The following is a 57,671-nucleotide window of genomic DNA, read 5'->3' as shown; positions in this document are numbered from 1 at the left end:
CCGTGTCGCTTTTCTAATGAACCATATGGAGCACATCTTCACTGTAGCTGACTTACAGTACCTTGTTAGAGGTGGACGTTTAAGTAAAGTAGCTGGTTTTATCGGTGGTTTACTAAACATTAAGCCTATCTTAAACGTGGAAGAAGGAAAACTTGTACCACTTGAAAAGGTAAGAGGGAAAAAGAAAGTATTAAGCCGAATTGTTGATATTATGGAAGAACGTGGTAAAGACCTTAAAGGTCAAACAATCGGTATGACTCATGGTGATGACTTAGAAACAGCGGAAGCATTAAAATCATTAATTACGGAAAGATTCGGTTGTGAAGTATTTATCGTAAATACAATTGGTGCAGCAATCGGAGCACATACAGGACCTGGCGTTATAACGTTATTTTTCTTAAATGAAGTAGAGTAAAGGATTGATCATTTGATCAATCCTTTTTTCTTTAATCTGTGATTACCGGTCGATATGGTATTGGTGAAGATAAAATCTTTGAAGTTTTCCTATATGAATTGCTCTCTTGTAGAGGGAGTATTTTTTATATGTGGAATGATACTTAATGGTAGAAGAAAAGAGTATAAATAAGAATGTATTTGTAGGAATTTAAATATTTGAAGATATCAAAATTTTGCCATTTCATATATAATTGTGTGGGGAGAAATATCTGTAACTATTTGTAAAAATAGGGGGTGGCTATAAAAATGCAAGAAATTGCTAGATGGGATTTAAATCGATTGTATTCGAATGAGGATATTCTATTTCCGATTTTGGAGTTGAAAGAGCAATATTTTGTAACAAAAGATGTAGAGGTTCTTTCAAAGCTAATACAAGCTATTGAAAAAGCAGAATACTATTTGTACTGTAGATCAGTTGAAGAAAGTGTACCATCTGACCTTACTAAATTGACCGTGAAAGTGAAGGAACTAAAAAATGAATTACAGCAAGTAATAAAACATAATGAAGTGGAAACTTCAGATAATACTAAGTTAATAAAAGATGAGCTTAATGCGTGGGAAAATATGTACATACAATTACGGGATAGGATAGAAATAGAGCGCAATAATAGACAATTATCCTTTGGACAAGCAAATACTATTGCAATGAATAGTGATAATGAAAAGGAAAGATTAGAAGTATTCGAGTTACTTACAAGTACTTTACATAAGGAAAAAGAAATCTTTGCTACTGTATTAAATCAAATAGGGAGATTGCGTAATGCAAAGAGTAATGAAATAGAAGATAGAGAGATTTTAACACAATCTTTTCATGCGAATGGCATTTCAGAAACTGTATTATTCCAAATGTGGAATGCGACAGAAGAAAACCTTGATAAATTAGTAAGTGCTTTAAACGTGTATAAGAAAGGAAAAGCTTCAATTACATGGCATGAACTTATGACGGTAAAGGAAAGTAATGAGGTCATGATTCCTTTTTCAGTAGCAATACAAAACGTTTATGATGCATGTAAGAATATTGATGAAGAATTAGCAGAATTTGCACGTAATGCGATAGAAAGTGGTTGGGTAGATGCTGAACCGAGAGAGAATAAACCACCAGGTGGGTTTTGTGCTCCATTTTTCAGTGAGAAAGAATCGCGAATTTCCATTCGTTATGATGGGAGTATAGATAGTGTAAGAGTGCTCGCTCATGAATTAGGACATGCTTGGCATTTTTATAATATGAGTTTTGAACAATCTACATCTTTTTTAGATGATTACTTGCCAATGAGTACGGCTGAATCAGCATCTATTTTCTTTGAAACGGTACTCTTAAATTATCTAATTGAAACAACGGATAGTAAAGATATGAAAAAGTCATTACTTAGCTGGAAAATAAGAAATAGTTTTAATTATGTAATGGCAATACGAGCATCGTATCAGTTTGAAAAAACATTTTATGAAAAATGTAAAGAGGGTCCTTTAAGTGCTGATGAAATTGAGAAATTATCTATAATTGCACAAAAAGAAGCTTATGGAAAAGCTTTAAGTGAATACCAGCCGTTTGTATGGATGAAATATATTCAATTTTATATAGCAGATGTTCCTTTTTACAATTATCCATACACATTTGGATATTTAGTAAGTTTTAGCTTATTAGAAATAGTTCAAGAAGGTAAAAGTACTTTTCATTCGAAATATAAAGAGTTCTTACGAGAAACAGGAAAGGCTCCAGTAGAGGAGCTTATGAAAAAACATTTTGAAATAGATATAAGAAATTATGAATTTTGGAATAAAGCTTTTATTCAAATTTCTAAAGACATTGATAAATATTTGCAGCTTATGTAAGGGGAGAGTACAGTGGATCAGCAGTTTATAAAAGGTATACCTTTTTCAACTTTAGAATATGCAAAAGCTATAAGTTTATTAAAAGGTTGGCTACATGAACAACAAGAGAAACCCAGGTTTGTAGTAACTGCAAATCCTGAAATTGTTATGTCTGCAAAGGAAAATACGGAAAAATCAAAGGAGTTTAAAAAGATGTTACTATCTGCGGATTTAATAACAGCGGATGGGATTGGTGTCATAATTGGCTCGAAAATATTAAAAGGAACTTTGAAAGAACGTGTTACTGGGGCGGATTTAACTCACGATTTAATAAAATATTGTAACGACAATGAATATCGTGTCTTTCTTTTTGGAGCTGCGCCAGAAAGTAATAAAAAGGCATTAGAAAAATTAAATGAGCAGTTCCCAGGAGCACAATTTAAAGGACAGCATGGATTTGTAAATGGTGAAGAAATAGAAGAAATAAAAATGAAAATTAAGCAGTTCAAGCCGCATTTACTACTCGTAGGACTAGGCTCACCAAAACAAGAAGAGTTCATCTATGAAAACATACAAACATTAAACGTTCCGCTATCTATTGGTATCGGAGGTATGATTGATATAATATCTGGTACTGTAAAAAGAGCACCAAAAATAATGAGGGATACTGGAACTGAATGGCTGTATAGGTTACTCTCACAGCCGAAAAGATTAAAGCGACAACTTGTACTTCCGAAATTTTTATTATCAGTTATGTCTGAGAGGATTAAAGGGATTAATTAATAAAGGGGACTACATACATGAACAGAATCGGCATTATCGGAGCAATGCAAATTGAAATAGATTTACTTTTAAAAAAGCTAGTAATACAAGAAGAACAGACAATTGCGGGAATGCCATTTTATATTGGAGAATTCATGGGAACAGAAGTAATTATTACACGTTCTGGTGTAGGGAAAGTAAATGCTGCTGCATGTGTGCAAACATTAATTCATAAATTTAATGTAGACTCTATCATCAATACGGGCGTTGCTGGTGGATTACATCCAGGTGTAAAAGTTGGCGATTTAGTTATTTCAACTAACGTTACCCATCATGATGTAAGTAAAAATCAAATGAAAAAATTATTCCCGTTTCAAGAGGAGTTTATTGCAAGTAAGGAATTGATAGAGTTAGCACGTAAAGCATGTAACAGTAATAGTTCAAATATTCAAGCTCACGAAGGAAGAATTGTAAGTGGTGAATGTTTTGTTGAAGATTCAAAGTTAAAGGCAAAATTAATAGATGAATATGCACCTCATTGTACAGAAATGGAAGGGGCAGCAATTGGACATGTCGCCTACATAAATGATATACCGTTTCTTGTTATACGATGTATTTCTGACAGCGCAGATGATGAAGCTCAAGTTTCTTATGATGACTTCACGAAAACTGCTGCGAATTATTGCTCAGAAATTATTATTGAGATGCTTAAAAATATATCTGGTAAAACTATAGTCCAAAAGGAGAGATAGGAATGTTACAAGCATTAATTTTTGATATGGATGGAACATTATTTCAAACAGATAAAATTTTAGAATTATCGTTAGATGATACTTTTGATCACTTAAGATCACTTCAATTATGGGATACGGTAACACCGATTGAAAAATACCGTGAAATTATGGGTGTGCCGCTACCGAAAGTTTGGGAAGCTTTATTACCGGACCATTCTATTGAAATAAGAGAACAAACAGATGCATATTTTTTAGATAGACTAATTGAAAACATAAAAAGCGGAAAAGGCGCTTTATATCCAAATGTAAAAGAAATATTTACATATATAAAAGAAAATAATTGTTCAATTTACATTGCTAGTAATGGTTTGAAAGAATATTTACGAGCAATCGTAACGTATTATGCTTTAGACAAGTGGGTGACAGAAACGTTTAGTATTGAACAAATACAATCGCTAAATAAAGGTGACTTAGTTAAAAGTATTATGAACAAATATGATATAAAAGAGGCAGCGGTAGTTGGTGACCGGCTATCTGATATAAATGCAGCGAAAGACAACGGTTTACTTGCAATTGGGTGCAATTTTGATTTTGCGCAAGAAGATGAACTTGCTCACGCTGATATAGTAATAGATGATTTAATAGAGTTAAAGCGGATACTGCCTGCTGTACAGAGATAAATAAAGTGTGTGCATTTTTTCCAAGTCCTATATGTCTTATTTTATGGAGGGAGTATGCTTAAAAATAATTTTAAAATTAGTAATATTCCTGCGGTTTTGTGGGGAGAGAAGAGTGAAAAAGTTTTTATTGCAGTACATGGAAATATGTCAAATAAGGAAGATGCAGTTATTCAAATATTAGCTGAAGAAGCCAATCGAAAAGGTTATCAAGTATTAAGCTTTGATTTACCTGAGCATGGAGAAAGAAAAAATGATAACACTCCTTGTAAAGTACAGTTTTGTGTTAATGAATTATCTATAATTATGAACTACGGAAAAGTACATTGGAAAGAAATAAACGTATTTGCATGTAGTATGGGGGCGTATTTTAGTCTTTTAGCTTATCAAAATGATGTGCTAAAAAAGGCATTATTTTTATCACCAGTAGTTAATATGGAACGAATTATTGAAAATATGATGAAATGGTTTAATGTAACACCGGAGCTTTTGCAAAAAGAAATGACTATAGAGACACCTATTGGTCAAAAGTTATATTGGGATTATTTATGCTATGTAAAAGAGCATCCTATTAGTACATGGAATACAGATACATATATTATGTACGGAGCTAAGGATGAACTGTGTGAACTTGAAACTATTAACTATTTTACAAAAAAACATCGTTGTGAATTAGAAGTTATGGAGACGGGTGAACATTACTTTCATACCGAAGAACAGTTAAAGATATTTGAACAGTGGTTACACAAACATATCGATTAACAAATTATAATTTATCTTGAACCTGTTAGAGAAGAATGAGGAATATATAAACTGATAGTATATTTGAGAGAAATTATAAATGGTGAATGTATACACTTAAACAAACAGATGCTTTAGTTCAATAAGAATTAAACAACTTTAAAGAGCCTTACGACACACTAGATTGTAACAAGACTCTTATATTTTCATAATAAAATTAATCGACTGTATTATCGATTTACATATGAAGTGAAGTATATGCATACTATGAATTAAATAAAGTAATAAGCATAAAAATGCTCAGAATAAATGGTTCTCGAGCATTTTTATGTATTTTCGTACTTAGGGGGAGTGGACTTGAAAGATATACATATTCAACAAATAGAAAATTTAATGGAATATGAATTCAGTCATCTCGTTCAAGACAGTGAAGAAGAGGGCTTTAATTTCCTTATAAGGCTAATAAATGAATATAAAAACAAAATAAATGTATTCAATAAAACTGGAGAATGTTTATATGGTATTTTCCAAGGGGATATGTTAGTCGGAGTTGGAGGTTTAAATAAAGATTCGTACATAAAAGACAATAGGATTGGGCGGTTAAGGAGATTTTATATTTTAAGGGATTATCGGCGTATAGGGTTAGGGAACTTATTATTAAACCAGCTATTAGGTCATGCGGAAAAGTATTTTGAAGTGATTGTTTTACATACTGACACGAAGCAAGGGGATGTGTTTTATACTGCAAATGGATTTGTGAAAGGGGGATTATATAAGGGATCAAGTCACTACAAAGTATTATAGAGATTGCTATCCAAACAATAGCTACGGAAAGGTATTTTCGTTGATAAATCGATATATCTTAAAAAATCGCTGATATATATGAAGATGCGACCCTTATATTAGAAACAACTTTTATAATTTCATTTACCAAATTGTTATTATAAAAAAGAGCACCTTAGCTTTTAAAATTTAGCTTATAAGGTGACTCCTTTTCAGTCAATTACGTTTTAACCTTCATTTGTTTCAATAATAATCCTGGTTTACCTTTTACATAATAAAAATGCGGATTATTTTCATCATCATAAAGCATAATATAAGGCTTTTCTTTTAGTGGGAGTAGTATAAGTACTTCGTCTATTGTAGTGTGTAACCATTGATTAGTAATAGAAACCGGCTTAGATAAAGGGATTTTTATCATATAGCCATCTTTTGGAACGACATTTAAGTTTTTAAATGGACCAGTAATTGATTTAGCGTATTGAACTGCTTCTTTTTGGATTACTGGATCTAAAGATTGTTTTTGAATGACCATTTCTTTTTGACAATCAAATACTTCAATTTGTTGATTTGTATTTGCGAACGCATTTGTTGATAATAGAAATAGAAGAAGAGAAATGACCCCGATTTTTTTTATCATAGTACAACACCTCACCATTACTATCCCCTCAAAAGCTTTAAATATTTTTCTGTCACATTCATGTAACAAAGATGTTGTATGATACAATTGGTTTTTGTTTAAAGGCAATGGAGGAAAAAATATGAAAGTTTTAATTGCAGATGACGAACAAGATATGTTAAGGATTTTAAAAGCTTATTTTGAAAAAGAAGGCTTTGAAGTATTATTAGCGAAAGACGGAGAGGAAGCACTTCAAATATTTTATGATGAAAAAATTGATTTAGCTATTTTGGATTGGATGATGCCGAAACATAGTGGTATTACTGTCTGTCAGGAAATAAAAAAGAATTCAAGCGTAAAAGTATTAATGCTTACGGCGAAAAGTGAAAGTGAAGATGAATTAGCAGCGCTTCAAAGTGGGGCAGATGAGTACGTAAAAAAACCATTTCATCCAGGAGTACTAATTACACGAGCGAAAAAACTTATTCAGCATGATGATATTATTCAAGTACAAGATGTAAAGATAAATTTCGCCAAAAATAAAGTATATAAAAATGATATAGAGTTAGAAATTACAAAAACAGAGCTCGAATTAATAAAATGCTTTTTAAATCATAAAGGAACTATTTTAACTCGTAAAAAATTGTTAGACATTGTATGGGGATTTGACTATTTTGGAGAAGAGAGAACGGTTGATACACATGTAAGAAGGCTGCGTAAAAAAATTGGAGAAAATATTATTAAGACGCATCGTGGGCTGGGTTATAGTTTGGAGGAACAAAGTGAATAAACTTGGGAAAAAGCTATTTCTCAGCATTTCTTTAACCGTTATTCTTATATTTACAATTTCTTTATTATTAATTAACTTTCTCCTGCCGAAATATAATATTTATAAAACACGTGAAAACTTAAATGAATTTACAACTCAAATACAAAATGCGCTAGTCAATGATTTAGAAGATGTTATTCATACAATTGAAAGTGAAAATAATGTTACAATTGCGTATACGCCAATTAATCAGTCAGAAGATGCTATGAACGACGCGTTACGCATGCAACTTACGAAAAAGAAAGTAACGTTAAATAAGCTTTGGATTACGAAAGACGAAGTTATGAAAGTGAAGACGGAAGGGCAATCGAATAAACTGTACGATCAAGGAAAGGTAAAAGCGAGTTTTTTTGCTAAATATATTGCGAAAGATGATACGATAATTTTAATTGGGACTTCCATTGCGAATTCAAATGAAATTATAAATACGTTAAATACATTTTACTTATATATCCTATGTTTCTCGCTCCTTCTTATTATTTTACTTGTGTGGATACTTTCAAAAATAATAACGACACCACTGAAAGAGTTAAGTGATGTGGCTCAGGATATTTCACATTTGCAGTTTAAAAGAACGAAAGTGAAAACGAATGATGAAATAGGAGAGTTGGCCAATAGTATTAATATCATGAGTGAAAAACTACATGAAGCACATCAAGACTTAACTGATCGTAATGAACATTTAAAACGATTTATGGGTGATGTAACGCATGAATTAAAGACACCGATCGCATTAGTAAAAGCATACTCTATGGGGATTAAAGATGGATTAGATGATGGGACTTATGTAGATACAATTATTAAACAAACAGATCAAATATCAAACTTAATTGAAGAACTATTACGATTTTCTAAACTAGAAAGAGATATTTTACAAAAAGAAGAATTCCCCATTGAACCACTGGTCCAGAGTATATTAGATAAGCATCAGATTGAACTGGATTCGAAAGAAATTAACTTGCAAGTAAATTGTAATGCGGGCGATACAATCGTTTATGCAGATTTAAATAAAATGAGAATGGTGTTTCAAAATTTAATTTCTAATGCGATAAAATATACAGCAAATCAAAACATAATAATTACATTAGAAGATAGAAATAAAAGTATATATTTCCAAATAAAAAATGGCATTCCTACGGATAAAATTAAGGATATCGAGAAAATTTGGGAGCCTTTTTATGTACTAGAATCTTCTCGTAGTAAAGAAAAATCAGGTACAGGATTAGGTCTAGCGATAGTGAAAAGTATTTTAGAAAGGCATGGTTTTGAATATGGAGTTTCCTCTATAGATAGAGAAATTCAATTTTATATAAATGTGAAAAAGGACTAATGAAAATATTAGTCCTTTTTGCAGCTTTAGAGATTAGCGATACAGGATGAATCACCATAATTTTCAAAATTGATGTATTAAATGGAGAATTAGCAAATGTTCTACTTTCATTAAATTCACGTGAAGTTCACAGGAAAACGTTATATTTACATAGTTATATTTGAATTTAATGAAGTGAGGTATTCAGATTTGAAAAGAAAGAAATTAGTAATTGGTAGCATTTTAATGGGTATGACGTTATCTTTATCTGCATGTGGTTCATCAGATAATATTGTAACGACAAAATCAGGAAGCATTTCAGAAAGTGATTTTAACAAAAAATTAAAAGAAAACTACGGTAAACAGAATTTATCTGAAATGGTAGTAGAAAAAGTATTAAATGATAAATATAAAGTTACGGATGAAGAGGTAACGAAACAACTAAAAGAATTAAAAGACAAGATGGGCGATAATTTTAATACATATATGGAATCTAATGGTGTGAAAAATGAAGATCAGTTGAAAGAGAAATTAAAGCTTACTTTTGCTTTTGAAAAAGCTATTAAAGCAACCGTAACGGAAAAAGATATTAAAGATCATTATAAGCCAAAGCTTCAAGTTAGCCATATTTTAGTAAAAGATGAAAAGACAGCAAAAGAAATTAAAGAAAAATTAAATAGTGGCGAAGATTTCGCGGCATTGGCTAAACAATATTCAGAGGATCCAGGTTCTAAAGAAAAAGGTGGGGAACTATCTGAATTTGGACCTGGTATGATGGTGAAAGAATTTGAGGATGCTGCGTATAAGTTAGAAGTTGGTCAATTGAGTGAACCTGTTAAATCTTCTTTCGGATATCATATTATTAAGCTAACGGATAAAAAAGAGCTTAAACCGTATGAGGAAGAGAAAGAGAATATTCGTAAAGAATTAGAACAGCAACGTATACAAGATCCTCAATTCCATCAACAAGTTACTAGAGAACTGCTTAAAAATGCAGATATAAAGGTATCTGATAAAGACTTGAAAGATACCTTTAAAGAGTTAGAAAAATAATAAATGGAATGTAAGGCAAGCGATAGAAATATCGGTTGTCTTTTTCTCTATTTATCCCGCTATTTGCCGGGCAGTAAGACCCCACCTCAAAATTCAGCGAAAGCAAAGAAGTGGCCCTGCTGCTCGTAAACGCCCAATTGGTGAGGGCTGATTAAAGTTTTACTTTATAAAGAAGGAGGAAGCGGGAAAATACTTTCATACCTGCATTAAATTTTACTTAATAAGAAATCTTTGAGTTTCTCAACTTTTATATAAAAATAAAACTGAATTTTCAGTTATTTTGTTATATAGTAAAAGAGAACGAATAAGGGGAGGGAACATTTTGAGTAAAAAGAAAATGGCAATTACACTGTCAGCAATGCTATCTGCAACAATTATACCTAGCTTTACTATGAATGTGCATGCAGAGAAGAAGGAAGAGATTAAAAATACGAAAATTGAATTAGAAAATGGGATGACAAAGCCGATTTATTCTCTCGATGAAGCTATTATCGAAAATTTATATGTAGAGACAGAAGTTGATAGTGATCGAGACGGTAAGAAAGATAGAGTATCGATAAAAGTTATGCGTCCAAAGACAGATCCGAATGTGAAAGTTCCTGTTATTTATGAAATGAGTCCATATCGATCTGGATTAAAAGATGTTCCTGTATATAATGTAGATGAAGAATTGTATGCGTATGAAGGAAAACCGTATGGAGCGGTTAATCTTGGTTCGTATCGGTACTGGAAAATCAGATGGATGCCCTACAACTGGAGATGAACAAGAGATACTCGGGACAAAATCTGTTATTGATTGGGTAAACGGTCGCGCGAAAGCATTTACAGAACAGGGTGAGGAAGTTCAGGCAAATTGGTCTACAGGAAATGTAGGTATGACTGGAGTTTCCTATAATGGTACTTTACCAAATGCTGTTGCGACTACTGGAGTCGAAGGTTTAAAAACAATTATTCCAATCGCAGCAATTAGTAGTTGGTATGATTATTATCGTGCAAATGGTGCAGTCATTGCTCCAGGCGGATATCAAGGAGAAGATACAGATAATATGGCAGAAGCAGTACTGACAAGGGAAAATCCTGAAGTTTGCGGACAAGTTATAAAAGAATTAACGGCTGGACAAGACCGAAAAACAGGTAATTATAATGATTTTTGGGATAAACGTAACTATGTAAAAGATGCTAAAAATGTAAAAGCGAGTGTATTTGTTGTTCATGGTTTAAACGATTGGAATGTTAAGACGAAACAGTTCGCGCAATGGTGGGAAGCACTTGCGGAAAATAATGTTCCTCGTAAAATGTGGCTACACCAAGGTGGTCATGGTGGGACATCAAGTAATAACTGGCAGCAAACACAAAATAAATGGTTAGATTATTGGTTGTACGGAATTGAAAATGGAATTATGGATGAACCAATGGTTGATGTGCAACGAGAAAATAAAACGTGGCAAAAGATAAAAAATTGGCCAGATCCAGCGGCTGTACCTTCAAAAATCCGTATGTATTTAAGTAATAAATCAGTCAATTTACCATTAAGTATGGGAGCGGCTAATAAAGTTTTCTCAGTCTTAGATGATGCACAAATGAAATCAAACCAATTAGTAGCAAACCCAGAATTAGAAGTAGCAAATCGATTAGTATATACAATGCCTGTACTGCAAAAAGATACGCGTATAAGTGGTACACCAAAGATTTCAATTACAGGAAATATTGATCGATCTGTATCAAATTTAACAGCATTACTTGTTGACTATGGAGGAGCGAAGCCGGAAATCGTAACGAGAGGCTGGATGGATCCACAAAACTTAAAGAGTATAGAAAATTCAACAGCGATTCAACCGGGCAAAGATTATACATTTACATGGGACATGCAGCCAGATGATTATGTATTTAAAGTGGGGCATCAAATCGGAGTTGTTTTAATTGCAAGTGATTATGATTATACAATTAGACCGAAAGCTGGCACGAAACTTACAGTGAAATTAAGTGAAGTGACATTGCCGATTGTGAAATAAATATTTTTTCTAAAGAACTTACTAAAGTAAGCTCTTTAATTTGTAGTCTGAATTTTTAATTTTTATATTTCAAATTGGAAGGTTATGTAATACAATATCATTATATTCTATGGAAAGTGAGTGATATATTATGACAGTCAGCTCTTTCGAAATATCATTAAAATTAGAGGTACAGGAAGATTAGTTGAATTGAAATCTTCCGTACGTAAAAACGGAGGAGAAAATAAATGTTTAGCTTTTATAGTACACTTTGTACGGAACTGTATGATTACACAAAACCAGTCGGTTATTCTTTAAATGGTGATATTGAGTATTACAAAGAACGTTTAAAAGATTGTAGAGGAAGAATCCTCGAAGCTGCAGTAGGTTCAGGGCGTGTCATCATTCCGCTTCTAGAGGCTGGTTTTAAAGTGGATGGGATAGATTATTCACCTGAAATGCTAGATTCTTGCCGTAAGCGCTGTAAAGAGAGAGGCTTACATCCTAATTTATATGAAGGAAGCTTGCAACAATTTTCACTTCCGCATAAATATGACGCAATTATCATTCCTACTGGATCTTTTTGTTTAATTGAAAATCGTGTGGATTCTATAAATGCATTGAAATGTTTTTATGAACATCTTAATCCAGATGGACGATTAATCGTAGATATTATGCTTCCGCATGACTGGAAGACTGGGGAAATTCATACATCGACTTTCTCTTTGCCGAGTGGAGACGGAATCACATTAGAAAATAAATCAATTGAAATAGATTGGCTGAACCAAGTTACTGTATCATATTTGAAATATGAAAAGTGGAGTAAAGGACAGTTAGTACAAACAGAACTACAACGCTTTGCGGTACGTTGGTGTGGAATAGAAGAGTTTAAACTTCTGTTAGAAAGTATAGGTTTCTCTAACATTACTTGCTCTGCTGAATATGATTATGAAAAAGAACCGTCAAATGCAAATCAAATGATTACTTTTGAAGCTATGCGAAAAGAATAGAACTAAAACTATGAATAAAAAATAAGGCAATCGATTTAAAATCGGCTGCCTTATTTTTAATTTTATGTAATGGTTTATAGAGAAAGATTGGAGGGAAATAAATGAAACTTATATTAATATTTGGCCCACAAGCAGTTGGAAAAATGACAGTGGGGCAAGAATTAGCAACATTAACCGGTTTCAAACTTTTTCATAACCACATGACAATTGATTTAGTAAGTCCAATTTTTGATTACAGTACGAAAGAAGCAAAAAGACTAGTAAGTTTATTTCGTAATGAAATATTTGAAGAAGTATCTAAAAGTGATTTATCTGGAATGATTTTTACGTATATATGGGCATTTGACCTCCAAGCGGATTGGAATTATATACATCATGTAGAAAGTATTTTTGAATCAAAAGGTGGGACAGTGTATTTTGTAGAGCTGGAAGCGGAATTAGATGAAAGATTAGAACGAAATAAAAGCCCGAATAGATTAGAACATAAACCGAAAAAAAGAGATATTGAGTGGTCTGAAAATAATTTGAAAGAAACGATGAAAAAGCATAGATTAAACTCTCTTCATGGTGAAATTGAAAAAGAAGAGTATATAAAAATTAATAACACGTATTTGAGTGCAAAAGAAGTAGCGGAAATGATTAAAGAGAAGTTTCAATTGTGAAATTTTTGAAGTCTATTTCGTTTTCGTTGTCCAAGCATTCTCCTACTAATTACACATACTATTTATGTTAAAGTCGGCTACTATTTTATATAGGGCTGTTATTTTCCTATAAATGCTATTTTAGTGAAGTGGGAGGAATCAATTTGGAAAACGTAGAACAAGATAGAATTGAAAATCAAGTGTATTCAAATCGTGTAGTAAGATCAGAATTTGATTCGAATTGGGAAACTTGTATATCAAAGAGTGGTTATGTAATTTATGTAGCAACAAGTAATAGTGCTTCTTGCAGATGGTTCAAGTAAATTATTAATTTTCGAAAAAGGCGGTAAAGTAGTAGTAGGTGGCGGTGAAACAAGTCATTACAGTAAGCCGCATATTGCAAGAAATATTTAAGATAGAACATGTTAATTAAGAAGAAGCTGGAAAACGATTGTCATTCATGTTTAGGGCATGATAGACGAACCGTTTTTTATTTGTTTATAAATTTAGAAGAACTTCATTGATTACAAATACATCGGGATGACCAGCAAAATTAGAAGAAAACTTGGCGGGTAATGGTACAAAATATTATGTAGGTTTGCAAAAATGTTATAAGCGATATAAAAAAGCATTTCCTATTTGGGTAAACACTACTTCTATGTTATAGTATAATAGTGTTTTTAGATGGTGCTATTTTAATATATTTATAATTTTGTTATGTATTATTTTTATATTAAATAAGCGTCTAAAGTATTTTTTTATATAAGGAGTAATAATTAGAGAAATGAAAAATATAGACTTTATACTAGAAAGTGATGAGGCATTAAAACCGTCTGAACGATTAGTACTATTATTATTAGAGAAGCATAGAATGTTATATACGAACGATCTATTGGCATTATCAAATTTATCATATAAAACATTAACAGATTCATTAACGGCGCTAGTTTTAAAATCGTATGTGTTAAAGGAAACAGGTAAGGGAAGAAGACAGAATTGCTATAGATTAGTATGATAAGGCAGCTGTTTTAGAAACTTTTACATATGTTTTTTCAATCGTAAGGTGAAATTGTATTTTTGTTTTCAAACGAAAAACTTACTATAAGAGGGGCTAAGATAGTAGCGTTTCATTTTTGTAAATGTAATTATTTCATCATTGAAAATACAAAAATAAAATAAACCGCATAAAACAGAAATAAAAAAACAATCCATTTTAAAAATGGATTGTTTTTTTATTGGAATAATATTATTTGATATGTTGAAAGCATAAATAGCAGAATAAACATTACCTGTTTTAGTTCATGCAACTGAACAAATATGATGAAAACTATGTGTATAGTTTTTTGCTTGCTTTTTCAGTAACTCTAATGAAATCATGGTCTTCATTGTTTAAAGGTAGTATTTTTAACATTATTGCTATTCAGCATTAAGCACAAAAAAGTAATATATATAATATTATTATGTAAACTTAAGATTTTAAAAGGAAAATATAATAATTAATAGAACATGTAGAAGGAGATGCTTAAATATTTTGAAGGATGGGAGATTATTATGGAGCATTTACAATCAATAGCACAAGCTGTTATAAGTGGTAATAAGGAAAAAGTAGTGAAGTTTATAAAGGCGAGTCCAAGTATTGTTAACGAATGTAGTGAAGATGGCTGGACACCACTTCATTTAGCAGCTTATTTTGGACAGAAAGAAATAGCGAGTTTTCTTTTAGAAAGCGGTGCAGATATACATAGTAGAGCGAAAAACGAAAATGAAAATACACCTTTGCAAGCGGCAATTGCGAACAAGCAAAGTGAACTTGTCGCTTTCTTAATTGAAAAAGGATCAGATGTAAATATTATGCAAAGTGGTGGCTGGACAGGACTCCACGAAGCAGCATTATTAGGAAATGAAGAAATAATTATGTTGCTCCTTAAAAATGGAGCTAATAAGATGATTAAGAAAAATGATGGGAAAACAGCGTATGATATTGCATTAGAAAAAGGATATAATCACCTTTTACATCATTTGAAACAGGAAGTGAACTTATGATGAATAAATGGAGTGTTGGTATATTTTTATTTAATGAAGTAGAAGTGTTAGACTTTGCAGGGCCATTTGAAGTTTTTTCTGTAACTGAGGTGAATGAAGAAAAAACATTTACTGTTTATACAGTTAGCGAGAATGGGGAAATGATTACAGCAAGGAATGGATTGAAGGTACAGCCAGATTATAGTATTGAAAATTTACCACCAGTGGATATTTTAATAATTCCAGGTGGGCTAGGTGCTAGAAAATATGAAATAAAAAATGAAATAGTAATAAAATGGATTCGCCAACAAATGAAAGAAGTAAAGCTGATGACTTCAGTTTGTACAGGAGCGCTATTACTGGCGAAAGCAGGTTTACTGGAAGGTTTAAAAGCAACAACACATTGGGCTAGTATTGAAAAGTTTAAAAATGAGTTTCAAAATGTTGAAGTTATAGAAAATGTAAAGTTTGTAGATGAAGGACATATTATAACATCTGCCGGAATTTCAGCTGGAATTAATATGGCATTTCATATTGTGAAAAACTTGTTAGGTGTGCATGTTGCGGAGGACACAGCGAAGCGAATGGAGTATGATATTAGTTTGCCAATATAAAAAGCCCGGATTGGGCTTTTTATATTGAATGAATATAGTTAAGCTCTTCATCACTCAAAATAGGGCGAACAGATGCATTTGCATTTTCTTGTGCTTGTGTTCCTGTTTTTGCACCAGGAATTACAACACTTACTGCCGGATGAGAGAGTACATAGCGAAGTGCAAGTTGCCCTAGGGTCTGATTTTTATTTGAGAGCAACCGAAGTTTCTCTACGGTTTGTAAGTCTTCTTGAAACCAAGTTTCATTTGGCCAATCTTTGCGTAAATCTCCATCTGGAAAAATTGTTTTATTTGTGAATTTTCCAGTTAAAATGCCCATTTTTAATGGACCACGAATAACAGCTCCTAGATTTTTCTCTTGTAAGAATGGTAATATATCTTTTTCCGGTTTTCGATTTAATATATTGTAATCAAGTTGTACGATATCAATTTCGTTGTTGTTATTGAAATGATGAATGTATTGTAAATCATGAGTCGAAACACCGACTGCTCTTACTTTGCCATCACGTTTTAATATGTCAAATGCACGTAGAAATGCTTCTGTTTCTCTACGATTATGCCACCAAATATGACAAAAATAAAGATCAATATAATCTGTTTGAAGACGTTGTAAACTTGTTTCGAATACGGCGATGATTTTTTCGGGAGTATCATATACAGGAACTCCATTAGGGTCGTAGTGATGTCCGATTAAACCACCTTTTGTAGATAGGATAATATCATTACGATGTCCTTTAATCGCGGTAGCCACCAACTTTTCACTATGACCTAAACCATACACATCCGCAGTATCAATAAAATTCACACCACATTCAATTGCTTTTTTTATAGCGGTTATAGATTGTTTATCGTTAACAGGTCCCCATTCATCACCACCGATTGCCCATGCGCCAAAACCTATTTCAGAAACAGTTATTCCAGTTTTACCTAATGTGCGGTAATGCATATTCCCCCTCCTTGTAAGCATGTTATAACATGGATATGTGGGGAAGGAATTTTGTGTGTGAAAAAACTCTTCTACAATAGTAGAAAAAGAATTACAGAAACTACTATTTTATAGCAGCATGTATAAAAAAAATCGGTGTAAATATGGAAATGTCGTCGAATGCTATCTTTAATTGGTTAATTTATGGGATATTTTTGTGAAGGAGTTTATTTTATAAGAATAGAATTTAGTTTAGTAAGAAAACGTGCCGATGGTAGTGAAAAATATGGGTTAGGGGGATTTGAATGAGGAAACTCGAGCGAGTAAATGTTCCTAATATACCAGAGCAATTATCACAACCTAGTGACAAGCGTAGGGTAAATAAAAAGAAGTTAAGGCGACTTATTTTAATGGTCCTTTTTATTGCGGCAACTACTCTATATGTTCAATATATTTTAACGAAACAACAAGAAGTAATTGATAAAAAGAAAGATACGATTACGGATCAAAAGAAACAATTAGTATCTTTAAAGAAAGATAAAGATTCTTTAAAGACTAACATAGAAAATTTAACAGACGATGAGGAAGAAATTTTGAAGTTAGCGAGAAAAGAGTATCAATTTTCTAAGTCAAATGAAACTATATTTGTGATGCCAAAGTAATAAAAAACAGTTAGCTATTGAACTGCACCCCCAATTGTTAGACGGCGTCTAACAATTGGGGGTGCAGTTTTTTATGTATGAATGTCATGGTACAAGGAACAATCACATATTGTAGAAATGAAGAGTTTAAGCTATTTTCATAAATATGGAATATGCACTGAAATAAATGTTGTTAAAATTCTGTCAATTATATTATAATAAAAGGTAAGCGGATACATTTTTTAATCAACGTTGAGTTCCTCGCTCATACGACTATTAAGAAACCCGTTATCCTCGTATAAGAAAGGAAGATAGCTGTGTACGCTTCAAATACAATTTATATCGTAGGGGATGCGAAAGCACCTCAAAATAATCCCATTACTGAAAAGTTCAAAAGTTATTTTGTAGCATTTGTACTTGTTAAGGAAACAGGGGAAATTGTAGATGCAGATTGCTCAGCGACAATTGCATTAACATCACAATTTGTTAAATATTTGTTTCTACATAAAAATATTAATGATCCACTATTGGTAACAGAAATAAAAAATAGATACTTTGGTTCGTCTCAAAAAGCACTTCTTGTAGCATTAAAAGATGCACAGAAAAAATATAATCAAATCGCTGCTTTGTCTACCCATTCCTAGACAAAATCCAGCCGTAAGAATCTTCTTATGGCTGGATTTTTTTATTTCACATTAATTTCTTGCATGAAAGGTAAGTGAAAGAGGAGATTTATTGCTCTAAAAAAGTTGGGAATTAAGGTTCCACTTTGTCAGACAACGAAAGGATGAACGATATGAAAATTACTGATGTAAAAGTAAATCGTAGACGTGTAAATCTTCATACACCATTTAAAACGGCGCTTCGTACTGTAACCGAAATTCAAAGTATAGATGTTTATATTTATACAGACGAAGGAGTGATTGGTAAGGGGGCAGCCGCCGCAACACCAGTTATTACGGGTGATTTCGCTAACGGGATTGAAGAAGCAATTTTAGGGCCGATGCGTTCCTGTTTAATTGGTCAAGATATCATTCAGTTTCAACAGTTACTACAGCACATTCAAATGAGTTGTATTGGAAATTCAAGTGCGAAAGCAGCGGTAGATATCGCTTTATATGATGTATATTGCCAATATCAAAATGTGCCGTTATATGCATTGTTAGGCGGGAAGAAAAAAATTCATACCGATATTACAGTGAGTGTGGATGAACCTGTATTAATGGCAAAAGAAGCGAAGAAACATATAGAAAAAGGATTTCAAACATTAAAGATTAAAGTGGGTAAAGAGGCGCATTTAGATTTGGAACGTATTGAGGCAATTCGAAATGTGGTACCAAGAAATACGACATTACGTTTAGATGCGAATCAAGGTTGGAGTCCAAAAGAAGCGGTCTCTATCATTCAAGAGATGGAAAATCGTAATTTAAATATAGAATTTATTGAACAACCAGTACACGCGAAAGATTGGGATGGGTTAAAGTACGTCAAAGATCGTGTGCAAACGCCAATTATGGCCGATGAAAGTATATTTTCAGCAAGTGACGCATTAAAGCTCGTTCAAGGAAGATATGCAGACTTCATTAATATTAAATTAATGAAGTGTGGTGGCATACGTGAAGCATGGCGTATTGCAGATATCGCAGAAACAGCTGGTGTGAAGTGTATGGTGGGCAGCATGATGGAGTCTTCACTTTCCGTTAGTGCTGTTGCGCATTTAGCGGCAGCGCATCCTAATATTCATTATTTTGATCTTGATGCACCGCTTTGGTTAATGGAAGAGCCAGAAGGAATGACTTATTCTGGATCAAAGATAAACCTTCAATCGGCAGTGAATAGTAAGTTTTAGGAGAAGAGACTAGTAAACTATCTTTTAAGGGGGATAAATATGAAAAAAGTAGGAACTGCATTTTTAACAACTTTATTTATATTTTCATCGTTTACATCGGCAAATGCTGAAGAAAAGAAGGATAATAAAGCATTTATAGATGTATCTGCTGCAACGTTATGGACAGTACCTGATTCATTAAGGCCAATCGATACACCGAGTGCAACAAATCCAGTGGATCTATGGAAATGGACGAAATCAATGACACTTGACGAGAAACTATGGTTAACAAATGCAAATAAATTAGAAACACAAGCGTTACTCGGTCAAGAAGTAACTGTTATTGATAAGAAAGGCGAATGGGTGAAGGTATTAGTGCATGGACAGCCAACACCACGAAATGAAGAAGGTTATCCGGGCTGGATACCTGAAAAACAATTAACATATAATCAAGAATTTGCAGATAAAACAAATGAACCTTTTGTCTTAATAACCAAACCAACAGCGATTTTATATATAAACCCTTCTGAAAAACATAAATCACTTGAAGTCAGTTATAATACAAGACTGCCGCTATTAAGTGAAGACACAATTTCATACCGTGTATTGTTGCCAAATGGTCAAAAAGCATGGATACGTAAAAATGATGGAACAGTTTACCAATCTCAAACTGATATTCCAACTCCGGCGGCTGATGATTTAATTAACACAGGGAAAATGTTTTTAGGATTACCGTATATATGGGCTGGTACAAGTGGTTTTGGATTTGATTGCTCTGGCTTCACGCATACAATCTACAAATCGCACGGCATTACAATTCCGCGAGATTCTGGACCGCAATCAAGAGCAGGAGTTGCAGTTGATAAAGAAAATCTACAAAAAGGTGATTTAATTTTCTTTGCACATGATCAAGGGAAAGGTAGTGTCCATCACGTTGCAATGTATATTGGTGATGGCAATATGATTCACTCACCAAGAGCTGAAAGATCGGTAGAGATTATACCGCTAAATACACCAGGATATATAGAAGAATACGCTGGTGCTCGTCGTTACTTACCTTAAAAAGTAGAGGGGGTTTTCAAATGAAAAAAGTTGTTCGTTACTCATTAGTTAGTACTCTATTAGTTTCTTCATTTTTAGTAGGATGCACAAAAGAAAAAACAACGACAAAGCCAAAAGATGAGAAAAAAGTATTACAGTTACTAGAAACGGGTGAAATTCCGTCTTTACATTCAGGGAAAGTAACAGATGCGGTATCGTTTAACGTTTTAAATAACGTAATGGAAGGATTATTCCGTTTATCGAAAAATGATGAAGTGATTGAAGCTGGAACACAAAAATATGAAGTGAGCCAAGATGGGAAAACATATACATTCCACTTACGTGATGCGACATGGTCTAACGGAGACCAAGTAACAGCACAAGATTACGTATACGCTTGGAAGCAACTTATTAATCCGGATACTGCTTCTCAATATGCATACATTGCGTACGATGTGAAAAATGCAGAGAAAATAAATAAGAAACAACTAGGGTTAGAGGAATTAGGGGTAAAAGCGAAGGATGATAAAACGTTTGTTGTAGAGTTAGAACATCCAGTGCCGTATTTTACGAAACTACTTATTTTACCGTCCTTTTATCCAATTAATGAAAAATATGCGAAAGAACAAGGTGATAAATACGGATTAGAAGCAAATAAAGCGGTATATAACGGGCCGTTTACATTATCGGAGTGGAAGCATGAAGCAAGCTTTACAATGAAGAAAAACGATAAGTATTGGGATAAAAAAGAAGTGAAGCTAGATGAAGTAAACTATCAAATTGTTAAAGAAGTTTCAACTGCGGTAAATTTATATGAAACAGATAAAGTGGATAGAGCTGTCATTTCTACAGAATTCGTCGATAAATATAAAAATAATAAAGAGCTAAAACAATATACAGATCCGGTTATGTACTTCTTCCGATTCAATGAAAATGTACCGATTCTTAAAAATAAAAATGCACGTCTTGCGCTAAGTACAGTGTTTGATAAGAAAGGACTTGCGAATTCATTTTTAAATGATGGTTCGGTTGCGGCGAACTATTACGTGCCAAAAGGATTTTTAAAAGGTCCAGATAAGAAAGATTTTAGAAGTACAGCAGGTGAGTTTAATAAGACGGATGTAAAACAGGCGAAAAAGTATTGGGAAAAGGCGAAGCAAGAAACAGGTACAAATGAAGTGACACTTGAGTTATTAAACTATGACTTAGAAAACTTCAAAAAAGTAGGAGAATACATTAAAGAAGAGTTAGAGAAAAACTTACCAGGCTTAAAAGTAAATGTAAAATTACAACCGCATACGCAAAAACTAGCGTTAGAGAAGAAGAAAGAATATGAAATGTCATTATCACGCTGGTTACCGGATTATCCAGATCCAATGACTTACTTAGAAGTATTCCTTTCTGGAAGCAGTGTGAACAATACAGAATATGCAAACCCAGAATATGACGCGTTAATTAAGAAGATTAAAACAGAATTAGGTAATGATGAAAAAGCTCGTTGGAAAGCAATGCAAGATGCGGAGAAAATGCTGCTAGATGACGCAGTAATTGCACCGGTATTCCAGCGAGGATTATCGTACTTACAAAAGCCATATGTGAAAGATTTATACGTACATCAATTCGGTCCGGCAACTAGTTTAAAATGGGCCGATGTACAAAAATAAAAGTATGGAGAAACAGACTTCACATGTGTGATAGTCTGTTTTTTTTATACCTCCTTTTAAGTAACAAGAATGATGCTTATGGTATGAAATGAGGACAAAAAACATTGATTTTATGAAATGAAATATTATTGGACTTTCTTAATTTAACTGTTGAACCTCTAGTTACTTGAGGTTTTATAATGAACTTATACTTTTGATGGGGGGATTTAGATGAGTAAGGATAAAATATTTTCTATTGGGAAATTTTCAGAAAAAACGGGCATACCAATTCCTACGTTGCATTACTATGATGAAATCGGATTGTTACAACCAGAAAAGAATCCTTCTTCAGGGCACCGCATTTATAAGTATGAAGATATTATAACGTTACAAAAAATTCTAAGTCTAAAATTTCTAGGCTATAGCTTAGATAAAGTCGCTAATTTGTTACATGAATCAAGTTTTAGCGTTGATCTAAATGAAAGCTTGTCTCTTCATTTACAAGTTTTAGAGAGAGAAAAAGAACAAATTGAGCAATCTATGCAAGCAATTAAAAGAGTAATCAAGTTGGTCGAGGAGGAAGGAGAAGTAGATAGTAATGTATTATTTAGTCTTGTTTACGGTATGAATACAGAACATACTCACAAAGATTGGATGGAGCAGCATAGATTACCGAACATTATGGAAGAACTATCAAAGAAATCAGAAGAAGATAAAATTAATTTAGATAAAACGTTAATTCAATTGTCTAAAAAAGTAAAACAATTATATGGTAACCCCGTAGAAGATTCGAAAGTACAAGAGATGATTAAGGATTATTTGGAAGCGTCTATTTCATTCCTTGGTGAGGATTTGATACAAAAGCTAGCTAATACTAATGCGAAAGAACTGGATATTCAAGAACTTGAAAATATGATACCTTCACCTTTCACAGAAGATGAACAAAAATGGCTTAATCAAGCGATGGAATATTATACGGAGCAAGTAAAAATGGAATAGTAATAGATTTAATGATTTATACATTTTGTATATTGTAAGTGATTAATCTTCGTTAAAAGAGACAATTATTGAATTATAAAACTTTCTTATGTTTAACCCCGTTCTAGTTTTAAAACGGGGTTATGTGTATGTAAGACCATATAATTATACAATTTTATTTCTCAAGATTAATTTAAAGACTTTTTTTATGTTTTTTCATCTTTGAAAAATAAAATTATCACTAAATTTCCAGTGTGAAATTTATGTAGAATCTTGTATAATTAACGTGTTTCTATGGAAACATTTTCTTGTGATATTTCTATAGGACTGAATAGAACAAGAAAAGAAATACATACATGTATATAATAGATAAATAGAATGGAACATGTATAGAGAAAAAGGAGAGAAATGATGGCGTGTCAAAAACAAGGGTTACAATTTAATAGCAATAGAAAGAGGAAGAGACGATGAAGATGAAGCATGCTTTTGGCCCGATAATTTTAGCATGTGTGCTTTTTTTTATTATTATATTAATCCCATCGAAAAGTTTAGTATCACTTATTAGTGATAAAAAGGTAGAAGATGCGGCAACTTCCTTACAAAAAGAAAAACTACAAAGCGTTTTCTTACAGCAAAAAATGTTAGAGAATTCGCAGTATTTACCGATGTATGGTTCATCTGAATTTTTACGAATGGATGCATATCACCCGTCTAATTACTTTAAAGTAAATCCGGCTGGTTTTACACCATATTTAATGGGGATTGGCGGTACGCAAAGTTTAGCTCATATATTAAATATGACGTCTACGATAGATGAATTAGAAGGTAAAAAAGTAGTCTTTGTTTTATCGCCACAATGGTTTACAAAGACTGGGGTATCACAGGGGGATTTTACGAACAATTTCTCTAAGCAACAAGCATATCATTTTATTTTTAATGATGAAATAAATGTTGAAATGAAGAAGCAAATTGCGAAACGACTATTAGATTATAAAGTTGTTCAAGAAGATGATATATTAAAAAATTCATTAGAAGGTATTGTGTATAATGATACGAAACATAACATAAAAGCAGGTTTAGTTAAACCACTTGCTTATATGCATCGTAATATTTTAGATCATAGAGATTTGTTTAACTCTTTATTTAAGATTGAACCGATGAAAGAAAAAACAAATATGGGACTCCGTTCAATTTCTTGGGTAGATGCACGTAAACATGCGGAGGAAGAAGGGAAATTGGAATCTACTACAAACACATTTGGAATTGAAAATCCGTATTACTATAAACATAATTTAAAGAAAAAATTAAAAGGTTTAAAAAACTTTAGAGCAAATGAATCGTATGAAGAATCACCTGAATATGATGACTTACAAATTGTTTTAAATATTTTTAAAGAGAAAAATGTCAAGCCACTCTTCATTTCTGTACCTGTAAACGGACCATGGTATGATTACGCTGGTTTCCCTAAAGAACGCCGCGAAGTGTATTATAAAAAAGTTCGGGAACAAGTTGAGAAAGCAGGATACCCAGTAGTTGATTTTTCTGGCCATGAATATGATAAGTATTTCTTAAAAGATACAATTCATTTAGGCTGGAAAGGCTGGATTTATTTTGATGAAGCAGTGCAAAACTTTTATACTGAGAAATAAGTGTGGAGAAAAAGGAACGGCTATAAGCTGTTCCTTTTTTTAGTATAGAGGATTTTGATGTGGGCAATTCGGAAAGGCATGTATATCTTGAATTTGTCTGAAATCATAATGCTTCATTGCGAACTGAGCTTGGTAAAGGTATTCATACACATATAATTGACCATCATGTGCTGAACATAATACACCAGAAGTTCCTTGCCCATTTAGGAAGGAAATACCGATAGGGCGTCCGATTAAGTATTGTATTTTTTGTTGCCAATGCATAAGGGGAATCACTCCTTTTTGAGATAATATACGAAATGGACGAGTGAATTGTTGCTTATCCACATAATTATGGAGGCTTTTTATATAATTCCTAGAAGATATTCATATGAATGAATTATAAGTGCGAGAAAGGAATGAGTAATGAAGAAAGAAAATATTGTGGAAGAAAAGTCAAATTTAATAAAATGGTGTCAAACATTGAAGGGAGTACCTGATGATATATGGTTTCAATCATTTAAAAATGGCTCGTGGGGAATTGCAGATGTGATTTCACATTTTATTATTTGGGATGATTTTGTAATGAAGTATCGAATTCCTTATTTTCTTAGTACTCAATCAGTGCCTCATTTTCCAACAGATGTAGAGGAAATGAATAAGAGTGCAATTATATATGCAAGATCAGGTATTTCAAGAGAAGAGCTTATCAATCAGTTTAGCTATACTCGTAAACAATTAGTAGATGAAATTGAGCGAATTCCTGTCTATAATTTTAATGATGACTTTCAAATTGGTACTAAAAAAGTAAGGCTAAATCATTATTTTTCATCACTCATTCAGCATGACTTAAAGCATAAGGAAGAAATAATCCGATTTTTAATACATAATCAAGTCTAATATAAAAACCGCTAACATTCGCAATGAATGTATAGCGGTTTTTATATTATCTTAAGCAAGATTTTTACGTTTTTTTGTCCATTTTTTAAGGATGAAGTATAGTAGGATAAGTATGACGCCGCCAATTGCGAAAGACTTCACATACGGTCCCGCAATATCGTTTATATTCTCCCAATTTTGACCTAGTTTTTCACCTAAATAAATGAAAATGATAGACCAAGGAATGATTGCAAGTGCTGTTAATGTAGTGAAACGTAATAATGGCATTTTTGTAATACCAGCAGGAATTGAAATCGCATGACGTACTACTGGAATAAAGCGTGCAGTGAAAATTACACCAGTTCCGTAACGGTTAAACCAATCTTCAGCTGCATCTATATGTTTTTTATGAATGAAAATATATTTTCCATATCGTTCTAATATAGGTCGTCCACCGTATCGTCCAAGCCAATAAATAAAGATTTGAGCAATAACGCCGCCAATTGTACCGAATACAACTGCACCTACAAATGAGATACTACCATTGAATACTAGGAATCCCGCATAAGCAAGGACAATCTCACTTGGGATAATCTCAATCATAAGTCCAAGCATAATGCCCCAATAACCTAATCCTTCAAAAAACGTTAATACTGAGTGAATAAAACTACTTACCATTGTTGCACCTTCTAGTTTATGTATTTTTGAATAGGTGAACCTAATACTTAATAACATAAAAGATTCACTATGTGTAGATTATACCTTATTTGTATAGGGGATTGCTATTTCAATTCTTTTATGTATCACATAAGTATTATAGTAAAATATATAAGTTCAGTTTTCATGAAGAGATAATGACAAGATGATTAAGAATTTTTCATAAAAAAATAGAAGCATTTCTGCTCCTATTTTTTACGGCTTCACATCTAAGTTCTGTAAAAATAAAGTTGCTGTTACGTAACGCTTTGCTAACATTTGTACATAAGCGGTATGTACAGAAAGGGTCGCAATAATAATAGCGTTACGAATTGCTTCGCGTTGTTCGTTATTAATTTGATCGAACTTACTTGCGATTTTATCAGCTTTTTCTTTTACGATGTTTTCAATTGTATGAACGGTATCTGTTGCATTTAATTGTAAGCAATTTCCTTGATTGAGTTCTTCAAATAGAGAAGAGTATGCTACATATAAATGAACAGGATTGATTAAATCATCACTTCGATCAGCTGGATCATTTACAATAAGGCGTAATAGCTTACGAATGGATTCAAAATCAAGTGCTGTTTTTAAATCTTCGACAATAAATAGTAAGGCTGCTTGTTCAATTGAATATTTTTTCCCTTTTTGAGGAGAGCCAATCATTTCTTTTATATCTCGTTTCACCCAGTTTTGCATAGCAGTTACAGAGAAACTTGTGTTTTCAATCTGATTGCCAAGCGCAACTATTTCATTTAAAGAAAAACCGACATCAGTATCGTCAATTTTAATCAGCTTTTCAAAAATAGGTGAAAGTGCGGTAGTAATAAAAGCTGTAACGCTTTGTCCGCTTTCAATATCTTTTTTATGTGACTTTGCCCAAGCTTCTTGTAAAATACCGAGAGGCTTTTTCGTATTCCATCCTCTTAGTGATAGAAGAAGGGTAGCCATTTCGTTTCGTGTGAGATGAAATGTTTCCATCTTTTCACCTCCAAAATAATAAAAAGTTCTTATGAACTTATAATATGTTTTGTTTCATTTAAAGTCAATTCTGTTTTGCTTAATTTTTCCTTTGTGACCAAACTGTTGAAAGTAAATAATACTTGCATATTTCGACAAAAGTTCATATAATAAGTTCATAAGAACCTTTAAAATGTTCTTAAAAATAAATCTATCATTCTGAATTTACTAGAAAGATAGATTTCACATATATCTATATAAAAGGAGAATGGATATAATATGTTGAAAAAACTTGTAGCAGTAATGACAGCATTCATGGTTATCTTTGGGGCTAGTAGCTTTATGTTCGTAGATCATGCAGCAGCGAAAAGTTACAAATCTGGTAAAAAATCATTTACACCAAGTTCAGGTCAAAAGTCAAAAGTTGATTTAAACAAAAAAGACTCAAATGTAAATTCTCAAAAAACGACTCCAGATTCAAAAACGAAAGCAACAAACACGGCACCAAAAAGTAATAAAGGAAGCTTTATGAAAGGTTTATTACTAGGTGGTCTTGGTGGTTTACTAATGGGTAGCTTATTTGCAAATATGGGAGCTCTTGGTTCTGTATTAGCGTTTATGGTAAATATGTTAGTAATGGCTGGTATCGTAATGTTAGCAGTTCGTGCATTTAAATACTTCAAAGACCAACGTAAGAAGAAGGCAGATGAAGTAGCATGGAAACAATAAAAATTTCTGAACAAGAGCTTATAAATGCGCTTTGTATATATATCGCTGAAAAAAGACAAGTGGGTCCAGAAGAAGTATTAGTTGAACTCATGTATGATGACGACTACGGTTTCTCTGCGGAAGTAGAGGTAAATGGTCGCCAGCAAATTTTAATTCAAGCAAACTTAATCGAAGCTTTACGCTTATTGCTTGACAGAGAATATAATGTCAATCCATTCGCAGCGAGATTACAACTTGAATTAGATGATGAAGAAGGCATTTACGCATTAGCGAAAATTAATAACTCAGATGAGTAGAGAAGAGAGCTGTTGAGAATAATCTCAGCAGCTCTTTTTAGTATGTGCATATGTAGATGAGTAATCACGCCAAATTTCATTCATCTTTCGTCTACCGATATCTACCATCGGATTAAACTGAATTGCAGCTTTCTGACGAACAAAGTGAACGTTTTGAATGGCGTGAGATAATTGTTGGTCGACTATATCACGTTTTTTGCTTGCATATTTAGCAATAGATAGACCTGCAACTGTTCCTTGCGCCATCGCAATTTTTCCGCTTTCAATGCCTGTAATATTGCCGGCTACAAATAAACCAGGAAGAGGGGTTTCCATTGTTTCGGAATGGAGAGGAACGTGTCCGCCTAATTCTGAAATGTAATGGAAGGGACAACCAGCTACAGCTGCAAGTTCGGCAAGTGGGTATAATCCTCCGGCAATACAAACAAAATCTGCTTCATATATTTTCTCTGATCCATTAATAACATTTCCTTTAGAGTCAATATTAGCAATACGTACACCTTCAACTTGATCTGTTCCGATAATTTCAAGAGCTGCTTTCCGAAGGTGAAGTGGCGTTCCGTTTATTTTCATTCCGTTGTTTGGATAGAATGTTAATCCAGCTTTTCGAATCCAATCAAATTTCATAAAGTGGCTACCTATTCGCAAGAAAGCAGAAGGTGCGAGGTGAGCTGCATTTAAAAGAGAGTTTAAAACTTCTTCAGGTTCACCAGCTTTTTGACTTAACTCGCTTTTCTCAGGGAGTACAATATGATCCACTGTAATTCCCGCTAATTGCAATTCACTTAAAATGGCGAAAGACAAAATGTTAGCACCAATAATAATTCCTTTTTTTCCAACTTGCACGCGATGAACATTTGTCATAACTTGAGCTGCTCCAATTGACATCACTCCTGGAAGTGTCCAGCCAGGAAGGGGAATAGAATATTCCGCAGCTCCAGTAGCAAGTAGTACGAAAGGTGCTTCTAACGTACCGATATTAGTATGTACAAACCAATTGTTTTCATCTCTATCTAAATTATAGACCGAAACACCGCACCTGATATGTACTGAAAGTGATTCTGCTTCTTCATGAAGTCGCTTCGATTCTTTTATTCCGTTCCACCATTCTCCAGTAGGCTCTTGATGCAACTGTCCTAACAATCTCCCGCCTGGCTTCATAAATTCATCAATAACGAGCACTTTTAGTCCGAAACGAGCACAAGAAATAGAAGCAGATAATCCCGCTGGCCCTGCACCAATAATAATTACATCACTCATCGTTTTTTCACCATCTCTCTCACGATATTCGGATGCTGTTTCCCGCTTTCAACAACCATGTTTTCTTCTACAACAGTTAAGCATGCGCGTACATTTGTTTGATTATTTACTGTCATGCGGCATTCGGAACAGTGCCCGATATTACAATAAATACCTCGCGGTGTTCCGCTATCTTCATGAACTCTTAATGTCCGTATTCCATTTGCTAACAGGGCAGCAGCTATCGTTTCATGTTCATATGCTTCGTATTGATGACCGTTAAATTGAAAGGTAATACGCTTACTACTTTGTAAAGTGCCTAAAATAGGGTGATGTGTAATTCTACTCATTTACTTTCACCTACCGATCCAAAAGTAACTGCACGTATTGGTGGTTGATATTTTAACGGTAGTTCATTAAGAGTTACGTCAGGATTCGCATTTTCAATCATTCGATCTATCATTATTCTGCATGTGCGACCACCGCAAAATCCCATGCCAGCACGTGTTCTTAGTTTTAATTCTCTTGCCGAGCATTTATATTCAGCAATTGTCGATTGAAGTTGCCCATATGTAACCTCTTCACAACGACAAATGATTAAGTTGTTTTTATTTGTCATGTGTATTCCTCCTCTAGTTCGGTTTTCACAAATTATATATGCAAAAATCATGCCAATATAGAGGCGGAGAGGGCTATCTGTAAATGCCTGATCGGTGCATACTGCTTCTTTATTGAAGTCCAAGTTTCTTTAAACGGTTATATAAAGTAGCCCTTGTTACACCAAGTTGTTTTGCGCATTCTAATTTATTCCCATTTAAAATTCGTAAAGCCCTTTCGATAACTTTTTTCTCATGCTCATCCATCTCTTCTTGTAAAGAAAGGATTGTATTATTGTTGCTGAGTAATAGGGAATGGGCTGTATGGTTGTCTAAAGTTTCAGTCGTATGAAATGGTAAATATTCTTGTTTTATAATTCCGTCTGTTGCGAATACCACAAGCCGTTCAACAACGTTTCGAAGTTCGCGAATATTACCTGGCCAATTGTAATGAAGCAGTTCATGCATAATGCTTGAAGGTAAGTCACGAATTGGTCTGTTATAGTTGATTGAAAAATCGTTTAAGAAAGAATAGGTTAATTCAATAATATCCTCGCGTCTTTCGCGCAGCGGTGGAATCTGCAAGCTAACTACATTTAAGCGGTAATATAAATCTTCTCGGAAAGTTCCTTTTCTCATTTCTTCTTGTAAATCACGATTTGTAGCAGCGATAATACGGAAATCAATATTAATTTCTTTTTCACCACCAACTCGGTAATACTTTCGCTCTTGCAGTACACGTAACAGTTTTACTTGCATATCAAGTGGCATTTCACCTATTTCATCAAGAAATAAAGTACCGCCTTGCGCGAGTTCAATTTTACCTTTTTTTCCTTTACTATTTGCTCCAGAAAACGCCCCACGCTCGTAACCGAATAATTCACTTTCAAATAATGCTTCTGGAATTGCCCCGCAGTTAATCGAAATGAAAGGCGCCTTCGCTGCTTCACTTGCTTCATGAATTGCTTTCGCAAATACTTCTTTTCCAACTCCGCTTTCCCCAAGTATTAAAACAGTTGATTTCACCGAACAAACTTTTCTAGCTAATTGTATCGTTCTTTGTATAACAGGACTTTTTCCATTCATCGCAAGGAATGGATCGGATTCATCTTTATACTTTGCCACTTCTTGTTCTAAACGGTGTATTTCATGTGACATATTAAATAGTTTTTCATTTAAAGCGACTTGATTTGTAACATCTGTTTCTGAAACGACTGCTCCTATAATTTCATCATTACAATAAACTGGATTTGAATTAATTAATACGAATAAATCGGGACGAGGCTGATGGAACTGAGCGACTATGCTTTTTCCATCATGTAAAGATTGTAAAATTTCCAAGTCTTTATAATCAAAAAAACGAGTAATCGGTTGCCCAATAATCTCATTATGGTTGACTGAAAATATTTTTTCAGCACCATCTGTCCAAGTTCGAACGCATTCTTTACTATCAATTACTGTAACAGAAGAGTCAGTTGTTTGTATTACAGTGTCATAAAATGACTGTAGTTCATTGTAGGACTTATAAAGAAATGGAATCATTTGCTGAGAAGTTATACAGCATATCGGCTCATCGTTTTCGTTAAGGATGATAACAGCTAATTCATAAGAAAAAGCGTCAATTAATGCAGTGAATGAGTCATCTACATAAATAATTGCGCAATTATATTCTTCTGTAGTAGAAGGGAGGTAATAAAACCTTTCGTTTATTTTCTTAATGGGATCAAGGCTACATGTATGATTGATTAAAACGCTTTCCAAAAATTCTTGTATAGTCGGAAATGAGAATTCCATAATGTCCTCCTGTTATGTATAAAAATTTTGACAGTGATAAAAAAATAATACACCTATTTACTATGAATTTAAAATATTTTTACAAATAAAAATATTATTTATAAAAATTGTATATGTACAGAATTGGCACGTCAATTGCATAAAAAGAAAGTGAGAGGGCTAGGAAAGGAGGAGTATATTGTGAGGCACTGCGACGTTTTAATTATAGGTGGTGGAATAATAGGGTGTTCTATCGCTTATTACACTTCAAAATACGGAAGAGACGTAACAATCATTGAAAAAGAGGAATTTGTCAGCGGGACGTCTTCACGGTGTGATGGGAATATTTTGGCCATTGATAAAGACCCGGGATTTGATAGTCAAATGTCTTTAGTAAGTCAAAAATTAGTAACTGATTTAAGTGAAGAATTAGAGCATTCATTTGAATATAGGGCACCAGGAAGTATTCTCGTATGTGAGTCAGACGAAGAGATGGAAGCTGCGCAGCAATGGGTAAATCGGCAAAAAGAAGCTGGATTACCGTTTCGAATGCTTGATAGGCAAGATATAAGGGAAGAGTCGCCTTTTTTTGCTGATGATTTATTAGGCGGTTTAGAATGTGCGACGGATTCAACTGTGAATCCATATCTCCTTGCTTTCTCGCTTCTGTCAGAGGCACAAAAGTTTGGCGCAAAAGCTTTTAAGCAGACGGAAGTAAAGAGTATGGAAATAGAGACGGATGGTTCATTTGTTGTAGAAACTACGAATGGAACTTTTACAGCACAACAAGTTGTAAATGCAGCCGGTGTGTGGGCTCCTAAGATTGGTCAGATGTTAAATATAAATATACCAATTGAACCGAGAAAAGGGCATATTATTGTAGCTTCAAGGCAACAACACGTAGGATGCCGTAAAGTAATGGAATTCGGTTATTTAATTTCTAAATTTGGCGGAAAACGAAAAGTGGATGCTTTAACTGAAAAATACGGGGTTGCGCTCGTATTTGAGCCTACTGAAAGTCAAAATTTCTTAATTGGTAGTAGTCGTGAATTTGTAGGATTTCATACGAGGATAAATAATGAAGTCATTAAATGTATCGCAAATAGAGCAATTCGCTTTTATCCGAAAATGGCAGATATGATGGTAATTCGTTCTTACGCTGGTTTACGTCCGTGGACAGAAGATCATTTACCGATTATTTCACGAGTGGAACATATTCCGAATTATTTCATTGCCGCTGGACATGAAGGTGATGGGATTAGTCTTGCAGCAGTTACTGGAAAAGTAATTGAAGAGTTATTAAATGAAAAAGAGACAATTATTCCTATTGAACCACTTCGTTTGAGTCGTTTTACAGAAAGGGTGTTAAACGGATGAGGTCACAAAGAGTCTTTACGACGATTGATACACACACAGGTGGGAATCCAACGAGGACATTAATTAGTGGACTTCCAAAGTTGATTGGAGAGACGATAGCAGAGAAGATGTTACATATGAAAAAGGAGTATGATTGGATTCGAAAATTGTTAATGAATGAACCGCGTGGTCATGATGTAATGTCAGGAGCATTATTAACAGACCCGTGTCATCCTGAGGCTGATATAGGTGTTATATACATAGAGACAGGTGGATATTTACCGATGTGTGGTCACGATACAATCGGTGTATGTACAGCGTTAGTTGAATCAGGTTTAATTCCGGTAGTTGAACCGATTACTTCTTTAAAACTAGATACACCGGCTGGCTTAGTTGAAGTAGATATTGCTGTTCAAGATGGAAAAGCAAAAGAAGTATCTTTCTGTAACATACCAGCTTTTTTATTGAAAAATATTACTGTACAAGTGAAAGACATTGGAACTATAGAGGCTGATATTGCCTATGGAGGGAATTTTTATGCCATTATTGATGCGAAATCAGTAGGTCTAGAATTAGTACCAGAAAATGCATCTACAATCATCGATAAGGCGATTCATATAAGGAACACAATTAATGAGAAGTTTGAAATCACTCATCCAGAGTATTCGTTTATAAGAGGATTAACACATGTTGAATTTTATACAGATCCTACTCATGAATGTGCGCATGTGAAAAATACAGTTGTTGTACCACCAGGCGGAATAGATCGATCTCCATGCGGTACAGGAACATCTGCGAAGCTAGCTGTATTATACGCTCAGAAAGAAATCGAGATTGGTGAAGAGTTCATTCATGAGAGTATCGTTGGTTCTTTATTTAAAGGATATGTCATGAATACGACACATGTTGAAAATATTGAAGCTGTCATAACGAAAATTACGGGATCAGCTTGGCTTATGGGTATGCATAGATTTTTTTACAATGAAATGGATCCACTTAAAGAAGGATTTTTGCTAATTCCGCCGATGGAACATGAAACGGAGGATATAAAATGAACATTCAAAAAATGTATACAGCAGTAGACGTACATGTAAATGGCGAGGCATTTCGTGTAATGAAAGACGTACCATGCAAATACTACTACAGTTTGGAGCAATTAAATGAACAATTTTCAGGTGAATTAGCAGAAGAGATGAAGCTTTTATTAAATGAACCACGTGGTTTTATCGGTTTGAATGGGTGTATTGTCGTTCCATCTATCTATAATGAAGTGGATGCAGCTGTATTATTTTTTAATCATGAAGGTTCGGTTCCGCTTCATTATGGAGGCATTGTTGCAGTAATAACGATGTTACTCGAAAGTAGGTATTTAAAAAAGAGAGAGTCCAATCAATACAAAATTGAAACGTTATGTGGAATATTTTTAGTTCATGCGTATGTAGAGAATGATGAAGTTATATCGGTTTCGTTTGAAAGCAAACTATGCTATATGATTGAGAAAAATTTACAGGTTGGTAATGTAAGTTATTCTCTTATACAAGCAGATAAAGTATATGCAGTTGTAGAAAAAGATGCGTATTCGCCAGAAATTCGCATGGAAAACATTTCTGAATTGAAAAGATGGGGAGAAGCTACACTGCAGGCTATACAAAAACAGTCGCTAATAAAAAGGCTTATTTTAGTAGATCCTTCGCAAAAAGAAAAGAACCATATAAAATCGATTACATTTCATGAAGATAACTTTATCGTACGTTCGCCAGGTTTTGTTTCTACTATTGTATCCTATGTTCATGCGTTATTTAAAAATGATTATATGGCGGATAAACCTTTTAAAAATGAAAGTATATTTAATAGTTTTATAACTGTGGAAAAAGTGAAGACGGAGGAACTAGGATACATTTTCCGTTTTGAAAGTAGAGGATTTATTACAGGGATGCAGACGTTTCTATTAGACCCTACGGATCCATTTCCGGCAGGTTTCTTATTAAAATAAAATGTGATAAGGAGAGATAAATATGCAAAAAATTAAAGGGGCATTCCCAGTATTAATAACACCGATGGATGAATTTCAGGAAATTAATTGGGATGGGGTAAAGCAAAATGTAAATTACTTTATCGAACAAAACGTTGCAGGTATCATCATTAATGGAAGTACAGGAGAGTTTGTAAGTTTATTAAAAGAAGAGCGATTTAAAATGGTAGAAACCGTTTTGAAAGAAATTGATGGCCGTATTCCAGTTATTGTTGGAACTGCTGCGGAAACGACGAAAGAAACAATTGAATATACGAAGCATGCAGAAGCACACGGAGCGGATTGTGCATTAATTATAAACTCTTACTATTGTAAACCGAAGGAAGAGGAGATTTATTTTCATTTTAAAGAAATCTCAAACTCTGTAAATATACCAATTATGTTATACAATAATCCATTTACTTCTGGTGTTGATATAAGTACAGAGCTAATGCTCCGTATTGGAAAAGAGTGTGAAAATGTTACACATATTAAAGAATCTAGCGGAGATATTCGAAAAGCGAGAGATTTAGTAAGACAAAGTGAAGGGGCTTTCCAAGTCTTCTGTGGTTCTGAAGATTTAGTTATGGAATCATATTTAGTTGGTGCCTCGGGATGGGTTTCAGTAGCAGGAAATATCGTTCCCGGTCTCGTTACAAAAATGTATGAGCATTTTCAAAATGGTGAATTAGAAAAGGCGTGGGAAATAAACGATGCTATTTTACCACTTTGCGAGTTTCTTGAAGGATCAGGGAAATATGTTCAAATCGTTAAACGTTCTATGGAATTACATGGGCAAGCGGGAGGACCTTCTCGCTATCCAAGACTAGGGTTAACTGTAGAAGAAGATCAAAAGCTTCAAACGATTTTATCAAATATTGCAGCTCATGCAGCTGTTTAAATAAGGAGGAGGACATAATGTTAAAGACAAATATTGAGCTGAAACCAAAAGTGGAAGCGTTTTTAAATGAAGAAATTAAAATGTTTATTAATGGCGAATTTGTTTCTGCTATTGGCGGAAAGACGTTTGAAACGTACAATCCAGCAACAGAAGATGTTCTAGCTGTCGTATGTGAAGCGCAAGAAGAGGATATTGATGCTGCAGTAAAAGCGGCAAGATCTGCATTTGAATCTGGCCCGTGGGCAGAAATGACTACTGCTGAAAGAGCGCATCTTATTTATAAATTAGCAGATTTAATTGAAGAACATAGAGAAGAATTAGCGCAACTAGAAGCTTTAGATAATGGAAAGCCATACCAAGTAGCACTTGATGATGATATTTCAGCGACTGTAGAAAATTATCGTTATTACGCAGGATGGACTACAAAAATTATTGGGCAAACAATCCCGATTTCAAAAGATTACTTAAATTATACGAGACATGAACCTGTTGGTGTTGTAGGACAAATTATTCCGTGGAATTTTCCGCTTGTTATGTCTTCTTGGAAAATGGGAGCTGCACTGGCGACAGGTTGTACGATTGTATTAAAGCCAGCAGAGCAAACGCCTTTATCTTTACTATATGCAGCGAAACTCTTTAAAGAGGCTGGATTTCCAAACGGCGTTGTAAACTTTGTACCAGGCTTTGGTCCTGAAGCAGGGGCTGCAATTGTAAATCATCACGACATTGATAAAGTTGCTTTTACAGGATCTACTGTTACAGGAAAGTACATTATGCGTCAGTCTGCAGAAATGATTAAGCATGTAACGTTAGAGCTTGGCGGAAAATCACCAAATATCATTTTAGAAGATGCGGACTTGGAAGAAGCGATTAATGGTGCATTCCAAGGTATTATGTATAATCACGGTCAAAATTGTAGCGCAGGATCACGTGTGTTTGTTCATCGTAAACATTATGAAACTGTAGTAGATGCACTTGTGAAAATGGCGAACAACGTAAAACTTGGAGCAGGTATGGAGAAAGAAACGGAAATGGGTCCACTCGTATCTAAGAAACAACAAGAGCGTGTGTTAAATTACATTGAGCAAGGGAAGAAAGAAGGCGCTACAGTTGCGGCTGGTGGTGAACGTGCACTTGAAAAGGGTTATTTCGTTAAGCCAACTGTATTCACAGACGTTACAGACGATATGACAATCGTTAAGGAAGAAATATTTGGACCAGTTGTTGTTGTTCTGCCATTTGATTCGACAGAAGAAGTAATTGAACGAGCGAACAACTCATCCTATGGCCTTGCTGCGGGTGTATGGACGCAAAATATCAAAACGGGTCATCAAGTGGCAAATAAATTAAAAGCAGGAACAGTATGGATTAATGATTATAACTTAGAAAATGCAGCTGCACCATTTGGTGGATATAAACAATCTGGTATTGGCCGCGAATTAGGTTCATATGCGCTTGATAATTATACAGAAGTGAAAAGTGTTTGGGTAAATATAAAGTAATAGGGCGTTTTACTGATAAAAATTGAGGGATGAAATAATGAAAGATGCGGACAACTAGAAAGTTTGATAATAGTTGTCCGTTTTTTTTATATACAAAATTGCTTTTCAAAAGAATGATAAGGGGGATTTGGATGGAGAATTTAGTAGAATGGTTAGTAGGGCAAGTGTGGAGTATCGGTTTAGTTGTTTTTGCATTAGGGGCAGGCGTATATTTCACGATTGCAACACGCTTTTTGCAAATCCGTTATTTTAAAGAGATGATTAAACTATTATTTGAAGGAAAGAGTTCAGAGACGGGAATATCATCTTTTCAGGCATTTTGTTTAGCCTTATCAGGAAGAGTTGGAATTGGTAATATTGCAGGGGTAGCGACAGCAATTGCTTTCGGCGGTCCTGGAGCTGTATTTTGGATGTGGGTAATGGCTTTGTTAGGGGCAGCGAGCGCGTTTGTAGAATCAACATTATCTCAAGTATACAAAAGTAAAATAGGGAATGAATATCGCGGCGGTACTCCATATTTCATTGAGAAAGGTTTGAAAATGAAATGGTTTGCAGTCATTGTAGCAGTAGTTGTAACACTTTCATATGGCGTTTTATTACCAGGTATTCAATCTAGTAGTATCGCAGTTGGATTTGAAAACTCTAATGGTATTAGCAAATATATAACTGGTATATTTTTAGTCTTGTTACTAGCAGCAATTATTTTTGGTGGTGTAAAGAGAATTGCTGGCGTTTCTCAAATGCTTGTTCCATTTATGGCAATTGGTTATGTAATTGTTACATGTATCATATTAATTGCGAATGTAACGGAGATTCCAAGTATGTTTGCTTTAATTTTCTCTAGCGCATTTGGTGTAAATGAAATGTTTGGTGGAATTGTTGGTGCAGCTATTGCATGGGGCGTAAAACGCGCTGTATTTTCAAACGTTGCTGGTGTCGGAGAAGCGACGTATAGTTCGGCGGCTGCTGAAGTATCGCATCCCGCAAAACAAGGATTAGTTCAAGCGTTTTCCGTATATATCGATACAATTGTCGTATGTACAGCGACAGCTCTTATGATTTTAATAACAGGTATGTACAATGTTATACCTGAAGGGAAAACCACCATTGTACAAAACATAGGAAATGTGGAAGCTGGTCCAATTTATACACAACAAGCAGTTGAAACTGTGATAACAGGGTTTGGTCCAATATTTATTTCAATTGCGATTTTCTTTTTTGCATTTACAACGTTACTCGCTTACTACTATATCGCTGAAACAACACTTACTTATTTAGATCGTCAACTGAAGTATGGCTGGTTAAAACCAGTTTTAAAATTTGGATTTTTAATTATGGTTTACATCGGTAGCGTTGAATCAGCGTCGCTTTTATGGAATCTTGGAGATTTAGGAATCGGTAGTATGGCATGGTTAAACTTAATCGCAATCTTACTTTTAAGTAAAACCGCATTAAAAGTGTTAAAAGATTATGAAACGCAGAAAAAAGAAGGGAAAGATCCAGTATTTAATCCTAAAAATGTGGGGATTGAAGGATTAACATTTTGGGAAGAAAGAAGTAAAGAGGTTGAAAGAAAAAGTTCTAGAGAAAAAGTTATTGTAGATGATAATTTAAAATTATAACTTAAATTAACTGAAAATTCTTAATTTAAAAGAAGGTATATTACCTCCATATTATCACATACTACAATAAGTATGAATAATATGACTGGAGGGAATAAGATGGAACATGAGCAACATAGTTCGATAAATGATATTCTACATCATTATAAAGAAGGTATAGGTAGTTTTACAAATCAAATTCCTGAAATCGCTGAGACATATAATGCGTTCACGCAAGCTTGTTTTCAAGAGGGTGCTTTAACAAAAAGAGAAAAGCAACTTATTGCATTAGGAATTAGTTTAGCAACGCAAGATGAGTATTGTACAATTTATCATACAAAAGGTTGTCTTGATCAAGGATGTTCGGATAAAGAGATTCTGGAAGCATGTGGTGTTTCAGCAGCATTTGCTGGCGGAGCTGCGATGAGTCAAGCGGTAACTTTAGTGCAAGAGTGTTTAACAGAACTGAAAAATCAAAAGCATTGAATAAAAAAACGTTTTAAACTTTATGTTTAAAACGTTTTTTATGTGAAATTAAATTTGAGTATAAAAATTATCTAGGATGGGTTCAATTTATGGTTATACAATAATGGGAGAATTTTAAATTTAGTAGGAATGAGAAATAACAACTATTTATTTAGTTTTAAGGTTTTGTAAAAAGCTTCAATTGTTTCATATAATCAATGGCTTTTGTTTTGTTTTTCTGTTTAGAAACATACATACAAATTTTTATCGTTTTCAATTTAATATTCTATATCTTCATAAATAGATTTTTCTACATCAGGAAGAACTGTGTATATACTCTTACCGATTAAAGCTTCTAATTCTTTCTTAATCGCATAAAACCCTTTCCAATGTAAAGATGTATGAGATGTTGTACCATGACGCAAACCAACAGAAATTAATCTTCTTTCCAGCGTAGTAAAGCCATCCGCATCAGCAAGAGCGTCACAAAGAGTAATTACTTTATTGTATAAATCGTAGTTACAATGTTCATTTAATATTTCAACTAACCGGCTTCTCATATGGTCAGGAACGAGACTCCATTCCGCTGCGATATCTATATGTTCATTTTTGCATGGGAATGAGTGTGTCACACAAATAACAGCGTTTCCTGTATACCCTAAATCATTCATATACATATAACCATCATAGGAATGAATGACCGATTTGGTAAAACCTTTGTATCTTCCGATATCATGCAAAAGGGCAGCGTTATATGCTATGTCAGCATCTAGCTTGTACCCTTTTTTTATAAGTTCTATAATTATGTTTTCAGTTGCATGAGCAACATGTAGTGAATGTTCAAACCAAGGGCCCGGGTTTTGTTCATATGCCCATTCGAGTAATTCTTTTGCGTATGTTCTATCTAATATATATTTCATATCGTTATCCTTTCACAAAAAATCATATCTTACTATAAATTCCTCTTATTATTTCATTATTCCTTCTTTAAAAATTGTTACAATGAAACAAAAGGGGGAAAAGTAATGCGAAATTTAGCAATTGAAGAAATTAAGAAACTAGAAAATGATATAGAAGAACTTTCGAAACTTTTGAAAATGGTTGTAAATGATGGGGCATCAATTGGTTTTTTGCCTCCACTGGAACAAAAAGATGCAACAAAGTATTGGCAAACAGTATTAGCGCCAGAAGTGATATTGTATGTGGCTAAAATAAACAACGAAGTAGCAGGGAGCATTCAATTACAGTTAGTTACAAAGCCTAACGGAATTCATAGAGCTGAGATTTGCAAATTAATGACTCATCCAAACTTTAGACGTAACGGTATTGGACGAGCACTTATGCAAAAAGCAGAGGAACGAGCAAAGCAAGAAAACAGGTCTCTTTTAGTATTAGATACAAGAGAAGGAGATCCTTCCAATAAATTGTACAAATCACTAGACTACCAAGAAGTTGGAACAATACCAGGGTATGCAATTTCTCCGAATGGAAAGTTAGATGCTACGGTTATTTATTATAAAAACATTTAAGGTATAATCAAACGGGAGAGTGCTTAATTATTAGTAAGTGAATAATAAACGACTATTTTTAACACCGTCTATATTTTTCTGGCGGTGTTAAAATAGTTAATTATAATCTAATTAACGCACTAAATGAATTTGAGAAAGTTTTTAGAGGGTTCTTTTAGTAATGATTCTCGTCTTATAATAAATGTAGAGAAGATGACTAGCCAACTATAGTTATTTTCGCTTTATTATGGGAAGGGGATGAAAGAATGAAAAAGAATAGTTTACAAAAGATGAAGAAAGTTATTTTAAGTGGTGGCGTATTACTTACGGGATTATTAACATTTGGATTTTCAGAAAAGGCTTCAGCTCATGGATATGTAGAATCACCAGCGAGCCGATCTTATTTATGTAAGCAAGGGGTAAATGTAAATTGTGGACCGATTCAATATGAACCTCAAAGCGTAGAAGGAATAGGTGGATTTCCGCAACTAGGACCTTCTGATGGACAAATTGCAGGGGCTGGTCATTTTCCCGCTTTAGATGTTCAAACTGTAGATAGGTGGAAGAAAGTTACGTTAAATGGCGGGACGAATACATTCAAGTGGAAACTAACGGCTCCTCATAGTACGAAAGAGTGGAAATACTATATTACGAAAAAAGGTTGGAATCCCAATAAACCTTTGACGCGATCAGATTTAGATTTAGTGCCATTCTATGTAAAAAATGACGGTGGAGCTAGACCAGGGACAACAGTAACGCACGAAGCAAATGTACCAACTGACCGTAGTGGATACCATCTTATTTTAGCTGTTTGGGAAATTGCAGACACTGGAAATGCGTTTTATCAAGTTATAGATGTAAACCTTTTGAATAATGGCTTATCCTCAAATTTCGCTTTTAACAATGTAGTGCAAGCTCCTACACTATTTTAATTGAAACATACATTTCGATCATCTAATTCATTTTAGATGATTTTTTTTATGAAAATGATGAAAAATATAGAAGAAAGTGCAATTATTTATAAAAAAATATGCTTTAAATATTGTCATATTTGCTTCTTTAAGATATCCTTTTCATGAAGAGGTGGAAAACATGGAAAAAGTACTAGTTTTCGGGCATAAAAACCCAGATACAGATGCAATTTGTTCTGCAATTGCTTATGCAGAATTGAAAAAAGAATTAGGAATGAATGCTGAGCCTGTACGTTTAGGCGAAATCAGCGGTGAAACTCAATTTGCGTTAGACTATTTTAAAGTAGAAGGACCGCGTTTTGTTGAGACAGTAGCAAGCGAAGTGGACAACGTTATTTTAGTTGACCATAACGAGCGTCAACAAAGTGCTAACGATATCGAATCAGTTCGTGTGTTAGAAGTTATTGACCATCACCGTATTGCTAACTTTGAAACAAGCGATCCTATATACTATCGTTGTGAGCCAGTTGGCTGTACAGCTACAATCTTAAACAAAATGTACAAAGAAAATGGCGTAACAATTCGTAAAGAAATTGCAGGTTTAATGTTATCTGCAATCATTTCAGATTCTTTACTATTCAAATCTCCAACTTGCACAGAACAAGACGTAGCAGCTGCTCGTGAATTAGCGGAAATCGCTGGTGTAGATGCAGATAACTACGGCTTAGAAATGTTAAAAGCTGGTGCTGACTTAAGCGGAAAAACAATGGAGCAATTAATCTCTCTTGATGCTAAAGAATTCCAAATGGGTAATGCGAAAGTTGAAATCGCACAAGTAAACGCTGTTGATACAAACGACGTTCTTGTACACCAAGCGGAACTTGAAAAAGTAATTTCTGCAGTAGTAGAAGAAAAAGGTTTAGACCTATTCTTATTCGTTGTAACTGATATCTTAACTAACGATTCTGTCGGTCTTGCGATCGGTAAAGCAGCAAACGTTGTTGAGAAAGCATACAACGTATCACTAGAAAACAATACAGCTACTTTAAAAGGTGTTGTATCTCGTAAAAAACAAATCGTACCAGTATTAACAGAAGCATTCCAAGCTTAATCGTATTGCGTACAGATGAACAGTAAGGACAAGTAGTCAGATTGGCTATTTGTCCTTTTTTATTTATAATAAGCAGAAATTTTTAACTTTTAAACAGTCGCATTGTGTATGCTTAATGATATGGAAGTATTGAAAAGTAAATTACAGGGGCTTTTTGAAAAAATATTGCATCTGTTTCAAAATTAGAGAGCTGGATTTCGGAGGAACTGCGTTTAACTTTTTAGAAGAAAGGATATAAAGTTTTGATTAACGAATTAAAATAAGGATAGCGTTAGCTATCCTTATAATCGTTTATTCGTAAGATTTTTTCTTGTTTATATAAAATGTGATTATCGTAGTAATGAAGAAAATAGGTATCGCATACACTTGCCCAACAAATAACTTCCAGCCGACATAATTATAGCCTTCAGATGCTGGGATGATAACGGAAATAACGCAAACGATAAAATAGACTAATAGTGCAGGGATAATATTTTTCATTTTTATGAACCTCCTTTATTGTTTTATTGATACATACTAGTATTATAATTTATTTTCATTATTTTGAAGAAAAAATGAAAAAATTTTTATGGTATTATAATATTTGCAATGAGAGTAATCTATAGTACGTATATGGTAAAATGTGTAATTTTAACTTTCAGAATTATTATATAGTATTTCGAGAGAAAAATGTACAAAATAACGAATTTTATTTACCAAAGTAAAGGGAGTAGAAATATATATGAAAAGGCTATGTATAATTCCATGTGGAAAAAAGAAAATTTGGGATAAACATTCAGACTACGGACCGATGGAAGCAAAAGATGTATATATTAGTCCGTTCGGAAAAGCATGTCAGGCGTACGCAACTATGTTTTTCGAAAACTGGGTTATATTATCAGCGAAACATGGATTTTTAAGACCAAGTGATATTGTATTAGAAAACTATGATCTTGCATTTGATTCAAAAAGCGATGAGGTAATAAGTATAGAGCAATTACAAAAACAGATGGTAGATAAAAGTTTATTACAGTTTGACGAAATCGTCTTATTAGCAGGGAAGAAGCATAAAAAAGTAGTGACAAAGCTATATCCAGAAGAAATGATTACATATCCGCTAGAGGGGTGTAAAGGGATTGGGTATATGTTGCAGAGGTTGAAAGAAGCTGTGAAGGAAGGGGAGGAAATATAGGTGTAGTTTCAGTGATTTTAAACTCTATTTATTTAGGGAGCTGAAAAGTAAAATAGAGTTTTTAGGCATCGCCGAAAGGGTGATGCTTTTTTGTTCGTGTCGTCATTCATGTAAAAGTAATTTAGAGAATAAATCATTCGATTTATGAAGCGATAGCTTTTTTATATCGAAAACAAATTGCGTCGCTTTTAGAAAATGTAGGACGTATGGGCACAGTTAAGATTGCAAGTGGGAATAGCAATAAGACAAGTTTTGAATAAGATATTAAGAAAGGAGATGTTGATGAATAATGGCTAGATATAGTTTGCACGGAGGACACAATAGTATTGTTCAAGGTGCTAATTTCGGGAATCGGAAAGAACACGTTCTAGATAGGCAAGTTAAAGATGCCGTGGCGGCTAAGTTAAGAGCCCTAGGACACACGGTTTATGACGATACGGACGAGGTAGGGGCAACTCAATCACAAAATTTAAATAATATCATTCGGAATAGCAATTCCCATGCTGTGGATTTAGTTATTTCTTTTCATCTTAATGCAAGTGATGGAAATGGACAGGGTGTTGAGGTTTTATATTATGATCAGAAAGATTTGGCGGCTAAAATCTCAGCTCAACTAGCAAAAGATATTGGATGGCGTGATCGAGGTGCGAAACAACGTACAGATTTAGCGGTATTAAATGGAACGAAGGCACCGGCTATTCTTATTGAATTAGGGTTTATTGATAATGAATCCGACATGGCAAAATGGAATGTTGATAAAATCGCTAATTCTATTGTATTTGCTCTTACAGGACAAACTGGAGGAGGTGCAGCGAATTTGCTCAAAGTAAAAACTGGTGGTGTAGCATTTAGTAATTTACAAGATTTGGCTCAAGCTATGGTTGATGCGGGTATTGATGGACAAATTGTCGTTCAAAAAGATGGCATTGGTTATGCTATAACGAATGGCTATCCGTCCGGGAATATCGATAAATTTACAGCTTGGTTAGATGCACGTAAATGGTACTATGAGTACGTGAGATAAAACGAAAATTGGTTTGATTAAAAACTAAAAATTGTCTTATTTTTAGTTAACAAGTATATTAAGTAACTATAAAAATATGGACAATTTATATGTAAATTAGTACACAAAACCACCTGTCAGAAAGGTGGTTTTATTTATCAAGCTATTTGCGGGAAGTAAAATTCTCACCTCAAAATTCGGATGAAGCTAAGAAATTAGGTGGGAATTACACTGCTCGTAGCCTCCTACTAATTATCGTTTCACTTTATATAGTTTAGAGTTTTGTAAATCTTTACTTATTAAACCCGTAATAATATTTTGTTTTCTCAATACATAAGCCGAATTTTAAATTATTACCCAATAATATAATACCTCTCATACTATTTATTAGTTGATAATAACAAAAAAACAAGCTTTGAATATAATAATGAAAAAGGAGATGTTAAATAATGGGTTATATTGTAGATATTTCAAAATGGAATGGCGACATTAACTGGGATATCGCAGCACCACAATTAGATTTCGTAATTGCACGTGTGCAAGATGGTTCAAACTATGTAGATCCTTTATATAAAAATTATGTACAAGCAATGAAAGCAAGGAATATTCCGTTTGGTAATTATGCGTTCTGTCGTTTCGTTTCAGTAGAGGATGCACGGATAGAAGCAAGAGACTTTTGGAACCGTGGTGAAAAAAATGCAACAGTTTGGGTAGCTGACGTAGAAGTAAGAACAATGAACGATATGAGAGCGGGTGCACAAGCTTTTATTGATGAATTACGCAGATTAGGAGCTAAGAAAGTCGGTTTATATATTGCTCATCATATGTATGCTCCATTTGGAATGGCAAATGTCAATTGTGATTTTGTATGGATTCCTCGTTATGGTGGTAACAAACCGGCGTATCCATGTGATATTTGGCAATACACAGAGACAGGCAATGTGGCTGGTATCGGCAAGTGTGATTTAAATAAGCTGATTGGAAATAAGCCGTTAGCTTGGTTTACAAATCAAATTGTTGAGCCGATAAAAAAACAAGAAGGGGTTGGAATTATAGTGAATAAATATAACAAAGTAGTTACTTATGAATTTGGTGTAAATTTAATTTCTGACATGATTCAAATGATGGATAAGCTTGGATATACTTCTAAAATAATATCTCGTGGAGATAACCAAGGGCTTGTGTATTTCGAAACAGATTATCGTCAAGGGAACGAACTGGACAAAGCGACTGCTTGGTTAGATATGAAAGGAATTAAATATTTTTATACAAAAGAGTAGTTTGCAAAAATAAGAGCCGTCATGTGACGGTTTTTATTTTTATTTAATCTTTTAACTCTACTTATAATATGGAGAAAATAGACTAATAAACAAGCCTTTGTATACTTTCAAACATAGAATATGATGAATTCTATCAAGGAGGAAGCATATTTATGAGAAATACTTGTCATTGTGGACATTTTCAAGATTGTAATAAATTTTGGGATGATTTAATGTTTGGGAGATGTAAGCGCAATGATTTTCACGAGTGTTGTTGCAAAGAGAAACCGAAGTGTGAGTGTGAAAAATGTCATTGTAAAACAAAAGCGAAATGCCATTGTAGGCATGAAGAGGAAGGGTATTAATAATAAAAAAGAGTACGATGCGTACTCTTTTTTGGGGTGATTATATTCCATTTTGAACAGATTTCTTTACAATTACCCATGTGTCTTTCTTTTTAACCGTTATAGCTACATTAGTTCCATTAGATTCCTTATAAAAGATATATCCATTGTTTGAGTTTACATATGTAACTGGTTCACCTATGCAATCTCGCGAGCAGGATTTGTTGACTAGTTCAATTAAGGATAGTTCACTTGGATCGGTTTTACTGGCTTCTATAACAGCATCAAGGCTTGTTTTTCGATAACCTTGCAAGTTTATATGAAAAAGCTGCTCTATTTCTCCTGTAATGCTAGTGTTCATTACTTCTACTGAATTTTTTTTTTCTTGAAGAAAGCCGTTTTCATAAAGTAATTTTGTATAGCCAATCCATGCTATTAACACTAGCATGAAAAACATACCCGTCATTTTAAGTATTCGAAGTCGTTTGCTTATAATTGTTTCTGAGTATTTCATTCACTCTAATCCTCCAATGTTTTTAATTTAAAATATGCTTGGATACATACTTTTAGAAGAGGATGAAAGTTAATGAGTTTTTAATAAAAAAGAAAACATCCAGGGTTAGATGCTTTCTTTTTTTGGTATTTTTGGCTATCTGTTAGTTACTCGTTTCATAAGTGGTCTTATTTCTTTAACTGGTGGTTTCTTATCATAGGCATCAACGTAAGAAAAGTAATAGTTTAAGTTTCTTAGAAGACCTTTTCCTATTTTTGCACTTAAGAAAGGAAAGACTTGTCCGGTATAATCATCGAGATATTTACAGTAATATTTTTCATCTAAATATATACTGTATTTACATGTTAGTTCTACTAAAGGATTCCCTTCATCATCAAATACTTCTTTAGAATCAATAATATCTATTAGTGCAAATTTTTCATTTAAGTAAACTTTCTTTTTTTTCTCGTGTTTATTTGTAAGTATAAAAACGAGACCAATCGCGTTAATCAAACTATTTCCTCCTATAAAAAACGGATATTAATAAAATATATCGATATAAGCTAAATGTAAAGAGGAGAGGTGAAATATCATGGAGAGAAAACTAAATAAGCCGATTGGTGAGAGCTGATAATCAGTGGGGGATGAACAAACCCCTCACTGATTAAAGTTTCACTTTATTGAAATACTTGCGGGAATTGTTTTACGATTGCGTTTGTTATCATGTCAGCCATTTCTAATGCTTCTTTTTCAATTTTATCGTAAAGTTTTACTCCTGCTTCATAATCTTTATTTAGGAAGGCAAGTGCTTCTGCTTTCGTTAGTGCTAAATGTTCATAAAACATTTTTCTAAATTCTTCTTTATCTATATATGGGTTGATACTGTTAAGAAATTCAATAATTGCGTCACCATTAGCGTACCATTTTTTCTCTATAGCGGCCGCTGCATTTTGATTACCAGCTTTTGCCGCTTTAACAAGATCCGCTGCAATTACTAAGTGATCTTTAATTAATGCACTATATTTTTTTACTGCATCTTCACCGTAAAATGGTTCAAGTGATAGTCCCATATGTGTTGCGTTTTGTAGAAGTCGTCCAACAGTAACGTTAACATCTGGTAAATTAAATACTATACTTATAATAGCCAATCTCGTCCAAGCGACGTGTTGTTCCCATAAAGAACGCATATATCCTTTTAAAAAATTCTCATTTTTACTAATTCGGTAGTTCCGTACGGATAAATCATAGTTTACATAAGGGTTATGGTAGGGGGAGTAATACGATTGCCAATAAGAATACATAAATAGTAACACTCCTTTGAACATGTATAACTCAAAGTATGATGAAGATTTATTTTTAGTTACGTGTCCTAGATTATTTTTAGGGAATTTGAAATGGAGAAATTCAATGAATGATGTTGTGATATATATGAATAATTTGAATATAAAGTAAAAGAGGGTCTGCAAGGGAAGTTACAGACCCTCAAAAGGGTATTGCCGAGATGTCGGACTCGACTACGTAATGTTATCATAAAATTCTCTTGAAAAAACCTGGTAAATGTGTCCAAATGAAATTGGGACCTTCATACAGTCAAAGGGACCTGCTTCCCGCGGCAGATCCCAATAACTAGATAATGTCGATGAGCAAAAAACTCATCTGGAGTACTTTTATAGTAACAAGTAAAATGTGTTTTGTGTATTGAGAAAGAAGAATTGCATAATTATATACGAACAATTTAACTCCCAACAATTTATGATTATCATTAATTGTTGGGATTTAAATATGGTTATAAAATGGAGAAAAGATTTGGAAGTGAGATTGAGGTGCATAGAAGTATGTAATAATGAAAAAGACCTGCTAATATAAGCAGGTCAACTTAAGGGGTTTATCCAACAGATTATTATATATGTTAACAACTCAATTGTAGTAAGTCTATATGTTTAATATTGAGAAAACTTCTGTGAATAATATATTTTTTGCGCATATATTAACGTTTAAAAAGTTGAGAAAGAAAATTAAAAAGCTTTTTATAAGAGAATAATGGCTGATACTTATAGTATGATTCATATTTCCACGTATCATTATTAGAGAATTGGAGTTGTTTTGTTTTCGTTTTTGCCGTGATGGACCTCATATTACGATGTTTCATATAGTAACCTCCTGAATTTATATGTATACGATTAGTAGTATTCAAGAAAGGGAAATAAAATGAACATTTAAATTGAAACTCTTTCTTCTTGTGTACTGGATTTACGTTATAAATGTTGTAAAACATATAAAATAATGATGCTAATTCATATTAAATAAGTGAAGAAACATAGAATAATGAAAAAACAATAAGCATCTAATCATCCCTTTCAAGTCGCATAAGTGATTGATATAATAGAAGTAGATGAAAGATAAAGAAAAGCAGGTGACTCTTTTTTGTTTACTAAAGCACAAGAACTTTTAGCGTCCTACTTTGGTTATTCTTCGTTTCGAAGAGGACAAGATGAAACAATTAAAAATGTACTAGATGGGAAAGATACGGTTTGTATCATGCCAACGGGTGGCGGTAAGTCGATTTGTTATCAAATTCCGGCATTAGTATTTGAAGGAACGACGTTGGTTATATCACCTTTAATATCACTTATGAAGGATCAAGTAGATACATTGGTACAGAATGGCATTTCAGCTACATATATTAATAGTTCTATATCTATTGCAGAAGCAAATCAGCGAATTCAATTAGCGAAACAAGGACATTACAAGTTACTTTATGTGGCGCCTGAGCGTCTTGATTCGATGGAGTTTGTTGACCAACTTATCGATATGAAAATCCCTATGATTGCGATTGATGAAGCACACTGTATTTCACAGTGGGGACATGATTTCCGTCCAAGTTATTTACATATACATCGCATATTAGATTATCTTCCAGAAAAGCCGCTCGTATTAGCATTAACAGCAACAGCAACACCGCAAGTACGTGATGATATTTGTAATACACTTGAAATTAATCAAAAAAATACCATTATGACAACGTTTGAGCGTGAGAACTTATCGTTTTCTGTCATTAAAGGGCAAGATCGAAATGCATATTTGGCGGATTATATTCGTCAAAATCAAAAGGAATCTGGGATTATATATGCAGCTACTAGAAAAGTAGTCGATCAGTTATATGAAGATTTGATGAAGGTAGGTGTTTCTGTATCAAAATATCATGCTGGTATGAGTGATAGTGATCGAAATGAGCAACAAGAACTCTTTTTACGAGATGAAGTAAGTGTAATGGTAGCAACATCTGCATTCGGGATGGGTATTGATAAATCGAATATTCGTTACGTAATTCATTATCAGCTTCCAAAAAATATGGAAAGTTACTATCAAGAAGCAGGACGTGCTGGTCGTGATGGATTAGATAGTACATGTATATTGTTATATTCTTCTCAAGATGTACAAGTACAGCGTTTTTTAATTGATCAATCAACTGGAGAATCACGTTTTTCAAATGAACTTGAAAAATTGCAAAATATGACCGATTACTGTCATACAGAACAATGTTTACAATCATTCATTTTGCAATACTTTGGAGAAGAACCGAAAGAAGATTGTGGACGCTGTGGTAATTGTACAGACAATCGCGAGAGCATCGATGTGACAAGAGAATCACAAATGGTTTTATCATGCATGATTAGAACGAACCAACGCTTTGGAAAGCAAATGATAGCGCAAGTATTAACTGGGTCGAAGAATAAGAAAGTTATTGAATTTAATTTTCATACTTTACCAACGTATGGGCTTTTATCGAACCGTAGTGTAAAAGAGGTCAGTGAGTTTATTGAGTTTTTAATTTCAGACGAGTTAATTGCAGTTGAACATGGCACTTATCCGACGTTAAAAGTAACTGAAAAAGGGAAAGAAGTATTACTTGGTAAAGAGAATGTTTTACGAAAAGAACGAGTAGAGACAAGACAAATTGTTCAAGACCATCCTTTATTTGAAGTGCTTCGTGAAGTACGTAAAGAAATTGCACAAGGAGAAGGTGTACCTCCGTTCGTTATTTTCTCTGACCAAACATTAAAAGATATGTGTGTGAAAATGCCGCAAAATGATTCTGAATTGTTGACGGTAAAAGGTATCGGAGAACACAAACTTGTGAAATATGGCTCGCACTTCTTACAAGCAGTTCAGCATTTTATTGAGGAAAATCCAAATTATGCTGAAACGATTAAGACAGAAGTAGTTTCAGAGCGTAAAAAGTCAGGAAAAGCGTCCGCAAATTCTCATTTAGAAACATATGAAATGTATAAACAAGGTATTGATTTGAATGAGATTGCAAAAGAACGTAACTTATCAAGACAAACAATTGAAAACCATTTAATTCGCTGCTATGAGGATGGAATGGAAGTAGATTGGCAAAGCTTTGTTCCAGCAGAGTATGAATCTCTTATTGAAACTGCCGTTCAAAATGCAGAGGGTGGGCTGAAATCTATTAAAGAACAGCTTCCGAATGAAGTGAGTTACTTTATGATTCGTGCTTATTTACAAATAAGAAAGTAGAGACATATAAAGGGGATAAGAATTTATGTATCATGTGTTCGTTTATGGCACATTAAGAAGAGGACAAACGAATGCTCATTATATGCTAGGTGCAACATGCATCGCAGACAGAGCTTGGACATATGGAAAATTATTTGATACGAACGAAGGATATCCAGCCATGACTTATTCGATTGAAGAACAGGTGTATGGAGAAATTTATGTAGTAAATGATGAGATATTGTGTAAGTTAGATGAACTAGAAGAATATACAGGCAATGCGGAGACTGATTTATATAATCGAATCACGCAAACAGTATATGTTGCTGATAGGGAAATTGAGGCATATGTGTATATCGCTCAGAATAAAAAGATGTTAAAGAAAGTGATAGACTCTGGTGACTGGCTTATGTATCAAAAAATATAATAAGGTAGTTTTAAAAATTGGAAAGCAGATAATGACGAATTCATTATCTGCTTTTTATTGTGTGAATAATTGTCGTTCTCTTTTTATTCTTATAGTTCTTAGTACGATTCCAATTCCGAGAAATAAAACAGTAGCAGCGACCCGGCTAATAGGATTTAACCAAAAATCACTACTGTTTGTAAGAGTAATAATCCCTGTTATTGTAACTAAAACAGTAGGAACAGCATCCTCGATCGCATGCATGATAACACATGGCCAGACGGATTTTGTAAGTCTATATATTTCAACATACATAATTGACCAACAAACCATAAGGATACAGCCAGATAAAAGCATATTTAATCTTGAGATAGATTCAAAATATTCATTTGAAGAGCCTCCTTTACTTTTATTTATCCTACTATTTGTGGGCAGTAAAACGCCCATTGATTAAAGTCTTTCATTTTTACAATGTTTTTTAATAGATAAATTAAATAGGAGACAAATAGAAAGTAGTATCTTTTGTATGCATCACTATACTATATGTGTATTTGTGTGATTTAGATGTTGCATATTCTTTTTAAATTAGAAAGATGAAAAGTAAGTTTTTTCGGAAAATTTAAATGGAAACTATTGACTTTATGATTGGGTTTTTAATACAATGATACTTCGACTGAAAAATTAGAACGGACAGGAGGGAATCGTCGAAATGAGCAACATATTTGAAGATGAGTTACAAAAAATGAAGGATACTTTACATACGATGGATGAGCAATTGGATAAGCTTGAAAAAACCCCGGTTTATTATGGAGAAGATTTTAAAGAGCAAATTCTTGAAAGTATGAGGGAGTCTAATAGACAAAACTTACGTATTGGTGTGCAAGAGCCGTACTTTGGAAGGTTAGATTTTCAGGAAGATGGAAAAGAAGAAGTTATGCCGATTTATATCGGAAAAGTAGGGATTTCGGATATGGACACGATGAAGCCAATCATTATTGATTGGCGAGCGCCTGTCGCAAGTATGTTTTATTCATTTACCGGTGGAGAAGAATTAGCATTTTATCAATCACCAGATGGGTTAGTAGAAGGTGATGTGTATTTAAAACGAAACATTTCCATTCGAAAAAGAGAACTTGAACGTGTTGTTGATACATATGTAAAAGGAAATGAAGATGTATCGCATGCCGATGATTTTCTTCTATATCGATTAGGTGAGAATAAAGATAATAAGCTAAAGGATATTGTTTCAACAATTCAATCGGAACAAAATGATATTATTCGAGCGGAAAGAAATTTACCATTACTTATTCAAGGGGTTGCAGGGAGCGGAAAGACAACAATTGCTTTACATCGCCTTGCTTTTTTAATTTATGAATATCGTGAACAATTAGAAGCAGAAAGAATGATCGTATTTGCGCCGAATAGTCTGTTTTTAGACTATATTTCGAGTGTACTTCCTGAATTAGGTGTAGGGAATATTAGTCAAACAACGTTTCCGGATTGGGCATTACGTACGTTAGATGATTCAGTGAAACTAAAGCAGACAGAAGAAAAATTGAAAGAAGCATTTTCAATTAATCGTGATGAAAAGAAGGTAATGCTAGGTAAATTAAAGGGTACGTTGGAATTTAAGACGTTTATTGAAGAGAGAATGATCCAATTTGAAAATGAGTTAGTTCCGACAAAAGATTTTGAGGCGTGGGATAGAGCGATTATTCCAGTAGAAGATATTAAAAAATGGATGCAAGTTGAATATAAACATTATCCTTTACAGAAAAGAAGAGAACGATTAGTAGGACGAATGAAGCGCTGGATTGAAATTGAACTTAAAAAATTCGGGGAAACAAACGAGAAAAAATTACTTAAAAAAGAAGCGACTAAGAGACTCAACGCATATATGAAGTTTTGGCCGAAAATGAGTGCTCTTTCACTGTATAGTTCAATAGTAAAAAGTAAAGAAATACTTGAGGTATTACCTGAAGAACTTGTTAAAGAAACAGAAAAGAGTTGTCGTAAAAAAGAAGTGTATGTAGAAGATTTACCAGCTTTAATATACATACATCATCGTATAACAGGGATTGAAATCGGGCAGAAGTTTCATCACGTTGTTATTGATGAAGCGCAAGATTTTTCGCCTTTCCAAATTTATGCATTAAAAGAAATTACATTAGGTAATTCTTTCACTATATTAGGTGATTTATCGCAAGCGATTTATGATTACCAAGGAATTGAAGATTGGAATGCTTTTAAGGAAGTATTCCAAGAAACCGGTTATTATGAATTGACAAGAAGTTATCGTTCTACAAAAGAAATTATTGAATTTGCAAATGAAATAATTAAAAATGCAGAAATCCCAGTAGGACTCGCAACACCAGTCTTCCGCAGTGGAGAAGATGTGAAAGTAATTCATGCCGAAAATCAATTTACTGAAATTGTGAAGACGGTAAAACATTTGCAAAATGCAGATGTGAAAACAATTGCAGTAATCGGAAGAACAGAAGATGAATGCCGTGATATATATGTGAAATTAACAAATGCAGGATTAACGGTAAACGTAATTGAAGCAAACCAAAGTAAATATGAAGGTGGTATATCAGTAGTACCTGTCTATTTAGCGAAAGGTTTAGAATTTGATGCGGTGCTTTTAATTGATGTGGATGAGGAACATTACAAAAACACAAAACATGATGCAAAGTTACTATATGTCGGATGTACGAGATCACTTCATGACTTATGGATTTTCCATAGTGGGGAAGCGTCACCTTTAATTAAAGGATTAAAATAAAGTGAAACTATAATCAGTGGGGAGTTTTACTGCAAGCTAATGTGGGATAAATATAAAAAGAGGATTTTCTAGTACTGTATGAAAATCCTCTTTTTTATATTAAAATGGTAGACGTGTAAAATGACAATAAAGTTATTTAATTTTCGATATAAGATACTTCACTGTACTTAAAAATATAACAATAAAGTCGTTTAAAAATCTAAACATTATTCAACAATAGCGCCCGATTGTTGAATAATGTTCAATTTTAAACGAATAAAGCCATTAATATTAAATCTTGATAGCCACCATCCAATTTTACCCCCTTTGCTTTTCTACCCTCTTCAAAGAAGCCTAGATTCTTATATAACTGGATTGCACCTAGATTATCTTCCATTACCTCAAGACAAACTTTTTCAATCTTACTGTTATTTTTAGCCCAATTGATTAACGTTTCTAGAAGTGCTCTTCCAATACCATAATTTCGATATTCAGGTAGTATGTTCATCGCAAAAGCCCCTTGATGACTGATTTTTTCTTTGTTTCCGTTCTTAAAATCTATTGTACCGACTAACTTACCATCAACTTCAGCAATAAACTGTACATAATTTGGATTTTCATGATAAGCTTTTAACGTTTTTTGAATAACATCGATACGCACCTTTTTTACATCCTCAACCGTACTTAGCATGTATGGAGCGTTTATTAAAGCTTTTGAAGCAGAATCTAGTATTCTTTCTGCATCCTGTTCTTTAGCTTCTCTAATTATTATTGTTTTTCCATCCTTAGATTTATAAGTAAAAACATTAGTTGATAAGATACTACACACACCCTTTCGGAATATAATTAGTTGAATTTTTTAACTATCGTGCAATTATTAAGTAAGAAAAAGTCGTATCACCTTTTTCTGCAATCGCTCTGCTTCAACTTAATGATGATTATTTCAAATATTTTTAATTTTTACAAGGATTTATTCCTTAATATAGCCCGATTGTTGAATAACATGACTAGCGTTTTTTAAACAATTTTATTATGTTTTAAACAACTTTATTATCTCTGTACAAGATGAATTAATGACTTGAGCTGTTGTGTAAATAATATACAATGACCTTTTCTAATTCCTTAGTTTGTTCTTTTTCCCATATACGAACGGCATCTACTAGAGTTTGTGTGTGTTTTAACCAATCTAGAATAAGATGTAGTTGTTCTTGTATTTGCCCAATGTTTTGCTCCTTTATGTTCTTATTCTGAATTCTATCAATTAATTGAAGCATATAGGGAAGTTTTTCTATGCATTCGCTTAAATCTCCGCAATAACCTGAAGGGAATTCATGTGTGCCAAATTCTAAAGTATTGATGTAATTAGAAACTAGGTATATCATAGCTTCTTGTTCGGTATCACCACCTAATTCAATCGCTTTTCGAAGGAATTTTTCTAAATCGTCTTCTTTATTGCTAGAGTCCATATAAATTCCTATCCATCTAAAAGGTCTTGAATCAAATGGGTTATTTTCTGTCCATCTATATAGAATGTCAATTAGAAAACTATTTAGTGAGAAAGTTAAGACCTCATCTTTTTCGTTTAATGCATCTAAAATAGTAAACAGCGAAATGGCAAACTCTTCTTGAACTTTCGATTCCCATTTTTTTGCATTTGTAATAAATGTCCCTAAATGTTTAAAAGCTAATTTTCGAAGTCCCGCTTCGCGATGCTGACAGTAACAAATAAAATCATGCCAATGCTCATTTGTATTCATATGTATAATAATAGTTTGTAATGCAGTGAGAGGTTTATCTATTATAAGTCCCCAATCTATTAAGCACGTGTTGAAAATTTAGTGTTGCTATATCATTACATAAATTAAAGTGGGAAGAATTTAAGATGGATTTTATTGGTCACGGGATCTAATCGATTGGTAATGTAGCGATTCTAACAGGACCCATTATTGACTTTGAAGATGAAACGAAAAAAGTTATTATGTTTATCTGAATATTGAGGGGATATGTTTATTTAATTTTTAGAAAACATAGACTATTAAATTTGTAAATGGTATAATCTTCTTATTATTGGAAATAAAATCAAAATATTTGAAAATAAAGGATAGGGTTGGTTTTAATGGGGGATTCTAATCACAAAGAAACAAAGGCAATATTAAAGTTATGGTTTATTTATATACCACTTGCATTTGGAGAATTTGTCTTTTCGAATATCATAGGTTATTTAAAAAAATAAAGATTTTGTATTTGAAAAACAATTAACCTAATTTAATTGTTTTTTTATTTTCCTCTAATAAACCAAACAAAAATAGAGATTTTGAACAAGATGAAGTTTATGAAGGAAATAACGTTGATTAGGTGCTGAAAACGGGAATCATTCAAGCATGGTAATTCACCGTTTTTATAGCTTCCTATAGTGAGATGTTATGTTCACATCATATGTATACG

The 57,671-nt window shown here is 33.5% G+C and carries 59 protein-coding genes and 3 pseudogenes (1 of these 62 cut by a window edge); 44 read left to right on the top strand and 18 right to left on the bottom strand.

The window, feature by feature from the left end; all coding sequences use genetic code 11:
- The 7 genes from MHB52_RS14655 to MHB52_RS14625 form a co-directional block, all read left to right on the top strand.
- Positions 1 to 415, top strand: partial view of a DegV family protein gene (locus MHB52_RS14655; RefSeq protein ID WP_000111646.1) — the final stretch only. 446 nt of this gene lie to the left of the window's left edge; the window shows 415 of its 861 coding nt (coding positions 447–861); the start codon falls outside the window, past its left edge; its stop codon occupies positions 413 to 415.
- 287 nt (positions 416 to 702) lie between these two features.
- On the top strand, positions 703 to 2,286 hold the full coding sequence (locus tag MHB52_RS14650) for a M3 family metallopeptidase (RefSeq protein ID WP_061664948.1): 1,584 nt from the start codon (positions 703 to 705) through the stop codon (positions 2,284 to 2,286).
- Between the two features lie 12 nt (positions 2,287 to 2,298).
- Positions 2,299 to 3,048 (top strand): WecB/TagA/CpsF family glycosyltransferase, encoded by a 750-nt coding sequence (locus MHB52_RS14645; protein ID WP_000372655.1) that lies wholly within the window; start codon positions 2,299 to 2,301, stop codon positions 3,046 to 3,048.
- A gap of 17 nt (positions 3,049 to 3,065) precedes the next feature.
- Entirely contained in the window at positions 3,066 to 3,779 is a 714-nt protein-coding gene (locus tag MHB52_RS14640) for a 5'-methylthioadenosine/adenosylhomocysteine nucleosidase (protein ID WP_061664949.1), read from the top strand.
- Between the two features lie 2 nt (positions 3,780 to 3,781).
- Positions 3,782 to 4,441: an HAD hydrolase-like protein gene (locus MHB52_RS14635; protein ID WP_000938420.1), complete on the top strand. Its 660-nt coding sequence runs from the start codon at positions 3,782 to 3,784 to the stop codon at positions 4,439 to 4,441.
- A 54-nt stretch (positions 4,442 to 4,495) separates the two neighbouring features.
- Positions 4,496 to 5,200: an alpha/beta hydrolase gene (locus tag MHB52_RS14630; RefSeq protein WP_000916869.1), complete on the top strand. Its 705-nt coding sequence runs from the start codon at positions 4,496 to 4,498 to the stop codon at positions 5,198 to 5,200.
- A 288-nt stretch (positions 5,201 to 5,488) separates the two neighbouring features.
- Positions 5,489 to 5,983 (top strand): GNAT family N-acetyltransferase, encoded by a 495-nt coding sequence (locus tag MHB52_RS14625; protein WP_002000032.1) that lies wholly within the window; start codon positions 5,489 to 5,491, stop codon positions 5,981 to 5,983.
- A 199-nt stretch (positions 5,984 to 6,182) separates the two neighbouring features.
- On the opposite strand, the gene MHB52_RS14620 is transcribed toward MHB52_RS14625, so the two are convergent.
- Entirely contained in the window at positions 6,183 to 6,599 is a 417-nt protein-coding gene (locus tag MHB52_RS14620) for a hypothetical protein (protein WP_000591772.1), read from the bottom strand.
- 121 nt (positions 6,600 to 6,720) lie between these two features.
- Between MHB52_RS14620 and MHB52_RS14615 the strand changes: the two genes are divergently transcribed.
- From MHB52_RS14615 to MHB52_RS14570, 10 genes and pseudogenes are all read left to right on the top strand, one after another.
- On the top strand, positions 6,721 to 7,368 hold the full coding sequence (locus MHB52_RS14615) for a response regulator transcription factor (protein WP_000865979.1): 648 nt from the start codon (positions 6,721 to 6,723) through the stop codon (positions 7,366 to 7,368).
- Entirely contained in the window at positions 7,361 to 8,737 is a 1,377-nt protein-coding gene (locus tag MHB52_RS14610; protein ID WP_061664950.1) for a sensor histidine kinase, read from the top strand. Before MHB52_RS14615 ends, MHB52_RS14610 begins: the two co-directional genes overlap by 8 nt.
- Before the next feature lie 189 nt (positions 8,738 to 8,926).
- On the top strand, positions 8,927 to 9,769 hold the full coding sequence (locus MHB52_RS14605) for a peptidylprolyl isomerase PrsA (protein WP_002103226.1): 843 nt from the start codon (positions 8,927 to 8,929) through the stop codon (positions 9,767 to 9,769).
- A gap of 322 nt (positions 9,770 to 10,091) precedes the next feature.
- A pseudogene (locus tag MHB52_RS14600) lies at positions 10,092 to 11,781 on the top strand (Xaa-Pro dipeptidyl-peptidase).
- A gap of 227 nt (positions 11,782 to 12,008) precedes the next feature.
- The gene (locus tag MHB52_RS14595) at positions 12,009 to 12,770 is read left to right on the top strand and encodes a class I SAM-dependent methyltransferase (protein WP_000490908.1); all 762 of its coding nucleotides are present in this window, start codon (positions 12,009 to 12,011) and stop codon (positions 12,768 to 12,770) included.
- 101 nt (positions 12,771 to 12,871) lie between these two features.
- Complete coding sequence (locus MHB52_RS14590; protein WP_061664951.1) at positions 12,872 to 13,432, top strand: AAA family ATPase; 561 nt, start codon at positions 12,872 to 12,874, stop codon at positions 13,430 to 13,432.
- Positions 13,433 to 13,575: 143 nt separating this feature from the next.
- Positions 13,576 to 13,825 (top strand): annotated as a pseudogene (locus MHB52_RS14585) (hypothetical protein).
- A gap of 370 nt (positions 13,826 to 14,195) precedes the next feature.
- On the top strand, positions 14,196 to 14,426 hold the full coding sequence (locus tag MHB52_RS14580) for a hypothetical protein (RefSeq protein ID WP_000789031.1): 231 nt from the start codon (positions 14,196 to 14,198) through the stop codon (positions 14,424 to 14,426).
- A gap of 536 nt (positions 14,427 to 14,962) precedes the next feature.
- Complete coding sequence (locus MHB52_RS14575; protein WP_000400681.1) at positions 14,963 to 15,454, top strand: ankyrin repeat domain-containing protein; 492 nt, start codon at positions 14,963 to 14,965, stop codon at positions 15,452 to 15,454.
- Entirely contained in the window at positions 15,451 to 16,047 is a 597-nt protein-coding gene (locus MHB52_RS14570) for a DJ-1/PfpI family protein (RefSeq protein ID WP_016118075.1), read from the top strand. Before MHB52_RS14575 ends, MHB52_RS14570 begins: the two co-directional genes overlap by 4 nt.
- A 19-nt stretch (positions 16,048 to 16,066) precedes the next feature.
- Here MHB52_RS14570 and MHB52_RS14565 read toward each other — a convergent pair whose 3' ends face one another.
- Positions 16,067 to 16,993 (bottom strand): aldo/keto reductase, encoded by a 927-nt coding sequence (locus MHB52_RS14565; RefSeq protein WP_000559359.1) that lies wholly within the window; start codon positions 16,991 to 16,993, stop codon positions 16,067 to 16,069.
- A 284-nt stretch (positions 16,994 to 17,277) separates the two neighbouring features.
- Here MHB52_RS14565 and MHB52_RS14560 point away from each other — a divergent pair, with 284 nt between their 5' ends.
- The 7 genes from MHB52_RS14560 (at position 17,278) to dltD (ending at position 24,752) form a co-directional block, all read left to right on the top strand.
- A complete protein-coding gene (locus tag MHB52_RS14560) occupies positions 17,278 to 17,634 on the top strand; it encodes an FtsB family cell division protein (protein ID WP_001228374.1) in 357 nt (118 codons plus the stop codon).
- 296 nt (positions 17,635 to 17,930) lie between these two features.
- Entirely contained in the window at positions 17,931 to 18,257 is a 327-nt protein-coding gene (locus MHB52_RS14555) for a DUF3870 domain-containing protein (protein WP_000271317.1), read from the top strand.
- A 143-nt stretch (positions 18,258 to 18,400) separates the two neighbouring features.
- Positions 18,401 to 19,462 carry a dipeptide epimerase gene (locus tag MHB52_RS14550; protein ID WP_153019816.1) on the top strand — a complete coding sequence of 354 codons (1,062 nt, stop codon included), beginning with the start codon at positions 18,401 to 18,403 and terminating at the stop codon, positions 19,460 to 19,462.
- Positions 19,463 to 19,501: 39 nt separating this feature from the next.
- A complete protein-coding gene (locus tag MHB52_RS14545) occupies positions 19,502 to 20,503 on the top strand; it encodes a C40 family peptidase (protein WP_000755427.1) in 1,002 nt (333 codons plus the stop codon).
- A gap of 20 nt (positions 20,504 to 20,523) precedes the next feature.
- The gene (locus MHB52_RS14540) at positions 20,524 to 22,146 is read left to right on the top strand and encodes a peptide ABC transporter substrate-binding protein (protein ID WP_061664643.1); all 1,623 of its coding nucleotides are present in this window, start codon (positions 20,524 to 20,526) and stop codon (positions 22,144 to 22,146) included.
- 210 nt (positions 22,147 to 22,356) lie between these two features.
- Positions 22,357 to 23,124 (top strand): MerR family transcriptional regulator, encoded by a 768-nt coding sequence (locus MHB52_RS14535; RefSeq protein ID WP_061664646.1) that lies wholly within the window; start codon positions 22,357 to 22,359, stop codon positions 23,122 to 23,124.
- A 446-nt stretch (positions 23,125 to 23,570) separates the two neighbouring features.
- Positions 23,571 to 24,752 carry a D-alanyl-lipoteichoic acid biosynthesis protein DltD gene (dltD, locus tag MHB52_RS14530; protein WP_061664647.1) on the top strand — a complete coding sequence of 394 codons (1,182 nt, stop codon included), beginning with the start codon at positions 23,571 to 23,573 and terminating at the stop codon, positions 24,750 to 24,752.
- A gap of 39 nt (positions 24,753 to 24,791) precedes the next feature.
- On the opposite strand, the gene MHB52_RS14525 is transcribed toward dltD, so the two are convergent.
- Positions 24,792 to 25,016 (bottom strand): hypothetical protein, encoded by a 225-nt coding sequence (locus MHB52_RS14525; protein WP_061664649.1) that lies wholly within the window; start codon positions 25,014 to 25,016, stop codon positions 24,792 to 24,794.
- 141 nt (positions 25,017 to 25,157) lie between these two features.
- On the opposite strand from MHB52_RS14525, the gene MHB52_RS14520 reads away from it, so the two are divergent.
- Complete coding sequence (locus tag MHB52_RS14520) at positions 25,158 to 25,631, top strand: DinB family protein (protein WP_061664651.1); 474 nt, start codon at positions 25,158 to 25,160, stop codon at positions 25,629 to 25,631.
- Between the two features lie 51 nt (positions 25,632 to 25,682).
- Here MHB52_RS14520 and MHB52_RS14515 read toward each other — a convergent pair whose 3' ends face one another.
- A complete protein-coding gene (locus tag MHB52_RS14515; RefSeq protein ID WP_061664652.1) occupies positions 25,683 to 26,288 on the bottom strand; it encodes a DedA family protein in 606 nt (201 codons plus the stop codon).
- A 234-nt stretch (positions 26,289 to 26,522) separates the two neighbouring features.
- On the bottom strand, positions 26,523 to 27,287 hold the full coding sequence (locus tag MHB52_RS14510) for a DUF1836 domain-containing protein (protein WP_000447231.1): 765 nt from the start codon (positions 27,285 to 27,287) through the stop codon (positions 26,523 to 26,525).
- A 258-nt stretch (positions 27,288 to 27,545) separates the two neighbouring features.
- On the opposite strand from MHB52_RS14510, the gene MHB52_RS14505 reads away from it, so the two are divergent.
- Both MHB52_RS14505 and MHB52_RS14500 read left to right on the top strand, forming a co-directional pair.
- Positions 27,546 to 27,995, top strand: a complete 450-nt coding sequence (locus tag MHB52_RS14505; protein WP_000914478.1) for a hypothetical protein — start codon at positions 27,546 to 27,548, stop codon at positions 27,993 to 27,995.
- A complete protein-coding gene (locus MHB52_RS14500; RefSeq protein ID WP_000447748.1) occupies positions 27,983 to 28,291 on the top strand; it encodes a YxcD family protein in 309 nt (102 codons plus the stop codon). The genes MHB52_RS14505 and MHB52_RS14500 overlap by 13 nt, the downstream gene beginning before the upstream one ends.
- A 24-nt stretch (positions 28,292 to 28,315) precedes the next feature.
- On the opposite strand, the gene MHB52_RS14495 is transcribed toward MHB52_RS14500, so the two are convergent.
- From MHB52_RS14495 to MHB52_RS14480, 4 genes are all read right to left on the bottom strand, one after another.
- Positions 28,316 to 29,551, bottom strand: a complete 1,236-nt coding sequence (locus MHB52_RS14495) for an NAD(P)/FAD-dependent oxidoreductase (RefSeq protein WP_016118067.1) — start codon at positions 29,549 to 29,551, stop codon at positions 28,316 to 28,318.
- On the bottom strand, positions 29,548 to 29,880 hold the full coding sequence (locus tag MHB52_RS14490; protein WP_000087074.1) for a (2Fe-2S)-binding protein: 333 nt from the start codon (positions 29,878 to 29,880) through the stop codon (positions 29,548 to 29,550). The genes MHB52_RS14495 and MHB52_RS14490 overlap by 4 nt, the downstream gene beginning before the upstream one ends.
- Positions 29,877 to 30,149, bottom strand: coding sequence for a (2Fe-2S)-binding protein (locus MHB52_RS14485; RefSeq protein ID WP_000182614.1), 273 nt, complete (start codon positions 30,147 to 30,149; stop codon positions 29,877 to 29,879). Before MHB52_RS14485 ends, MHB52_RS14490 begins: the two co-directional genes overlap by 4 nt.
- Positions 30,150 to 30,258: 109 nt before the next feature.
- Positions 30,259 to 31,920 (bottom strand): sigma-54 interaction domain-containing protein, encoded by a 1,662-nt coding sequence (locus tag MHB52_RS14480; RefSeq protein ID WP_061664654.1) that lies wholly within the window; start codon positions 31,918 to 31,920, stop codon positions 30,259 to 30,261.
- A 180-nt stretch (positions 31,921 to 32,100) separates the two neighbouring features.
- Here MHB52_RS14480 and MHB52_RS14475 point away from each other — a divergent pair, with 180 nt between their 5' ends.
- The 7 genes from MHB52_RS14475 to MHB52_RS14445 all read left to right on the top strand — a co-directional run bounded on the left by MHB52_RS14475 (position 32,101) and on the right by MHB52_RS14445 (position 39,756).
- Positions 32,101 to 33,276, top strand: coding sequence for an NAD(P)/FAD-dependent oxidoreductase (locus MHB52_RS14475; protein WP_001215233.1), 1,176 nt, complete (start codon positions 32,101 to 32,103; stop codon positions 33,274 to 33,276).
- Positions 33,273 to 34,310, top strand: a complete 1,038-nt coding sequence (locus MHB52_RS14470) for a proline racemase family protein (protein WP_001257519.1) — start codon at positions 33,273 to 33,275, stop codon at positions 34,308 to 34,310. The genes MHB52_RS14475 and MHB52_RS14470 overlap by 4 nt, the downstream gene beginning before the upstream one ends.
- Entirely contained in the window at positions 34,307 to 35,248 is a 942-nt protein-coding gene (locus MHB52_RS14465) for a proline racemase family protein (protein WP_061664656.1), read from the top strand. The genes MHB52_RS14470 and MHB52_RS14465 overlap by 4 nt, the downstream gene beginning before the upstream one ends.
- A gap of 22 nt (positions 35,249 to 35,270) precedes the next feature.
- Positions 35,271 to 36,167, top strand: coding sequence for a 4-hydroxy-tetrahydrodipicolinate synthase (gene dapA, locus MHB52_RS14460; RefSeq protein ID WP_061664657.1), 897 nt, complete (start codon positions 35,271 to 35,273; stop codon positions 36,165 to 36,167).
- Between the two features lie 17 nt (positions 36,168 to 36,184).
- Complete coding sequence (locus tag MHB52_RS14455) at positions 36,185 to 37,669, top strand: aldehyde dehydrogenase family protein (protein WP_000920976.1); 1,485 nt, start codon at positions 36,185 to 36,187, stop codon at positions 37,667 to 37,669.
- Positions 37,670 to 37,800: 131 nt separating this feature from the next.
- On the top strand, positions 37,801 to 39,291 hold the full coding sequence (locus tag MHB52_RS14450) for an alanine/glycine:cation symporter family protein (RefSeq protein WP_000429511.1): 1,491 nt from the start codon (positions 37,801 to 37,803) through the stop codon (positions 39,289 to 39,291).
- A gap of 72 nt (positions 39,292 to 39,363) precedes the next feature.
- On the top strand, positions 39,364 to 39,756 hold the full coding sequence (locus tag MHB52_RS14445) for a carboxymuconolactone decarboxylase family protein (RefSeq protein ID WP_170962675.1): 393 nt from the start codon (positions 39,364 to 39,366) through the stop codon (positions 39,754 to 39,756).
- Between the two features lie 257 nt (positions 39,757 to 40,013).
- Here MHB52_RS14445 and MHB52_RS14440 read toward each other — a convergent pair whose 3' ends face one another.
- Positions 40,014 to 40,655: an HD domain-containing protein gene (locus MHB52_RS14440; protein WP_000874109.1), complete on the bottom strand. Its 642-nt coding sequence runs from the start codon at positions 40,653 to 40,655 to the stop codon at positions 40,014 to 40,016.
- A gap of 105 nt (positions 40,656 to 40,760) precedes the next feature.
- Between MHB52_RS14440 and MHB52_RS14435 the strand changes: the two genes are divergently transcribed.
- The 3 genes from MHB52_RS14435 to ppaC all read left to right on the top strand — a co-directional run bounded on the left by MHB52_RS14435 (position 40,761) and on the right by ppaC (position 43,265).
- Entirely contained in the window at positions 40,761 to 41,264 is a 504-nt protein-coding gene (locus MHB52_RS14435; RefSeq protein WP_061663606.1) for a GNAT family N-acetyltransferase, read from the top strand.
- 245 nt (positions 41,265 to 41,509) lie between these two features.
- Complete coding sequence (locus MHB52_RS14430; RefSeq protein WP_000742279.1) at positions 41,510 to 42,175, top strand: lytic polysaccharide monooxygenase; 666 nt, start codon at positions 41,510 to 41,512, stop codon at positions 42,173 to 42,175.
- Between the two features lie 160 nt (positions 42,176 to 42,335).
- A complete protein-coding gene (gene ppaC / locus MHB52_RS14425) occupies positions 42,336 to 43,265 on the top strand; it encodes a manganese-dependent inorganic pyrophosphatase (protein WP_000416861.1) in 930 nt (309 codons plus the stop codon).
- A gap of 291 nt (positions 43,266 to 43,556) precedes the next feature.
- On the opposite strand, the gene MHB52_RS14420 is transcribed toward ppaC, so the two are convergent.
- On the bottom strand, positions 43,557 to 43,745 hold the full coding sequence (locus MHB52_RS14420; protein ID WP_000789486.1) for a DUF4017 family protein: 189 nt from the start codon (positions 43,743 to 43,745) through the stop codon (positions 43,557 to 43,559).
- A gap of 241 nt (positions 43,746 to 43,986) precedes the next feature.
- Here MHB52_RS14420 and MHB52_RS14415 point away from each other — a divergent pair, with 241 nt between their 5' ends.
- The 4 genes from MHB52_RS14415 (at position 43,987) to MHB52_RS14400 (ending at position 47,103) form a co-directional block, all read left to right on the top strand.
- On the top strand, positions 43,987 to 44,436 hold the full coding sequence (locus MHB52_RS14415) for a DUF6884 domain-containing protein (protein WP_000824872.1): 450 nt from the start codon (positions 43,987 to 43,989) through the stop codon (positions 44,434 to 44,436).
- Between the two features lie 289 nt (positions 44,437 to 44,725).
- Entirely contained in the window at positions 44,726 to 45,460 is a 735-nt protein-coding gene (locus MHB52_RS14410) for an N-acetylmuramoyl-L-alanine amidase (RefSeq protein WP_000135280.1), read from the top strand.
- A 428-nt stretch (positions 45,461 to 45,888) separates the two neighbouring features.
- Positions 45,889 to 46,719: a GH25 family lysozyme gene (locus MHB52_RS14405; RefSeq protein WP_061663014.1), complete on the top strand. Its 831-nt coding sequence runs from the start codon at positions 45,889 to 45,891 to the stop codon at positions 46,717 to 46,719.
- Positions 46,720 to 46,935: 216 nt separating this feature from the next.
- Positions 46,936 to 47,103 (top strand): hypothetical protein, encoded by a 168-nt coding sequence (locus tag MHB52_RS14400; protein WP_001999954.1) that lies wholly within the window; start codon positions 46,936 to 46,938, stop codon positions 47,101 to 47,103.
- On the opposite strand, the gene MHB52_RS14395 is transcribed toward MHB52_RS14400, so the two are convergent.
- The 4 genes from MHB52_RS14395 to MHB52_RS14380 all read right to left on the bottom strand — a co-directional run bounded on the left by MHB52_RS14395 (position 47,104) and on the right by MHB52_RS14380 (position 49,684).
- Complete coding sequence (locus tag MHB52_RS14395; protein ID WP_000877574.1) at positions 47,104 to 47,556, bottom strand: hypothetical protein; 453 nt, start codon at positions 47,554 to 47,556, stop codon at positions 47,104 to 47,106.
- Between the two features lie 135 nt (positions 47,557 to 47,691).
- Entirely contained in the window at positions 47,692 to 48,048 is a 357-nt protein-coding gene (locus MHB52_RS14390) for a hypothetical protein (protein ID WP_044797627.1), read from the bottom strand.
- Between the two features lie 164 nt (positions 48,049 to 48,212).
- Complete coding sequence (locus MHB52_RS14385) at positions 48,213 to 48,836, bottom strand: hypothetical protein (protein ID WP_000287727.1); 624 nt, start codon at positions 48,834 to 48,836, stop codon at positions 48,213 to 48,215.
- Between the two features lie 686 nt (positions 48,837 to 49,522).
- Positions 49,523 to 49,684 (bottom strand): hypothetical protein, encoded by a 162-nt coding sequence (locus MHB52_RS14380; protein WP_170955191.1) that lies wholly within the window; start codon positions 49,682 to 49,684, stop codon positions 49,523 to 49,525.
- Between the two features lie 275 nt (positions 49,685 to 49,959).
- Here MHB52_RS14380 and recQ point away from each other — a divergent pair, with 275 nt between their 5' ends.
- A complete protein-coding gene (recQ, locus tag MHB52_RS14375; RefSeq protein WP_061663016.1) occupies positions 49,960 to 52,077 on the top strand; it encodes a DNA helicase RecQ in 2,118 nt (705 codons plus the stop codon).
- 25 nt (positions 52,078 to 52,102) lie between these two features.
- Positions 52,103 to 52,483, top strand: coding sequence for a gamma-glutamylcyclotransferase family protein (locus MHB52_RS14370; RefSeq protein ID WP_061663017.1), 381 nt, complete (start codon positions 52,103 to 52,105; stop codon positions 52,481 to 52,483).
- A gap of 54 nt (positions 52,484 to 52,537) precedes the next feature.
- Here the strand turns inward: MHB52_RS14370 and MHB52_RS14365 are convergent.
- Positions 52,538 to 52,852, bottom strand: a pseudogene (locus tag MHB52_RS14365) (CPBP family intramembrane glutamate endopeptidase); the annotation flags it as partial.
- Positions 52,853 to 53,171: 319 nt separating this feature from the next.
- On the opposite strand from MHB52_RS14365, the gene MHB52_RS14360 reads away from it, so the two are divergent.
- The gene (locus MHB52_RS14360) at positions 53,172 to 55,247 is read left to right on the top strand and encodes a HelD family protein (protein WP_061663019.1); all 2,076 of its coding nucleotides are present in this window, start codon (positions 53,172 to 53,174) and stop codon (positions 55,245 to 55,247) included.
- A gap of 247 nt (positions 55,248 to 55,494) precedes the next feature.
- Here MHB52_RS14360 and MHB52_RS14355 read toward each other — a convergent pair whose 3' ends face one another.
- Entirely contained in the window at positions 55,495 to 56,055 is a 561-nt protein-coding gene (locus tag MHB52_RS14355) for a GNAT family N-acetyltransferase (RefSeq protein WP_170962657.1), read from the bottom strand.
- 241 nt (positions 56,056 to 56,296) lie between these two features.
- Entirely contained in the window at positions 56,297 to 57,025 is a 729-nt protein-coding gene (locus tag MHB52_RS14350; RefSeq protein ID WP_016118057.1) for a hypothetical protein, read from the bottom strand.
- Positions 57,026 to 57,671 lie beyond the last annotated feature (646 nt).

The organism is Bacillus sp. FSL K6-0073 (genome assembly GCF_038006085.1).
Taxonomy (GTDB): domain Bacteria; phylum Bacillota; class Bacilli; order Bacillales; family Bacillaceae_G; genus Bacillus_A; species Bacillus_A cereus.
The sequence above is the reverse complement of the archived record's forward strand: the minus strand, read 5'-3'. Positions and strand labels throughout refer to the sequence as shown.

Bases quoted from the DNA above. Each gene is read 5' to 3' on its own strand.
- MHB52_RS14650 (WP_061664948.1), top strand. From the start codon at position 703: ATGCAAGAAATTGCTAGATGGGATTTAAATCGATTGTATTCGAATGAG.
- MHB52_RS14640 (WP_061664949.1), top strand. From the start codon at position 3,066: ATGAACAGAATCGGCATTATCGGAGCAATGCAAATTGAAATAGATTTA.
- MHB52_RS14635 (WP_000938420.1), top strand. From the start codon at position 3,782: ATGTTACAAGCATTAATTTTTGATATGGATGGAACATTATTTCAAACA.
- MHB52_RS14630 (WP_000916869.1), top strand. From the start codon at position 4,496: ATGCTTAAAAATAATTTTAAAATTAGTAATATTCCTGCGGTTTTGTGG.
- MHB52_RS14625 (WP_002000032.1), top strand. From the start codon at position 5,489: ATGGTTCTCGAGCATTTTTATGTATTTTCGTACTTAGGGGGAGTGGAC.
- MHB52_RS14620 (WP_000591772.1), bottom strand. From the start codon at position 6,599: ATGATAAAAAAAATCGGGGTCATTTCTCTTCTTCTATTTCTATTATCA.
- MHB52_RS14615 (WP_000865979.1), top strand. From the start codon at position 6,721: ATGAAAGTTTTAATTGCAGATGACGAACAAGATATGTTAAGGATTTTA.
- MHB52_RS14595 (WP_000490908.1), top strand. From the start codon at position 12,009: ATGTTTAGCTTTTATAGTACACTTTGTACGGAACTGTATGATTACACA.
- MHB52_RS14590 (WP_061664951.1), top strand. From the start codon at position 12,872: ATGAAACTTATATTAATATTTGGCCCACAAGCAGTTGGAAAAATGACA.
- MHB52_RS14580 (WP_000789031.1), top strand. From the start codon at position 14,196: ATGAAAAATATAGACTTTATACTAGAAAGTGATGAGGCATTAAAACCG.
- MHB52_RS14575 (WP_000400681.1), top strand. From the start codon at position 14,963: ATGGAGCATTTACAATCAATAGCACAAGCTGTTATAAGTGGTAATAAG.
- MHB52_RS14570 (WP_016118075.1), top strand. From the start codon at position 15,451: ATGATGAATAAATGGAGTGTTGGTATATTTTTATTTAATGAAGTAGAA.
- MHB52_RS14565 (WP_000559359.1), bottom strand. From the start codon at position 16,993: ATGCATTACCGCACATTAGGTAAAACTGGAATAACTGTTTCTGAAATA.
- MHB52_RS14560 (WP_001228374.1), top strand. From the start codon at position 17,278: ATGAGGAAACTCGAGCGAGTAAATGTTCCTAATATACCAGAGCAATTA.
- MHB52_RS14550 (WP_153019816.1), top strand. From the start codon at position 18,401: ATGAACGATATGAAAATTACTGATGTAAAAGTAAATCGTAGACGTGTA.
- MHB52_RS14545 (WP_000755427.1), top strand. From the start codon at position 19,502: ATGAAAAAAGTAGGAACTGCATTTTTAACAACTTTATTTATATTTTCA.
- MHB52_RS14540 (WP_061664643.1), top strand. From the start codon at position 20,524: ATGAAAAAAGTTGTTCGTTACTCATTAGTTAGTACTCTATTAGTTTCT.
- MHB52_RS14535 (WP_061664646.1), top strand. From the start codon at position 22,357: ATGAGTAAGGATAAAATATTTTCTATTGGGAAATTTTCAGAAAAAACG.
- dltD (WP_061664647.1), top strand. From the start codon at position 23,571: ATGAAGATGAAGCATGCTTTTGGCCCGATAATTTTAGCATGTGTGCTT.
- MHB52_RS14525 (WP_061664649.1), bottom strand. From the start codon at position 25,016: ATGCATTGGCAACAAAAAATACAATACTTAATCGGACGCCCTATCGGT.
- MHB52_RS14520 (WP_061664651.1), top strand. From the start codon at position 25,158: ATGAAGAAAGAAAATATTGTGGAAGAAAAGTCAAATTTAATAAAATGG.
- MHB52_RS14515 (WP_061664652.1), bottom strand. From the start codon at position 26,288: ATGGTAAGTAGTTTTATTCACTCAGTATTAACGTTTTTTGAAGGATTA.
- MHB52_RS14510 (WP_000447231.1), bottom strand. From the start codon at position 27,287: ATGGAAACATTTCATCTCACACGAAACGAAATGGCTACCCTTCTTCTA.
- MHB52_RS14505 (WP_000914478.1), top strand. From the start codon at position 27,546: ATGTTGAAAAAACTTGTAGCAGTAATGACAGCATTCATGGTTATCTTT.
- MHB52_RS14500 (WP_000447748.1), top strand. From the start codon at position 27,983: ATGGAAACAATAAAAATTTCTGAACAAGAGCTTATAAATGCGCTTTGT.
- MHB52_RS14495 (WP_016118067.1), bottom strand. From the start codon at position 29,551: ATGAGTGATGTAATTATTATTGGTGCAGGGCCAGCGGGATTATCTGCT.
- MHB52_RS14490 (WP_000087074.1), bottom strand. From the start codon at position 29,880: ATGAGTAGAATTACACATCACCCTATTTTAGGCACTTTACAAAGTAGT.
- MHB52_RS14485 (WP_000182614.1), bottom strand. From the start codon at position 30,149: ATGACAAATAAAAACAACTTAATCATTTGTCGTTGTGAAGAGGTTACA.
- MHB52_RS14480 (WP_061664654.1), bottom strand. From the start codon at position 31,920: ATGGAATTCTCATTTCCGACTATACAAGAATTTTTGGAAAGCGTTTTA.
- MHB52_RS14470 (WP_001257519.1), top strand. From the start codon at position 33,273: ATGAGGTCACAAAGAGTCTTTACGACGATTGATACACACACAGGTGGG.
- MHB52_RS14465 (WP_061664656.1), top strand. From the start codon at position 34,307: ATGAACATTCAAAAAATGTATACAGCAGTAGACGTACATGTAAATGGC.
- dapA (WP_061664657.1), top strand. From the start codon at position 35,271: ATGCAAAAAATTAAAGGGGCATTCCCAGTATTAATAACACCGATGGAT.
- MHB52_RS14455 (WP_000920976.1), top strand. From the start codon at position 36,185: ATGTTAAAGACAAATATTGAGCTGAAACCAAAAGTGGAAGCGTTTTTA.
- MHB52_RS14450 (WP_000429511.1), top strand. From the start codon at position 37,801: ATGGAGAATTTAGTAGAATGGTTAGTAGGGCAAGTGTGGAGTATCGGT.
- MHB52_RS14445 (WP_170962675.1), top strand. From the start codon at position 39,364: ATGAATAATATGACTGGAGGGAATAAGATGGAACATGAGCAACATAGT.
- MHB52_RS14440 (WP_000874109.1), bottom strand. From the start codon at position 40,655: ATGAAATATATATTAGATAGAACATACGCAAAAGAATTACTCGAATGG.
- MHB52_RS14435 (WP_061663606.1), top strand. From the start codon at position 40,761: ATGCGAAATTTAGCAATTGAAGAAATTAAGAAACTAGAAAATGATATA.
- MHB52_RS14430 (WP_000742279.1), top strand. From the start codon at position 41,510: ATGAAAAAGAATAGTTTACAAAAGATGAAGAAAGTTATTTTAAGTGGT.
- ppaC (WP_000416861.1), top strand. From the start codon at position 42,336: ATGGAAAAAGTACTAGTTTTCGGGCATAAAAACCCAGATACAGATGCA.
- MHB52_RS14420 (WP_000789486.1), bottom strand. From the start codon at position 43,745: ATGAAAAATATTATCCCTGCACTATTAGTCTATTTTATCGTTTGCGTT.
- MHB52_RS14415 (WP_000824872.1), top strand. From the start codon at position 43,987: ATGAAAAGGCTATGTATAATTCCATGTGGAAAAAAGAAAATTTGGGAT.
- MHB52_RS14410 (WP_000135280.1), top strand. From the start codon at position 44,726: ATGGCTAGATATAGTTTGCACGGAGGACACAATAGTATTGTTCAAGGT.
- MHB52_RS14405 (WP_061663014.1), top strand. From the start codon at position 45,889: ATGGGTTATATTGTAGATATTTCAAAATGGAATGGCGACATTAACTGG.
- MHB52_RS14395 (WP_000877574.1), bottom strand. From the start codon at position 47,556: ATGAAATACTCAGAAACAATTATAAGCAAACGACTTCGAATACTTAAA.
- MHB52_RS14385 (WP_000287727.1), bottom strand. From the start codon at position 48,836: ATGTATTCTTATTGGCAATCGTATTACTCCCCCTACCATAACCCTTAT.
- MHB52_RS14380 (WP_170955191.1), bottom strand. From the start codon at position 49,684: ATGAAACATCGTAATATGAGGTCCATCACGGCAAAAACGAAAACAAAA.
- MHB52_RS14370 (WP_061663017.1), top strand. From the start codon at position 52,103: ATGTATCATGTGTTCGTTTATGGCACATTAAGAAGAGGACAAACGAAT.
- MHB52_RS14360 (WP_061663019.1), top strand. From the start codon at position 53,172: ATGAGCAACATATTTGAAGATGAGTTACAAAAAATGAAGGATACTTTA.